The sequence below is a fragment of the Bradyrhizobium sp. sGM-13 genome (assembly GCF_018398875.1).
GTDB lineage: Bacteria > Pseudomonadota > Alphaproteobacteria > Rhizobiales > Xanthobacteraceae > Bradyrhizobium.
The window spans coordinates 1-57,671 of record NZ_JAGWDK010000035.1; the positions used below are offsets into that span (position 1 = coordinate 1).

General features: G+C 59.4%; 48 protein-coding genes and 5 pseudogenes (1 of these 53 running past the window's edge). 21 read left to right on the plus strand and 32 right to left on the minus strand.

Features of this window, described 5'->3' with window-relative positions:
• Positions 1 to 121: 121 nt before the first annotated feature.
• On the minus strand, positions 122 to 397 hold the full coding sequence (locus tag KJQ96_RS32340) for a hypothetical protein (protein ID WP_108522815.1): 276 nt from the start codon (positions 395 to 397) through the stop codon (positions 122 to 124).
• A 137-nt stretch (positions 398 to 534) separates the two neighbouring features.
• Between KJQ96_RS32340 and KJQ96_RS32345 the strand changes: the two genes are divergently transcribed.
• Complete coding sequence (locus KJQ96_RS32345; protein WP_108522814.1) at positions 535 to 732, plus strand: hypothetical protein; 198 nt, start codon at positions 535 to 537, stop codon at positions 730 to 732.
• Between the two features lie 62 nt (positions 733 to 794).
• A pseudogene (locus KJQ96_RS32350) lies at positions 795 to 938 on the plus strand (IS3 family transposase); the annotation flags it as partial.
• A 251-nt stretch (positions 939 to 1,189) separates the two neighbouring features.
• Here KJQ96_RS32350 and KJQ96_RS32355 read toward each other — a convergent pair.
• A complete protein-coding gene (locus tag KJQ96_RS32355; RefSeq protein WP_244608668.1) occupies positions 1,190 to 1,426 on the minus strand; it encodes a hypothetical protein in 237 nt (78 codons plus the stop codon).
• Positions 1,427 to 1,778: 352 nt separating this feature from the next.
• Here KJQ96_RS32355 and KJQ96_RS32360 point away from each other — a divergent pair, with 352 nt between their 5' ends.
• From KJQ96_RS32360 to KJQ96_RS32370, 3 genes are all read left to right on the plus strand, one after another.
• Positions 1,779 to 2,036, plus strand: coding sequence for a hypothetical protein (locus tag KJQ96_RS32360; protein WP_213290408.1), 258 nt, complete (start codon positions 1,779 to 1,781; stop codon positions 2,034 to 2,036).
• Positions 2,037 to 2,520: 484 nt separating this feature from the next.
• A complete protein-coding gene (locus tag KJQ96_RS32365; protein ID WP_213290409.1) occupies positions 2,521 to 3,399 on the plus strand; it encodes a type III polyketide synthase in 879 nt (292 codons plus the stop codon).
• A gap of 24 nt (positions 3,400 to 3,423) precedes the next feature.
• Entirely contained in the window at positions 3,424 to 3,627 is a 204-nt protein-coding gene (locus KJQ96_RS32370) for a hypothetical protein (protein WP_057853236.1), read from the plus strand.
• A gap of 460 nt (positions 3,628 to 4,087) precedes the next feature.
• On the opposite strand, the pseudogene KJQ96_RS32375 reads toward KJQ96_RS32370, so the two are convergent.
• Both KJQ96_RS32375 and KJQ96_RS32380 read right to left on the minus strand, forming a co-directional pair.
• Positions 4,088 to 5,473: pseudogene (locus tag KJQ96_RS32375) on the minus strand (trehalose-6-phosphate synthase); the annotation flags it as partial.
• A gap of 326 nt (positions 5,474 to 5,799) precedes the next feature.
• Complete coding sequence (locus KJQ96_RS32380; protein ID WP_108522811.1) at positions 5,800 to 6,045, minus strand: hypothetical protein; 246 nt, start codon at positions 6,043 to 6,045, stop codon at positions 5,800 to 5,802.
• Positions 6,046 to 6,179: 134 nt separating this feature from the next.
• Between KJQ96_RS32380 and KJQ96_RS32385 the strand changes: the two genes are divergently transcribed.
• The 7 genes from KJQ96_RS32385 to KJQ96_RS32415 all read left to right on the plus strand — a co-directional run bounded on the left by KJQ96_RS32385 (position 6,180) and on the right by KJQ96_RS32415 (position 14,898).
• The gene (locus KJQ96_RS32385) at positions 6,180 to 9,332 is read left to right on the plus strand and encodes a DUF2169 domain-containing protein (RefSeq protein ID WP_213290411.1); all 3,153 of its coding nucleotides are present in this window, start codon (positions 6,180 to 6,182) and stop codon (positions 9,330 to 9,332) included.
• Between the two features lie 7 nt (positions 9,333 to 9,339).
• Positions 9,340 to 10,398 (plus strand): pentapeptide repeat-containing protein, encoded by a 1,059-nt coding sequence (locus KJQ96_RS32390; RefSeq protein WP_213290412.1) that lies wholly within the window; start codon positions 9,340 to 9,342, stop codon positions 10,396 to 10,398.
• Between the two features lie 31 nt (positions 10,399 to 10,429).
• Positions 10,430 to 10,810, plus strand: coding sequence for a DUF4150 domain-containing protein (locus tag KJQ96_RS42235; protein ID WP_375293224.1), 381 nt, complete (start codon positions 10,430 to 10,432; stop codon positions 10,808 to 10,810).
• 34 nt (positions 10,811 to 10,844) lie between these two features.
• Positions 10,845 to 11,801, plus strand: a complete 957-nt coding sequence (locus KJQ96_RS32400) for a hypothetical protein (protein ID WP_213290413.1) — start codon at positions 10,845 to 10,847, stop codon at positions 11,799 to 11,801.
• A 17-nt stretch (positions 11,802 to 11,818) separates the two neighbouring features.
• The gene (locus tag KJQ96_RS32405) at positions 11,819 to 12,475 is read left to right on the plus strand and encodes a DUF3540 domain-containing protein (protein ID WP_213290414.1); all 657 of its coding nucleotides are present in this window, start codon (positions 11,819 to 11,821) and stop codon (positions 12,473 to 12,475) included.
• A gap of 5 nt (positions 12,476 to 12,480) precedes the next feature.
• Positions 12,481 to 14,253: a tetratricopeptide repeat protein gene (locus KJQ96_RS32410; RefSeq protein ID WP_213290415.1), complete on the plus strand. Its 1,773-nt coding sequence runs from the start codon at positions 12,481 to 12,483 to the stop codon at positions 14,251 to 14,253.
• Positions 14,254 to 14,676: 423 nt separating this feature from the next.
• Positions 14,677 to 14,898 carry a hypothetical protein gene (locus tag KJQ96_RS32415; protein ID WP_213256423.1) on the plus strand — a complete coding sequence of 74 codons (222 nt, stop codon included), beginning with the start codon at positions 14,677 to 14,679 and terminating at the stop codon, positions 14,896 to 14,898.
• A 183-nt stretch (positions 14,899 to 15,081) separates the two neighbouring features.
• On the opposite strand, the gene xopAG is transcribed toward KJQ96_RS32415, so the two are convergent.
• The 4 genes from xopAG to KJQ96_RS32435 form a co-directional block, all read right to left on the minus strand.
• On the minus strand, positions 15,082 to 16,554 hold the full coding sequence (gene xopAG / locus KJQ96_RS32420) for a XopAG/AvrGf1 family type III secretion system effector (protein ID WP_213290416.1): 1,473 nt from the start codon (positions 16,552 to 16,554) through the stop codon (positions 15,082 to 15,084).
• A gap of 777 nt (positions 16,555 to 17,331) precedes the next feature.
• Positions 17,332 to 17,844 carry an Hcp family type VI secretion system effector gene (locus KJQ96_RS32425; RefSeq protein ID WP_213290417.1) on the minus strand — a complete coding sequence of 171 codons (513 nt, stop codon included), beginning with the start codon at positions 17,842 to 17,844 and terminating at the stop codon, positions 17,332 to 17,334.
• Between the two features lie 195 nt (positions 17,845 to 18,039).
• Positions 18,040 to 18,399, minus strand: a complete 360-nt coding sequence (locus KJQ96_RS32430; protein WP_108522804.1) for a hypothetical protein — start codon at positions 18,397 to 18,399, stop codon at positions 18,040 to 18,042.
• A gap of 22 nt (positions 18,400 to 18,421) precedes the next feature.
• Positions 18,422 to 19,903, minus strand: coding sequence for a type VI secretion system Vgr family protein (locus KJQ96_RS32435; protein WP_213290418.1), 1,482 nt, complete (start codon positions 19,901 to 19,903; stop codon positions 18,422 to 18,424).
• A 1,711-nt stretch (positions 19,904 to 21,614) separates the two neighbouring features.
• Here KJQ96_RS32435 and KJQ96_RS32440 point away from each other — a divergent pair.
• Complete coding sequence (locus tag KJQ96_RS32440; protein WP_213290419.1) at positions 21,615 to 22,175, plus strand: hypothetical protein; 561 nt, start codon at positions 21,615 to 21,617, stop codon at positions 22,173 to 22,175.
• A 524-nt stretch (positions 22,176 to 22,699) separates the two neighbouring features.
• Here KJQ96_RS32440 and KJQ96_RS32445 read toward each other — a convergent pair.
• The 15 genes from KJQ96_RS32445 to tssA form a co-directional block, all read right to left on the minus strand.
• Positions 22,700 to 23,563, minus strand: coding sequence for a serine/threonine-protein kinase (locus tag KJQ96_RS32445; protein ID WP_309142500.1), 864 nt, complete (start codon positions 23,561 to 23,563; stop codon positions 22,700 to 22,702).
• 330 nt (positions 23,564 to 23,893) lie between these two features.
• Entirely contained in the window at positions 23,894 to 27,454 is a 3,561-nt protein-coding gene (gene tssM / locus KJQ96_RS32450; RefSeq protein WP_213290421.1) for a type VI secretion system membrane subunit TssM, read from the minus strand.
• Between the two features lie 12 nt (positions 27,455 to 27,466).
• The gene (gene icmH / locus KJQ96_RS32455) at positions 27,467 to 28,339 is read right to left on the minus strand and encodes a type IVB secretion system protein IcmH/DotU (RefSeq protein ID WP_256441698.1); all 873 of its coding nucleotides are present in this window, start codon (positions 28,337 to 28,339) and stop codon (positions 27,467 to 27,469) included.
• 14 nt (positions 28,340 to 28,353) lie between these two features.
• Positions 28,354 to 29,694, minus strand: a complete 1,341-nt coding sequence (gene tssK, locus KJQ96_RS32460; RefSeq protein ID WP_256441699.1) for a type VI secretion system baseplate subunit TssK — start codon at positions 29,692 to 29,694, stop codon at positions 28,354 to 28,356.
• 74 nt (positions 29,695 to 29,768) lie between these two features.
• Positions 29,769 to 30,278, minus strand: a complete 510-nt coding sequence (gene tssJ / locus KJQ96_RS32465) for a type VI secretion system lipoprotein TssJ (RefSeq protein ID WP_213290424.1) — start codon at positions 30,276 to 30,278, stop codon at positions 29,769 to 29,771.
• A complete protein-coding gene (gene tagH, locus KJQ96_RS32470; protein ID WP_213290425.1) occupies positions 30,278 to 32,005 on the minus strand; it encodes a type VI secretion system-associated FHA domain protein TagH in 1,728 nt (575 codons plus the stop codon). Before tagH ends, tssJ begins: the two co-directional genes overlap by 1 nt.
• Positions 32,006 to 32,895: 890 nt before the next feature.
• Entirely contained in the window at positions 32,896 to 33,024 is a 129-nt protein-coding gene (locus tag KJQ96_RS41500; protein ID WP_256441700.1) for a hypothetical protein, read from the minus strand.
• Between the two features lie 393 nt (positions 33,025 to 33,417).
• Positions 33,418 to 33,885 (minus strand): hypothetical protein, encoded by a 468-nt coding sequence (locus KJQ96_RS32475; protein WP_108522794.1) that lies wholly within the window; start codon positions 33,883 to 33,885, stop codon positions 33,418 to 33,420.
• A 213-nt stretch (positions 33,886 to 34,098) separates the two neighbouring features.
• Entirely contained in the window at positions 34,099 to 34,611 is a 513-nt protein-coding gene (locus KJQ96_RS32480) for a papain-like cysteine protease family protein (protein ID WP_190242163.1), read from the minus strand.
• A 435-nt stretch (positions 34,612 to 35,046) separates the two neighbouring features.
• Positions 35,047 to 36,033: a type VI secretion system baseplate subunit TssG gene (gene tssG, locus KJQ96_RS32485; protein WP_213253702.1), complete on the minus strand. Its 987-nt coding sequence runs from the start codon at positions 36,031 to 36,033 to the stop codon at positions 35,047 to 35,049.
• Positions 35,997 to 37,745, minus strand: coding sequence for a type VI secretion system baseplate subunit TssF (gene tssF / locus KJQ96_RS32490; protein WP_108523289.1), 1,749 nt, complete (start codon positions 37,743 to 37,745; stop codon positions 35,997 to 35,999). The genes tssG and tssF overlap by 37 nt, the downstream gene beginning before the upstream one ends.
• Before the next feature lie 4 nt (positions 37,746 to 37,749).
• Positions 37,750 to 38,145: a type VI secretion system baseplate subunit TssE gene (gene tssE, locus KJQ96_RS32495; protein WP_108523288.1), complete on the minus strand. Its 396-nt coding sequence runs from the start codon at positions 38,143 to 38,145 to the stop codon at positions 37,750 to 37,752.
• 12 nt (positions 38,146 to 38,157) lie between these two features.
• The gene (gene tssC, locus KJQ96_RS32500; protein WP_213253700.1) at positions 38,158 to 39,642 is read right to left on the minus strand and encodes a type VI secretion system contractile sheath large subunit; all 1,485 of its coding nucleotides are present in this window, start codon (positions 39,640 to 39,642) and stop codon (positions 38,158 to 38,160) included.
• 33 nt (positions 39,643 to 39,675) lie between these two features.
• The gene (gene tssB, locus KJQ96_RS32505) at positions 39,676 to 40,167 is read right to left on the minus strand and encodes a type VI secretion system contractile sheath small subunit (protein WP_213253699.1); all 492 of its coding nucleotides are present in this window, start codon (positions 40,165 to 40,167) and stop codon (positions 39,676 to 39,678) included.
• A gap of 38 nt (positions 40,168 to 40,205) precedes the next feature.
• Positions 40,206 to 41,810, minus strand: a complete 1,605-nt coding sequence (tssA, locus tag KJQ96_RS32510) for a type VI secretion system protein TssA (protein WP_108523285.1) — start codon at positions 41,808 to 41,810, stop codon at positions 40,206 to 40,208.
• Between the two features lie 924 nt (positions 41,811 to 42,734).
• Between tssA and KJQ96_RS32515 the strand changes: the two genes are divergently transcribed.
• A complete protein-coding gene (locus KJQ96_RS32515) occupies positions 42,735 to 43,157 on the plus strand; it encodes a hypothetical protein (RefSeq protein WP_213290426.1) in 423 nt (140 codons plus the stop codon).
• A gap of 712 nt (positions 43,158 to 43,869) precedes the next feature.
• Here KJQ96_RS32515 and KJQ96_RS32520 read toward each other — a convergent pair.
• From KJQ96_RS32520 to KJQ96_RS32535, 4 genes are all read right to left on the minus strand, one after another.
• Positions 43,870 to 44,571 carry a hypothetical protein gene (locus tag KJQ96_RS32520; protein WP_213290427.1) on the minus strand — a complete coding sequence of 234 codons (702 nt, stop codon included), beginning with the start codon at positions 44,569 to 44,571 and terminating at the stop codon, positions 43,870 to 43,872.
• A gap of 174 nt (positions 44,572 to 44,745) precedes the next feature.
• A complete protein-coding gene (locus KJQ96_RS32525) occupies positions 44,746 to 44,931 on the minus strand; it encodes a hypothetical protein (RefSeq protein WP_057853200.1) in 186 nt (61 codons plus the stop codon).
• An 84-nt stretch (positions 44,932 to 45,015) separates the two neighbouring features.
• Entirely contained in the window at positions 45,016 to 45,675 is a 660-nt protein-coding gene (locus KJQ96_RS32530; RefSeq protein WP_190242259.1) for a Ulp1 family isopeptidase, read from the minus strand.
• A gap of 535 nt (positions 45,676 to 46,210) precedes the next feature.
• The gene (locus KJQ96_RS32535) at positions 46,211 to 46,507 is read right to left on the minus strand and encodes a hypothetical protein (RefSeq protein ID WP_108523344.1); all 297 of its coding nucleotides are present in this window, start codon (positions 46,505 to 46,507) and stop codon (positions 46,211 to 46,213) included.
• A 524-nt stretch (positions 46,508 to 47,031) separates the two neighbouring features.
• On the opposite strand from KJQ96_RS32535, the pseudogene aepX reads away from it, so the two are divergent.
• Both aepX and KJQ96_RS40620 read left to right on the plus strand, forming a co-directional pair.
• Positions 47,032 to 47,897 (plus strand): annotated as a pseudogene (gene aepX / locus KJQ96_RS32540) (phosphoenolpyruvate mutase).
• A 220-nt stretch (positions 47,898 to 48,117) separates the two neighbouring features.
• The gene (locus KJQ96_RS40620) at positions 48,118 to 48,273 is read left to right on the plus strand and encodes a transposase (RefSeq protein WP_375293225.1); all 156 of its coding nucleotides are present in this window, start codon (positions 48,118 to 48,120) and stop codon (positions 48,271 to 48,273) included.
• A gap of 551 nt (positions 48,274 to 48,824) precedes the next feature.
• Here the strand turns inward: KJQ96_RS40620 and KJQ96_RS32550 are convergent.
• Entirely contained in the window at positions 48,825 to 49,058 is a 234-nt protein-coding gene (locus KJQ96_RS32550; protein WP_213290428.1) for a hypothetical protein, read from the minus strand.
• Positions 49,059 to 49,238: 180 nt separating this feature from the next.
• Here KJQ96_RS32550 and KJQ96_RS32555 point away from each other — a divergent pair.
• Positions 49,239 to 49,766, plus strand: a pseudogene (locus KJQ96_RS32555) (transposase); the annotation flags it as partial.
• A 487-nt stretch (positions 49,767 to 50,253) separates the two neighbouring features.
• Here the strand turns inward: KJQ96_RS32555 and KJQ96_RS32560 are convergent.
• Both KJQ96_RS32560 and KJQ96_RS32565 read right to left on the minus strand, forming a co-directional pair.
• The gene (locus KJQ96_RS32560; RefSeq protein ID WP_213290429.1) at positions 50,254 to 52,380 is read right to left on the minus strand and encodes a DNA/RNA non-specific endonuclease; all 2,127 of its coding nucleotides are present in this window, start codon (positions 52,378 to 52,380) and stop codon (positions 50,254 to 50,256) included.
• 78 nt (positions 52,381 to 52,458) lie between these two features.
• Complete coding sequence (locus tag KJQ96_RS32565; protein ID WP_213290430.1) at positions 52,459 to 53,547, minus strand: hypothetical protein; 1,089 nt, start codon at positions 53,545 to 53,547, stop codon at positions 52,459 to 52,461.
• Positions 53,548 to 54,299: 752 nt separating this feature from the next.
• On the opposite strand from KJQ96_RS32565, the gene KJQ96_RS32570 reads away from it, so the two are divergent.
• A complete protein-coding gene (locus KJQ96_RS32570) occupies positions 54,300 to 54,713 on the plus strand; it encodes a DUF6788 family protein (protein WP_213290431.1) in 414 nt (137 codons plus the stop codon).
• Here KJQ96_RS32570 and KJQ96_RS32575 read toward each other — a convergent pair.
• Together KJQ96_RS32575 and KJQ96_RS32580 are read right to left on the minus strand one after the other, a co-directional pair.
• Positions 54,666 to 55,031, minus strand: a complete 366-nt coding sequence (locus tag KJQ96_RS32575) for a helix-turn-helix domain-containing protein (RefSeq protein WP_213290432.1) — start codon at positions 55,029 to 55,031, stop codon at positions 54,666 to 54,668. The genes KJQ96_RS32570 and KJQ96_RS32575 overlap by 48 nt on opposite strands.
• On the minus strand, positions 55,028 to 55,333 hold the full coding sequence (locus tag KJQ96_RS32580) for a hypothetical protein (protein WP_213290433.1): 306 nt from the start codon (positions 55,331 to 55,333) through the stop codon (positions 55,028 to 55,030). Before KJQ96_RS32580 ends, KJQ96_RS32575 begins: the two co-directional genes overlap by 4 nt.
• A 138-nt stretch (positions 55,334 to 55,471) precedes the next feature.
• On the opposite strand from KJQ96_RS32580, the gene KJQ96_RS32585 reads away from it, so the two are divergent.
• The 3 genes and pseudogenes from KJQ96_RS32585 to KJQ96_RS32595 all read left to right on the plus strand — a co-directional run.
• Positions 55,472 to 55,804 carry a helix-turn-helix domain-containing protein gene (locus KJQ96_RS32585; RefSeq protein WP_108523282.1) on the plus strand — a complete coding sequence of 111 codons (333 nt, stop codon included), beginning with the start codon at positions 55,472 to 55,474 and terminating at the stop codon, positions 55,802 to 55,804.
• Complete coding sequence (locus KJQ96_RS32590; RefSeq protein ID WP_213290434.1) at positions 55,797 to 57,044, plus strand: type II toxin-antitoxin system HipA family toxin; 1,248 nt, start codon at positions 55,797 to 55,799, stop codon at positions 57,042 to 57,044. Before KJQ96_RS32585 ends, KJQ96_RS32590 begins: the two co-directional genes overlap by 8 nt.
• A 185-nt stretch (positions 57,045 to 57,229) precedes the next feature.
• A pseudogene (locus KJQ96_RS32595) lies at positions 57,230 to 57,671 on the plus strand (hypothetical protein); its annotated part runs 63 nt beyond the window's last position; the annotation flags it as partial.

A 57,671-nucleotide genomic window follows, 5' to 3' on the forward strand; every position in this document is an offset into this window, starting at 1 on the left:
TGGCCATTTCAGCAAGGCGTTTTTTCTGCCGTTGATGAAAGAATTCATTGCCCGCCGCGCCAGCACGCGCGGCGTTAACCGACAGCGTTAGATGGACGAGCCTGCCAAGAGACCAGACCTTTCACCGGAGCAGCAGAATACGGCGGCCCTGATCCGGCAATTGCTCGGAAAGGGCATGGCCGACTGCTATGTCGACTTCTGCCGGCTGTCGGCTGGCGCGCTTCCGCTCCGGGTATCCATTCCGCTCGCGGCCCACGCCTTGCGGGAGCTTGAATCGGTTCTGCGGCAGACCTTGGCGGGGCCGATGAAGATTGCCGCCGACGTCACACCGGACGATCTCGCAAAAGTCGAAGCCACCAGGAAACACTTGCACGCAGCCGGCTTCAACGACGATCAATCGCGCCGCCAAGGAACTGCAGCCGCGGTTGAGTCACAAGGCACAGATTCAAGCGATCGTCGCGCGTCTCGGATTGGCAGCCGATGGCGATATCGCGCGCGCCTGGATTGCGATTTCGCAAGCACACGGCAAGGCGCATGGTCGCGCTCTCTATCAGTCGCTGGCGGTCGATGCAGAATTTCGCGCCCGATGGCAGGAGCCTCACGATTCTGCACGGCCCTGTCGAGAGCCGCCTGCGCCTTTGCGACCGCCTTCTCGCGTCGCTCACGTTCCTGGCCGTCCGCGGCCTCTTCGCGCCGGCGCTCGACATCACGCCGTTTCGGCTCTTTGTTTAGCTCCGCTACCGCTGTCCGGGCAGCTTTGTCACTGATCGTTGGCGCCGTACGCTTCTTCGGCCTATCGCCGCGTTCACGTCCTGCTTCGTCATGAAGGATGGCGCCGCGGCCAGAACAAGACCCGGCGCGTCTACCGCGAGTTGGGCCTGCAACTGCGCAACAAAACGCCCAAGCGGCGCGTCAAAGCCAAGCTGCGCGATGACCGCTGAACTGCACCCGGCAGCAAGGTTGAGAATGCCTTTTAGGTGCGCCTTCGGGGCCGGCGCCGAGCGCCGCCGCGATGGCGTTGCGGATGACTTGCTCCTCGGAGGCCGCGAACTCGACGCCCTTGGGCGGGCCGCGACATGAAGGCGAAGAGCTGATAGTGCAACTCGCAGTTCGGTGAGCGCGTCACCGACGGCAGTCACGGCCGCGCCGACCTCAGTCAGGTCGCGGCCGGGACACCGTCATGTGACGCTCACTCATAGCTCGCCTCGGAGGCGAGAAGCTCGTCGCGGACATCGCCGAGATGCTCGGCGACGACCGAGCCAGCTTCGTCCGACATGTCGACCTCCCGCGAGACCCAGTCGATGTGTCTGGCGGCGTCAGGCCTATCGACAATGGCAAAACGTCTGGGGCGCGACGAACTCGCGCGGCCCGCGTCGAAGAAGGCGAGCGATTCATTGGCAGAGGCGGGCACGATCTGACCAGTCAACTACCAACCCTATCAATTGATGGAGAAGACAGGTACATGGCAACCGTGATCCATGGACACCGTCAAGAAAGTTGCATCGGAATTGGGTCAAGAAGGATGAAAAGAATCCTGCTGGGCACGGTAGCCCTGGTGGTGCTGGCCGCCTCTGCCGCTGATCTGGCCGCGCGGCTCTCCCGAGCGAACCGGTTCCTACATCGGTATCAATAGCGGTGGCGGCCCCGCGCGTCGATGCTGGCATCTCGTCAACGCTGGCGTTGTGGTCCGCACTCCGCCCCTTCCCATCAGGAGCCATAGTGCGACAGGAGGCCCGCTCGGCGGCGAAATCCGCTTCCGCTGGCAGATAGCCAACTCGGTGTTCGGCATCCGGGCGAACGGCAACTGCGCTGATTTCAAGGACTCCAACGCTAACCTCACTTTCGTAGGCCTCCAGGATGAAACCAGGGTTGATGCATTCGGCCTGCTCACGGGTCTGCTTGGCTACGCCTGGACTGACGTGCTGCTGTATGTGAAAGGCGGCGCTGCGGTCGCCCGCGATAAATATCAACTCTCCGAATTTGCGACTGGGCTGCCCTCACCGACGGTAGCGAAACCCGGCGGGGCGCTACAGTAGGGCGGACCTTGAGCGCTTTTTTCAATAACCGTCGGCGCTGAGTACGATTGCCTGTTCATGGGCCCTCGGAACCTGGACTTCTTTTCAACCGGGATCGCGGGCTTTTCCAGCGAGCGGCCTCGCAGAAACTGCCCGCATTGGGCAGGACATCGGCATCGGTTTGGTCCACGTGAACTAACGCTGGGACGTAGCGGACGTCTTTGATCGTCGCTTTGGTTCGAGGCGAACAACAAGAGGAACTGATGTCCAGAATTTTGGCTGTTGGGACGGCTTTGCCAACATTCCGAATTTCGCAAACCGAGGCCAAGGTACTAGCGGGTCGCCACTTCGGATCTAGAATGGAGAAGCTGAAGAGGTATCTTACAGTATTCGATAATACGCTAGTCGATCAGCGTTTCTTTTGTGTAGCGCCCGAATGGCTTCTCAGCGAGCATCGCATAAGTGAGACAAACCAGATATACTTGGAATGTGCAAAGGAGCTCGCATGCAAGCGACCGTGCTCTGTCTCAACAGGGCCGGCGTGAAGCCCGAACACGTCGATCGGATTATATTTGTCTCGTCGAGCGGGATAGCTACCCCCAGTCTCGATGTGGATGTGATCTCGAAGGTCGGACTGCGAACAAATGTACGACAGACGCCCATATTCGGCCTCCGATGTGCCGGAGGAGCATCGGGAGTTAGCTTGGCAGGAGCGATTTGCCGCGCAACGAGCGAACGCGTTCTCCTCATTGCTGTGGAGCTGACATCCCTTACATTCCAGCCGAATGATCTCACCCCGAAGAACGTTGTTGCTTCAAGCCTCTTTGGGGATGGCGCTGCCGCGCTCCTAATCGGCCCAGCTGAAAGCGGCTCTGGCAAACTGGGTATCGTAAGAAATACGAGTTTGCTTTACCCCGACTCGACTTCTTTAATGGGCTGGCATTTTGGCGACGCCGGATTTGAAGTCGTCGTCTCTGAGCGCATTCCATCAATGATTAGCGAATTGATGCCACATGCACTGCGGTCGTTGCTAGCGGAGGATGGCATCCATTCTAACCAAGCGAAGAGCTTAATCTTTCATCCCGGCGGGAGAAAAGTATTGGATGTTTGTGAGCAGGGCCTTGGGAGATCGTCTGAAAACTTCTTTTCCAGCTATGAAACTCTTCGACGTCATGGAAATATGTCGAGCGCAACTGTACTATTCGTTTTGGATCACGTGCTTGAGCATGAGGAGCAGGCGCCAGGATCATACGGAATCCTAGCTGCGTTCGGACCAGGGTTCTCGGCCGAACTGTCGTTACTGAAATGGGTTGACAGCGAAGCGGCTCAGCGAGGGTCTGCACATCTTGAGTCAGTCGGTGACCGATTGGCGCGGATCGCGTAGTAGTGGCCGGTATCAACAAATTCGTTGCCGGTGCTGCTGAGCGCCAGCGTGCCCGAGATGCGTACTCTGCCGCCGGTCTGCTCGGCCACCGCGTTAATGCCGCCGCACTGGAGGTGCCGATTTATGAAGGATGGCGGCGCGATGCATTACAATGTTCTCAACGACGATGACGGCCTCGATCCGGTGACCGTCCTCAACTTGGACCTCGGCAGGCGGCGGCAAATATGACGACATCTATGATCGAAGGCCTTTGATAATCGACGGTTCGAGCAAGAGGTGCCGATTACAACCCACGCGCGGTTGTTCAGCCGCCCTTAAGCCGAGGTATGAGAATAACGTTGACGCCCAGCGGATTGTTAGGGGTCACCTCCCTCAACCCTGCAGCCAACTGCGCCATGTAGGGATGACCATGGATGTAAAAATTTGTCGTCGGCTGGAACGGCCTCGGGAAGGCGTCTACTCTATTCAGCACGCCGAGCAGGACGTCCGGGGCCAGTTGGGGACCGTGGTTCCAGCCCGAGCCTACGATGTGCGTGAAATCATCATCTAATCTCCTAGCCCGTACATCGAACGCTGGACGTGACAACCGCCGCGGCAGGTCCAAATGGCTTGCCCCGCCGGCTAATTTCCCCTCGACTTTCCCTTTCGAGCCGCTAGGCTCCCCCACATTCCGCGGACTGAACTGTCCCGCGAGTTTCTCGGTCCGAATTTTCTCCAACTCCGCAACGAAGTCCGCGGTCCATTGCTGGATGGGATACGCTAGAAGCGTCCTCATCATGTCTTGCCAGCGCGAGATGCGCTCGGCAGGCGACATCGAAATTGCGGCCGAAATCTTGTCTGCTATGTCATCAATGTTGTTCGGATCGACGAGCAGCGCCTCCTCCAGCTCTTTGGCCGCGCCGGCAAATTTAGACAATATCAGCACACCGGGATCGTTCGGATCTTGCGCAGCGACATATTCTTTCGCCACCAGATTCATGCCGTCACGCAACGGCGTTACCACGGCAACTTTCGCTGCGCGGTAAAGAATTGCGAGGTCGGCCTGACTGAAGCCCTCCTCGAAATGACTAATCGGGGTCCAGTCGCCCCTACGATGGCGGTTGTTGATATCGCAGACAAGGCGGGCGACATCTTTCTGCAGATTGCTGTAGACCTCAATGCCGCTGCGCGACGGGGTGGCGATCTGCAATAGCGAGATGCTGTGCGCGAGATGCGGCCGTTTGGTCCACAGGCGGTTTAAAGCGTGGAGGCGTTTGTCGATACCCTTGGAGTAATCGATCCGATCGACGCTGATAGCAATCTTCTCGCTATTAAGACCGCGCCGTATCCACGAGATCCAGGGCTCCGAGGCCGCGTCGGCGCTCAATTGCGCGAACTTGACCGGATCGATGCCGATCGGAAACACTTGGGATCGCGTTTGGCCATGACCCGAGGTTACAACACAGTCCTCGATGGTAAGCCTGAGATGCCTGAGATCGGTGCTGACATAGGCGATGAAATTCCTCCGGTCCTCCTCGGTCTGAAAGCCGATCAGGTCGTAAGCCAACATCGCCTCGATCAGTTCGCGATGATGCGGCACACTCCGCATCATGGCTGGCAGCGGCCATGGCGTGTGCAGGAAGAAACCGATCGGCTGCTTGATGCCGACCTTACGCAGCTCAGTGCCGAGCGGGAGGAAATGATAATCATGCACCCAGAACGCGGTCGGCTCATCGAACCGGAGCAGTCTTTTTGCCATCACCGTGTTGATCTCGCGATAGCTGAGATAGTCTAACGCCGAGGCGTCGATCAGGTCGGTGCGCGAATGCAAGGCCGGCCATAGTGCCGAGTTGGCAAAGCCCTCATAGTAACGCCGATAATGCACGGCAGGCAGATTCAGCGTCACAAGCTTGCCTGCGCCGAGCGTCTCGACAAGCGGCGCTTTACGACAACCATCGCCCAATTGGTCCGAGGATCCCACCCAGATTGCTCCGGATTGTTCGACCACAGGGAGTAGCGCAGCCGCAAGGCCGCCTATCTTGGGTTGATTGGCGTCGCCGCTGTCAACCCGGTTCGACACGACGATGAGATTCACAAGTCATCCTTGCCCCTGATCTGCCGTCACCCGACGTTCAATCAATATGGCTTGATTATCGCTTCAACCAAGACGAACCCAAATCACGCGCGCAGGCATTCAGACTTGCTACTGGAAACAAGAAATTTAATGCAAAGATATTCTTGCACGCAGTTGCGCGGTGTGGAACCGCGGAGACACACTAAGGCTCTCGCGTGGTCCCATTCGCACGTCTATTTATCGACGATTCCATACGCGCTTCGTCGGCTGCCACCAAACACAGCAGGTCGGCTCGAATGGCGGGCGGGCCACGCACATCCCCTCGCCGACCCGCAAGACAAATGTGGTCATTCCGGAGCCATTGCACCAACAGCTCCGCCTCGCGAGAGCAGCTTTCCAAAGGACTGCGAAGCACGGGTTTTGTGCAGACGGAAGAGCTTGTACCGTTCGGCAATCGCCGCAAGCCCCCTTATGATGCTGTCTTCTATCTGGTCGCTCAAGCGGAATCCGAGCCGATGAAGGCGCCGCGCAAGCAAGTCGCGGTTCTCCACGACACGATCGACGACCAAAGTCTTGCAGTTCGGATCGGCCATGTACGCAACGCTGGCTGATCTTCTTGCCCACCTAATCTGGTATGTGACACATAGACGCGTCCGCATAGGCGGAACGCAAGTCCGTCACGCTCGAGAAATATAGCGAAGAAGCGACAATTGTCTCGGCGGGTCTCATGCCCATTCTTGTAAAGCCACGCACACTGGGTCTGTTGACCAAATGCGAGCGCCGTCCTCCCGGGGCAAGCCTCATCATTTCCGTTTTCGCGATGTTCGACCTCGCCAACCCGAACGCGGACCGTCTGGAAGGCGAGCAGGAACTTTGGGTGATGGCCGCGAAGGAGCTTCCGCCCGGCAACCCTCTCGACATCGGCATGCCCAAGCCGCAAGCGGAAGTGCTCATCGCCGGACATGCGGCAGCGCCTGAGGGACGGCCGACGGAGCGCATGATGTTGGGCTGGACGCTCGGACCGATGCAGAAGCACCTTCTCGTGACCGGCGACCGTTATTGGCAGATGACCGCCTCCGGCTGGCGACCGACAGCCGCGCAACCATTCCGGCAAATGCCGCTAACGCGGCAACGCGCGTTCGGCGGGCCCGGCTACGCCGCGAACCCCGTCGGCGCCGGCCACGGGGCTCTTCGCCGCAGCATGGCCGGCGAACTGGTGGCGCTGCCCAACGTGGAAAACCCCGAGCACGCGATTCAGTTCATCGAAACGATCGCACCGCCCGCAGCCTTTGGACCAATGGCGCTCGATGATAAGGAGCGCCTGCGATACGCGGGGACCTATGACGCCGCGTGGCTGAAATCGGTTGCTCCCGCTCTGGCGAGCGATGCCGATCCGCGCCTTTTCCTGTTTGCGCCGCCAGACCAGCGCATGGCCGGCTTCATCTCGGGCGGAGAACCCTACGCGCTGCAGAACTTCTCCGCGGAGCATCCGTTGATCGAAGGCCGCCTGCCGGCCTTTCGCGTGCGCTGCTTCGTCGGCTGGAGCGATGCGACGCGTGGCGTCACGGAACTGCCGACGCGCATCGATACCCTGTGGCTGTTCGCGGGAGCCCGCCGCGGCGTCATGATCTACCGCACCGCGACCGCCGTGCAGAAATTGGACGGCAGTGACGTTGGCGACATTATGGTCGCTTACGAACAACAAGGCGAGCCCGCGCGGCCGTTCGATCATTATCTGAATGTCCGGCAGCTGCGGCTCGACCCGACGAGCGCCGCACGGTATGCCTTTTCGGAACAACAACTTGCCCCTGAGATTTCGGCTGCCGAACGCGAACGCCGCGCGGCGCGGCGGCGCTATTTGGCCGAACAGCGCGCAGCGCGGCAGCTGGCCTCCATGCGCTGGGCGCTCGAGCAGGAGTTCGCGGGCATTGAGCTTCCGCCTTCGCTGCGCCCGACGATCGAGATACCGTCGATCGAACCGTCAAGCATTCCGGAATTGTTGCCGGAGGAACTCGAGAGTGGCGAGATCGAATTGGCCGAGATCCTCGACGCCTTGGAGACGGTACAGGCCAAGGCAGAATCCGATCTCGACAAGCTTGACGCTCAATATCAACCCGTGCGCGCGGCCTATGAAAAGATTGCCAGTCGAAACGCCGCATCAAGCGATATCGACGCCTTGCTTGCCGCGATCGGTTCCACGGACGCTGCGCAGTCGATGGACGCAAGCTTTGAGCAAGCTCCGCCATTCCCTGCGCTGCCGGACACTGATCCGGCCCTCATAGGCGATATCGAAGACAAGCTCGCGCGGGCGAAAAACTGGCGTCGCGAAATCCTTGGCGCAGCAGCGCAACCGCTCGACGAGCAAAAACAATCCGAACTTGCACATGCTCGTTTCTTTAACTTGGCGGCTGGACGACCGCTCGAGCCGATACGCAACGCCATATCGGACGGCGCCTTTTCGCTTCCCGATATTCCCACGCTTGTACTTCCGGAAGAAACGCGGAGCCTCACGCCAGAGGCGCCGCCGCGCCTGACCATTGACGACATACTGGCGCAGATCGAGGCCTCCGGTACACCGCCTGACGCCGCCCAACGAGCGCATACGGCCCTCGCCGATGCTGAAGCGGCGCTCAGAAGGGCCCTTCCTGCGTTACCGTCCGATGACCGCCCGCCGTTCGAGGCCTTGAATGCGCCGCATCAAACGGCAAGCGCTGATGAGCCCGAAGGAAGGATCGCCGCGGCTAAAACGGAATCTACGAAAGCATTGACCGTCCTGCGGACCGAGATCGATAAAGCCGAGGGCCAGTTGGCAGCCGGCATGGCCGCAGCAAGGCTCGCCTCACCCAAGCCGCTCAGGCCTGAAACGATGCTGGCACCAGCTGTCGCACGCGCGCTGGGGGATCTGGTGGAAGAGGAGTTCCGGCGCGGCGGCACGATTGCTGGTCGCGATCTAGCCGGCGCCGACCTCTCCGGGCGGCGATTCGTGAACGCGGACTTCTCCGGCGCCTTTCTTGAGCGCGCGAAGCTGAGCGGGACCAACCTGGCCGGCGCAAAACTGATGAAAGCCGCACTGTCCGGCGCAACGCTCATCAACGCTGATTTAAGCGCGACCGATCTCACCGAAGCCAATCTCGGTGAGGCCGACTGCCGCGGAACGCGTTTCGCAGGCAGCCAGCTTGTGCGCACCAATCTTCTCGGCGCGCGCATGGTGGGCGCATCCTTCGACCAAGCACGGCTTGGCGAGCTCCAGGTTTTGCGGGTACCGATGATCGGGGCAACCTTCCGCTCTGCGCAAATACATCAATGCTCCTTCATCAAAGCCGCCCTCGAGAACAGCGTTTGGGGGGACGCCGTCCTCGAGCGCGGACAATTCATGGATTTATCGCTGTCTGGTGCGAGCTTTGCTGGCGCGCGACTTAAGCAAACCTGCTTTCTCAAAGTGGCAGCGCCCCAACTCGATCTCAGCAGCTCGCAATTTGACCAAGTCAGCTTCATCGGCGACATCGATCTGCGCGACGCCCGCTTCGGCCGCAGCAGCGCCGAGGCGCTCTCTTTTCAGGCGGCCGACCTCAGCGGCACCGACTTCACCATGGCTCGACTGAACGGTGTTTATTTCGGCAAGTCGACGCTGGCGCGCGCCATCTTCCGGATGACATCGCTGAAACGCGCGGTCTTCACTGGCAACGATCTGCGCGGCACCGACTTCTATGCCGCTAACCTGCTCGAGGCACATCTCAATGAAGCCGACCTCACCGGCGCCAGTCTACGCCATGCAAATCTCTATGGCGCCGACCTGATGGATGCTTCTTTGGTCGCGACCGATTTGAGCAACGCAAATATCGACCGCACCGTCCTGATGGTCACGCGCCATGTCAATTGATCTCTTATTGCAATCGGTCGACCATAAGTTCCCCGTACGCGAAGCCAACCTCGATGGCCAGATGCTGTCTGGACTGAGCCTGAACGATGGCGTTGTGCTGAGTTCTTCTTTTCGCGGCAGCCAGTTCACGCGTGCCCGCCTGACCGGCATGACGTTTCAGGACTGCGACTTCACCGGCGCTTCCTTTGCCGACGGTTGCCTTGAAAAATGCATATTCGTCGGTTGCCGCGCTGGCAGATCCGACTGGCGGCGGGCGCGCTTCACCCAGTCGACGTTCATGTCATCAGATTTCAGCCATAGCAACTTCAGCGAGACGCGGTTCAGCCAGACGACAGCCATGCGTTGCGTATTGGACCAGACCACCCTGCGCGGGGCCACCCTATCTCAAAGCGCTCTCATGGATTGTGGGCTCGCCGATGTCGTACTCGACAACGCCACGCTGACGAACGCCGCGATAACGCAGGCCGATTTGCGCAGTGCACAGCTCACGGGACTGCATTGCGACACGATTCTCTTCTCGGAATGCGATCTGTCAGAGCGGGACCTCTCCGGGCTGATGCTTGCGCGAGCAAACTTGAGCGGCGCCAAGCTGAACCGCACAAACCTGTCCGGAGCAGACCTCTCCGGTGCGGTGTTGGCGGGCGCGAGCCTCGTTGGCGCCGACCTCTCTAGCGCGACGGCTCCGAACGCACTGTTTGTCAGGGCTAACCTGCAAACCGCAAGGCTGCGCAATGCCAATTTGACGCAATGCATCTTCGTAGAGGCGTGCCTCGACGGCTGCGATCTTTCGGGCACAACATTGGCGATGGCCGTTTTCACACGTGCATCGGCCAAGTTCGCCTTGTTTGCCGGCGCCGACATGTCCTATGCGCTGATGCACCACGCCAAGGTTGATGGCAGCGATTTTTCCGGCTCGCGCTTTCTGCGCACTGACTTTCACTGCGCGTCGACCGAAGGCAGTCTGTTCGTGACCCAGCGTGGGAGTGCCCTGCATACTGTGCCGGAACGCGCCGTCGCTGAACTCTACGATGCAAGCCGCGTCATCCCTCTCAACGGAGTGAGCTAAACAAATGACTTTTGTCAATTCAAGTGGCCCGATGTCGGCGGAGGATCAAGCGTTTCCCGACGTCTGCAACACGCCATCCGGTCCCGCCGTTGTGCCTACCCCCTATCCAAACGTCGCTATGAACACGACGGCTATTCCTACGCAGTCTCGGTTCCTAATCATGTGTATGCCTGCACACAACATGACGACCGAGCGCGCGACATCGATGGGTGATAGCGCAGGTGTGGCCCTCGGCGTCATCTCTGGCCTTGTCATGGGTCCAGGCCGCGCCAAAGCGGGATCGGACAATTTGTCAATCGGCGGGTCACCGGCAACCAAAATGGGGATGCCGACTAAGCAGAATGGTGCCAACCCGAACGCGTTCGGACTTTCGATATCGCCCTCTCAAACCCGCTTGATGGCGCAGCGCTGAGGTGCCCACAGCCACACGATTAGGGAAGCCTACTATGCCAAATGCCTATACGCGACTGGTCGTTCCAGAAACACCGTCTTCTCCCCTGACCAAGTCGAGTTATCTGCGCCTCGGTTCTTATTCGGACGAAGAAGAAACACTTGTCACGGGTCTCACAACGACTATTGGCGAAAGTCCAGCTGCGATCAGCAAACATGAAAGTGACAATGCCGGCTTACTTGCCTTCACCAACAAGGACTTCCAGGCAAATATCGAAGGCGCTGCACTGCTCAAAATCGGTCGCGGTCAGACCACGGAGGTCACGAACGGCAACTCCCAACATCAGGTCTCGAAAGGCACTTATGAGATCTCCGCCGAGAATGGCGTGTCAATCAGTGCTGGCGCTAATGGGACGCCTGCGGACATCATCCTGACGGCCTCGAACCGCGTCAAGCTCATCAACAACGGCCACAAGCTGGAAACGACCGTTGGCAACTCGGAAAAGCAGACGATGGGCGACACCAAGGAATTCTTTCAAGGCACTAAATTCACCTGCATGAGAGGCGCAGCTACCACGCTGGCGATGGCCAATAACGTATGCATGTTCTTTGGGGAAGCGTTCACCTTCAAGATCTCAAGAGAATGTTCATTCAATCTGAGCGATATGAACTCTATCACCATCGGCAACAAACTTGACATTGTCCAAGGAAACGACGTCAAGCAAGTGATCGGCAATTCGGCCAAGTGTGTTTTTGGACCCGACTTCAAGTCGGCCGATAGTGATACCAAGATTCTCAGGACAAGCAATTTCAAGCTCGCGCCGGTTGACGACTTGAAGGTGGTCGGCCGCGACGGCAAGGTCTGCAAGATGAGCGTGTCCGTAACGGAAGAAGAATTGAGTCAGGGAAAGTCAAGCACGGAACAGTACGAGCTTGTGACCCGAGCAGCTCAGATCATGTCCAGCACCGGCAATGAGGAAGTCATACAAAAGAAGTCGATAAATTTCATGTAGCCGGCTGGAGAGCAGGAATGACGATGACGATCCGTGCCACAAACACCGACATCTTGGCGATGGCCGAGCGCTTGCTTGAACCTGGACATCACACAGCCCGTGTAGTGTCAGTCAGCGATGATGGCACTGCGATGAAGGTCGAAGTCGCTGGCGCTCGTCACACGGCGACGGTGGCTGTTGGCTGCCTGGTCCGGCCTATACCACGGGACATGGTGCTGCTCTTCGCTAACGTGGAGCAAGCCTTCGTCGTGACCGTGCTCGAGCGGGCGGCTTCCAATGGTGGCATGGTCGGCCTACCAGGAGGTCGCAACATGTCGATTGAGGGCGAGACCATCACCATCGCCGCGCGCCAGCGCATATCCTTGCGCGCCGATAGTATCGATCTGCAGGCTAAGTTGTTTGCGGTGCTCGCGAACAAAGGCACCTGGATCGGCAAGCTCTACACGTTAGTCGCGGACCGTGTCCGATGCTCGGCGCGGATCCAGGAAGCGAGCGCCGAGTTGCTTACGGTGAAGGCGGTCGAGCGTGTCGCGGTGATCGAGCGTATTGACTCATTGCAGACCGAAACCCAGGCCATTAGGGTCACCGGCATTGCCTCCGAGATAGCCCACAGCAAAGTCATCGCGGTGAGCGAGGATCTCCGCCTCGACGGCAAACGCGTCACGGTTGCATAGCACAGATGCTGTCCACTGGCATGCCGGCTCCGACCCGGCAGGAGAGGGTTAGAACGGTCCAGGAGTTTATCGCGGCCGGCCGTCTCGAGGAGGCGGAGGCGCTACTGGAGGAGGTCGCCACCACAAGTGATCCCGATACGCTCAATGCGAGGGCCACACTGGCACTTGCGCGGCGGCGGCTCGAGTTTGCCTTCGACATGCTGTCGGAAGCGGCGACCATCTACCCCGAACACGCCGGCCTCACCACCAATCTCGGCATCGCCCACGGATTGCTCGGCCGCGCTGAGGAGGCCGTGATTTGCCTCGAACGCGCGGCGGCTCTCGCTCCGCGCAACGAGGAGATCAAGCTGGCGCTCGCTCATGCCCTACAGAGCCGCGGCAACGTTGCGGAAGCCCGCGCGATGACGGAGACCGTTGTCCGACACGAGCCAGGGAATGCGCGTGCCCTCCTTCAACTCGGCGCCATCGAGTTCGCCTTGGGCCACAGCTCGTCGGCTGAGGCCGTCCTGCTTCGTGCGCTTGAGATTGCTCCGAACGATCCCGATGCGCTGGTCAATTTATCGGTGCTCATGCTCGAACGCAGCCGCTTCGACGAGGCGCTCAACCTTGCGGAACGCGCGCATCTGCGCGCCCCGCTCGATACAGCCGGGCTCTTTCATCTGGCTTATTGCCGCGCCGCAACCGGACTCTGGCCACAAGCGGAGGCCACCTGCAAGAAACTGCTCGCCTATGCGCCGGCTCATGTTGGTGCGCGCGAAATCGTGGCCCGCGTTACGATTGCCAAGGGTGAGGTGGACCGAGGCATTGCGCAACTGACGGAATTCGTTCGCGCTCGCAAATCGGATCCTTCCGCCACGCTTGCTCTGGCGCGTGTCCTGCATCTCGTTGGCCGGTTCGATGAATCCCTCAAGCTTGTCGGCCACGTCGTGCACACGCGACCAGAGAGCGAAGCAGCGAAGTCTCTACAGACGACGCTTGAACTGACGCTCGGTCACTTCCCGACACCTGATCCGGCCGCCTTGGCGCTTGTGCCGCAGATAGTCGTGCCGCCGACGACGGGCACCCTCGAATTCGTAGCACTCGTTCGTCTCTTGCGTCGGCTGACGAGCCAGCAAAATGTACATGTGGTCGCGGAGCCACGTTACCAGGCTCTTCTTGCCGGCCTCGCTGAGCAGGTCATTTCGGACGAGCCGAGGCCCGAGCTCTCAGCTATGCCGTTGCAATCGTTATTGCGCGTTCTGTCGACCGACGCCCGCAACATTGCCGATGGCATTCCCTACCTACGCCCCGAAGCCGAACTGTTCGCCAAATGGCGGGATGCTCTGGCCGCGTTCGCAAGGCCTTTGGTGGGCATCGTGTGGGAGGATGGCGCTCTCGGCCTCTCGATGGAGCACGTCGCCGCCGTGATCTCTCGCTCCGTCACCCCGGTCAGTTTGATGAGCGGGGCGCAACGGCATGACATGAAGCGATGGAGTCGCCCGATCGATGCTGGTGTGCATATCGAGTGTCCTGCGGAATTGATCGCAGCGATCGCCAATCTCGACGCCGTGGTTGGGCCCGACAGCTTCGCCGTCCATATCGCCGGAGCGCTCGGCGTTCCCGGCGTGGTCTTCGTGCCGCGCGGTTATCCCTGGTATTGGGCTCAGGCCGACGGCAAGCCATTGTGGTATCCTTCATTCGAGGTTGTCGTGCAGGAACGGTTCGGCCATTGGTCCGGCGCGATCGACAATGGTCGGCGCCGGCTCGAGACCCTGCTGCGCACACGAACGATTGACTGAGCGGCGCTCCCACAGCATCGCGGCAAGCCCAAGTCGCTGGTTGCTGAAGCTGCGATTTCCTGCTTCCTTTCTCCAGACGATTGCGATTGGCGGCTGGGCTGCGATAGCCAAAGGGGCGAACGCATCGCGCACGTGCTCGAGCGGCTTGAACGCAATGAAAGTGTCACGTTCGAGACAATCACGTTGTTCATCCGCTTTTGGATGACGGTAACATCCGAAGGGCGTTACGCGAGACTTGCCGCCCATGAGAACGTTTCTATCTAGGAGTCACCGGTCCTGCTTGATCTGGTCAGATTTGGAGGTGAATGTGATGAATCCCGTCAACAATATCAACAGAGTCGACGGTCGCAGATTTCGTGCAGACGTACTACGTCCGGCTGCAACTGTTCGGCCGGTCCTTGATCGCTGCTTCATCAATCGTCGGTGATCACCATCCGTGGTGACGGCTATCGGCTTCGAGAAGAGCCGTTCCGGCGCACTTGCTTGCCGGAGAAGACGGCATTGATGAAGACAGAACAAGCCCAGCGAGGCGCTGGCATGACTTTGACCATGTTCCGCGCAGTCGATCACTGCGCCATTCTGGGTGACTGCGGCACCGTCATGGCCAACTTCTCGTTCTTAGAGCGCGACCGAAATCGTCCTTGAAGTCGCGACATTCGGTCGCGTCCCCGCCCTATCATCCCCTCCAACGAACAGCTTTTTTTCATCCTATCGGATTCGACGTCCAGCTTCTCGGGAAGCAGGCGTGCAAAGAGATCGGACCTAACTCGTGTTCCAGCTCAGACCGCCTCGAGAGCGTCGCTCGCTAATGCACCACTCCTTACGGCATCAACTCTGCTTCGAGAGATATCTGCCGCCGTAATACTCTCGCGCGGCCTTCCGACACACCCCCTCGTAGAACTCATCCGCGTCTTCGGTGGTGTAGCCAGCACCGGCGAAGCAGCCGCGTGCCACCTCGTGGAGCGTATGCCGTATTGACGTCGTGTCGTCGTATACGGTGTTAAGGCACGCGACGATGACTATAACGTCCTCCTTTGAGAGGCGTGGCTGGCCACTCATCAAGCGCGCGTGATTGATGCAGGCGACGGCATTGGCGCACGTGAACGAATCGCCCAACCCTGAGCAATCCTCGAACCCATTGCCCTGCTCGTTCAACTTGAAGTGCGCGATGGGCAGATTTTTCATGTCATCGATCGCCCGGTGGTTCAACTCCTCACCTATCACGGAATCATGACCCGATCGCCTCTCCTGAAGCCAGACGTCGAGTTGGTGTAGTCCCGGCCCAACCCAGCTTTTGTTGCGTTTGAGCGGGTTCTTATTTGGATCTTCGAACATAAGCGTCGCATCGAGCTTGTCGGTTTCGGCCCGTGACAGCCAGCCGTGCTCGTACAGGGTCTGCATCACGACGTTCTCAGCGTGTCCCCAATGCTCGTCCGCAGCGTAGACCTGCCTGAAGTTCAGGATGGCTTGGCCAGCCGCGAACTGGGCCTCCTCTCTGAGACCGCCGTCCTTGTCGAGCAGCGCCTCCAGCCTCTCGATGCATCGCTTGAAAGTTAGTCCCTTCTCGCTCTGGAAGGTGGCGTCCCGGAAGTGCTGAACGCCCTTGTTCACGAAAGGTTGGGTGATCGACCTCGAGGTGTAGCCATAAGCACCAGTTTCATCGTTGAGCACGCCCGTCAATGCGTACTTGTTCTTTCTGTCGTATAGCGGACTGTTCGTCAGGTCCGGATCCTTCGGCACTTTGGATGGCCTGTACTTGGCCACGCACTCGTCCTTCACGAGATGACCCTTCATGCAGCTCAGGTTCAGCACAAGAGAAGTGTGCGCCGCTATGGAATCCACCAGGCGACCAACGTGTACATAGGTCGCCGCCCGGTAATCGATCATCGTTACGAACAGGTTGTTACCGCAGGTACGGATTGGATTGAGGGGACGTTCATTGAGGCGCCGAGTGTCAGGGTCGGCAGCGTGATACGACGTGTAATACTCCCTCGCCTTCGCCTGAGCCAACCTAAGCCGTTCGTTACTGGTGAAGCCCTTCTTCCCGTCGTGCAGTGATGTGGTAGAAAGGAAAAAGTCGTTTGCGACCTCATTATAGGCGTAGCCCGCGCCCGCGAGATACAATCCGTATTTCACTGCGCGCGCAAAGTTTGGCCCGTCTCCCCTCCCGCCCTTCGCTCCGTCTCCATTATTCGTTCCCTTCTCGACCTGCCGCAGTGCAGAGCTCCTCCCAGTTGGAGTTGCCACACTCCGGGCACTGACCGCAGCAAGTGAATGCCCCTCTCCATTGAGCGCAGTCATCGCACTCGGGGTCTCGGCCTGTCCGCCGACGATTTGCCAAACCTGGGAGCGAAGCGCAGCAAGTGAATGACCCGCCTGGTGAAACGCACTGAGCATATTTGGGGCCTCAGCCTGGCCGCCAACGATCCGCCAAACCCGGGAACGTAGAGAAGCAAGGGAATTGCCCATTTCGTGGAACGCGGTCATCGCGCTAAGCTGTCAGGCAGTCCACAAACGATCCGCCGGTTGAGTCCCGAACGCCGTGAAGGCTGGTTGTTCCCAATTCGCATCTCATGTTCGTCAATCACTACCCATGACGCAGGATCAACAGTACGATTCCGGCACCCTGTTCGGCTACACGCGCGATATTTCGGTCCGAACACGACCCACTTGATGCACCGCGAGGCCCTAAAGCCACCAAATGAACCGGCGTATCTTTGCCGCATGTCTACGTTGTGCGTCCGACAATTCGTCCGATCAGCAGGCATATGAGCCCGGCTTGCTCAATTGGCCCAGCCTCAATGCGCCAATCGGCAATGGCAGCCAATGCTCCCGGCCTATCCAACATTCTGTTGAGCAAGGCTGGACCGATCTACCTACTCTTAGCATTGTCTGCACACTGCCGTGAAGCAGACCCGGCATGGCCACTTCCAAGTCCTGCGACGCGTCGAATGTGCGCAATGTATCCACCATGTACCGGACGGTGCCTGGGACCAAGTCACCGTCCTTGGCTTGGCGGGGGTGCACAGCGCTTCGTAGACGCCGCAAAACGGCGACAGCGCAAACGTCGCGGCGTTGTCACCATTTATCCTCGCCGCTCGTGCTGCCGGGCACGTGCTCCCATTTCACTTCTTTGTAGGTGAACGACCAGTCTTCCATGTTCTGAAAGAAGTTGTTCTGCGGATTGATCGTCAGCGGCACATAAGCCTTGCCCTCGACTAACGTCGCGCTCTTCCAGCTTATTTTGAAGAAGTTCTGCGGCTGCGGCATGCCCCCTGGATCGGTGCGGTAGAACTCGCAGACCACCTCTTCGAGCACCTCGTTGGTGGCCAGCGCCTGCCATAGCAGCGGCGAGGCCCGATCGAAAAACTTGGTGAAGAGCACCGGCTGGTGGTTGCGAGCGCCCGTGGCGACACCGCTCGTCACATCGCGCGGAACGATGATGCCGCTGGTGAAGGCGACAACGGTGATCTTCCCTTGCTTACCCGCATCACTCTTGCCGACCTGCCCGATGCTGACCGGCTTGGAGGCATCCTTGGAGATGTCGCCCTGCTTCTTTCCCTTGATTGTCATGTAGGCTTCAAGTGACACGTTCGTCTCCCAGTCTTTGGCATACGCCGGCACACACCGGCACGATGGACATCGCAACATCCGTGCCAAGAGCCGTGTGCACCCGACACCTGAATTTTCGAGCCTTCCGGACGTGATGGTCAATAGGGCTGGGCAGATTTCCAGGCACCGGCACCCATCACGCAAAGACCTCGTCGCGATCGCGACAGCAATCCGTCACGGCATGACAGGGCCGACCTGTTCCAATTGACACTCAACATCGAGAAATGCACGTGTGGCAACGTCGAGGACAGCCTGCCCCGTCACACGGTAACCCATGCGGTTATCAACAACGGCATTGCCCTGCAGGGCGTAGACGAGCACCGTGCAAGGACCGCGTCGTTCCTGCTCGAGATAGTGCGCGGATAATTTGAGGCGCAATTCTCGTCCGTCACGAAGCCGTTGCGAGCAAATGCCATCGGCCGACGGCAGTGGTATGTTGATCGATGCTGTTGGCAGGATGGTCGCGCGTGCCGTATTGGCGACCGCTTCCAATAGCGGGTCGATCTCGTGAGTCGCTGGGCGCCAGACGGCCATTAGGCTCCATGAGGTGAAGAAATCACGCAGGTCCGTCGTACATCACGATCGAGGCGCCAGATTGCGACATAAGGCGATTGGACAAGTGCGTGTCCGAGGTCACTCCTCCCTTCATATCTGGATTGTGGACCGCTCCGACCACTACCGGCCGGTCAATGTCGCCGTTGATGTAGCCGACCAGAACTTCCGTTCCGGGGACCAACGGACAATGCAAGCCGGTTTGATTCGGACCTGCATAAGGTTCGAGCTTGCGCACGTAGTCGCTGCCAGGGCCCTCGGCCGGTTCGTCGGCGAATGTAAGCTGCAGCTTGTAGCGGCCCTGGTCGTCGATCTCGGCCCGCCCGTTCCAAGCTTCTCCATCGACTGTGGCGGTGTGGAGGCCGACGCCAAGAGGGACAGGCGTCATCGCAACCGGTCGATAAGGCACGTCCGAGCGGATGCAATGGACCATGTTCTGGTAGGCTCGCCCATTTTGCCCGAATGCGCCGAATCCGGTTGGCGCCGGGCGATAGGCCGAGTGATCCGCGGCGATGACGAGATATTCACCATCGAAGCGGGGATGGCCCTCCAGTTCGAAAATGACGCCAGCGCGCAGCTCCGGTGCGTCGCTGTGGGCGATGTACATTGTCTGGCCGGCGCAGATCTGCTCGGCACGGATCCGGGCCAGCGTGGCCGCTTCTGCTTCGGTCGCAAAATGCCCGCCGAAGCGCGAGGCTTTGCCCAAGAAGCCGCTGCCTTGTCCGACCTGCTTATCGACGGACACGACGGAAGGCACCGTTTCGTTGTAATCGCGGAGCGCGATGGTCTTTGTCGAGAGAACCCGGCGCTGCCGGAATGACCGAACGGCGCTTTCGTCGACGCCTCGCGATGTCTTGCGCTCGTGCTGGCGCGCATAAAGAATCGCCGACTTAACGCCGAACCCGATCTTGGGGAAGGCCAGATTCTTGTCGCCGAAGACGACGGTTTCACCCTCGTCTTCCTGCTTGAAGAAGTAGAAAATTCCGTTCCGTTCGCAAAGGCGCGAAATGAACGTCAAATCACTTTCATTGTATTGCACAACATAATTTCGCTTGGGATAGCGATCAAGATTGTATTCGGTGGGAATGTTGATGCTCACCTTGTTCAACTGCTGTTTAATGATGTCATCGACGCCCATGGGTTGGCCAGGGCCATAAATGCGGCTCGCGATGGAGAGCTCGGCGACCGCAAAACGCGGCCGCAGGACGAACTGGAGCACCCGCAGGTCAGTCACCGTTGGATCGAGTTCCTCAACTTGGGCGCACAGGCCCGAGGCGAGCCATCGCCCGCATGCGGTTTTGACAGACAGCTTGGCGCGCTCGCCTATCAAAGCGCCGGTATCGACATTGCTCGATGTCGTGGCATAGATCACGTAGCTGAACGGCAGGGAAATGCACTCTGTGCCCTCGAACCCTTGCACGTCGAGTTCAATGTCGGGCTTGCTGCAAATGTGCAGGTCAATACTGAGATTGGAGTCGTTGGTCATCGGTGCACCAAGTCAAACTGTGGCAGTGTTAGGCATGCTCGTCACAGGTGCCGCGGAGCGCGGGTCGATTGGGAGCCCGAAGCACTCAATGCTAACGATATCTCACCTTCCTTACGCGTTTTACGACAGCAGCATGTCGCCGACAGCAGAACTTAGTAAAGCCAGGCACGGGACGGTCGAGACGCCGGACGAACTCACCGACAGGCTCGATACGGTCGCGGCGGTTTAGGGCCTGAAGCGAGCCCCCGCCATTCCGCTGGCGAGATGGTAGCTTCTCGTTGCCATGCATAGTGCATCGCGATCGGCTAGCGGCGCCGTGATGCACGTCCAAACGGCGCATCTGGCGACATTGGTTCTGAAGAGTTCATCGCTCTCTCCAACAGCTCCGAGCGCAAGCTGCATCTCACACGGTGAGCCTTGCCCATCAGCACGGATACGACACCCGGGTGTGCATTCGAACTGCCTGCGGCGCTAGCATTGGCCGCCTCTTTCGCGCCATTGTTGTGAAGCCGATCGACTGGCCCACGCGCCTGTTGTGTGCGCTCTCAGGTGCGGTGGTAGATACGCTGGGTTTCCTTCTCAAAACGATGCACACGGGTTCAAGGGAAAGAGAGCATCATTCGTCTTGCGCTTCGTGTACTCAGCCAATCGGTGTCGCTACATCTCAATAGCAACAGCCGTGCCAATGACGTCTCCTCATTTGATCTCTGATTAGTTTTTGAAAAACTGAGGTTTGGCAAATAAGTGTTCTCAACCTGACAGAGGCGGCGCGACTGTCAGACACTGGACAAAGCTGGTCGAACCCTGACATGAGGCCGTTTCGCGGCATCCCATGATTTGTCGCTCGACAAGGTTATATTTTTAAAACCGACCTCCAGAGGAACGGTCCAAGATGATCAGCAAGTGACGTGCCGCGCGAGGCTGCCAAAGAGAGGCCTTTCGACGGCTGATGGCGAGCCTGTTTGGTGGGCCACAACATTGAAGACGGTACTTCGATTCTAAGACTGCCCAGCAAACAGACATGTCGATCATTGAACAGAAAGTGTTTGTGACCGAACAGACAGTGCAGATTGATCTGTTTCACTTTCTGGCATCGCGATCTCTTGTTCTAGCCTGAGCACCTCAGAAAAGCACGACGCGCCTTGCGCTCCTAAGAGGGGGCGCGTTATGACCGCTTCAGGCTAGACGCGGCACTGAAGATCGTGGCTCCTGTCTGCGAACCGCCTTGGATGCGAGGCCGAGATAACCCCGGAGCTATCGAGGGCGCCGACATTGCGACGCGACAGGACAGCCATGGCTCCGGTCCGTGCGCAGACAAGGAAAGGGATCCGAGGAGCAGAGCGTGAGGCGCAGATGAGCCGGCGGTTTGAGCTTCTCGTCGCTCGGGATCATACGGCAGCCGATCGACTCGTTATTGCTCCGGTAGAATTGCCTTTTATGGGCGAACGCGAGAACGTGTCTCGAGAAGTTCAGATGGTCGACGTCGTCGGATTCCTCATGGTCATCGGAGCATATATGGCGCTACCGAACGACGGAGTGTGGGCTGTTGGAAGATTGATCGCAAACAAGCTGGAGCGGCGGCGAATCGTGCTGCTTTTCAATTCGAAAACATCGGGCAAGACGGCCCCCAACCGAACTCACGCGACGTGCGCGCTTCGGATCGAGCGAGCATGCCTTACCGCTGCAGTTGCACCTTTTACCGGAGGTTCGCGTGAGTGACAGCAGTAGCGGCTCCAATCAGTGGCCCCGCCCCTATGTGGTGGATACGCAGCTTTATGACCACTTCTGGAACTGGCTTGCTGCGAAGCTTCCGCGCCGCCGCTCCTACGGTGCCGCCGTTGCCGCAGGCGATATGTACGACTTCCTCGCGTGGATCCGCGAGACCAACAGACCCCCAATGGCTGACCGGATTGCACTGCCGTCGTTGGATACGGACATAGAAGCCTATGCAGCCGACTATATAGGGCGCGATGTACCGGCGATTGGCGGGTTTCGTAACCGCCTCCTGAACTTGCGAGATATGCTTCGGGACCTGCATTTCGAGAACTGGGCCCGTGAGAGGCATGTGATGTTTCAGGGCTTTGATGGAGCCGGGCCGTTGTCGGGCAGCCGCAGTAGCAGCGATACCATCGACAGCCGCGGTAGCAGCGGCAGCGGCAACAGTGGCAGCAGCAGCAGCGGCAATAGCGGTAACAGCAGCGGCTCCAATCAGGGGCCCGGCCCGGCGCGATCTCGGGAAAATCGCGTTCGCCAGCCAACACGCGTTTTTTGAAGCTGAGCTTACTGTCGTGGACGAACTCCCATGCCGAGCGATAGTCGAAATTCAGGCAGCGTCAGGCAAGCTAAAGAAAGAATGAAGGAACCGGCGTTGGCATTTTATAAAATATCCGCATGGCCGGGCTCTCGATTTCCCGGCGCGACGAGCGGTCGGGCGGCCTCCCTGGCGCCGGTCTCCAAATTCGGCCGAGACCGCTCGTCGTACAGGGTGCGTTCTGGCAGCGGAGGTGTTCGCCTCGTCCCAGTCGCCGTATGCAAAGATTGCTTGATCTGGCCGTCAATCCGAAACGGGTGAGCCGCGCCGTAATCCGGCGACGAAACCACCAAATCTCGTTCCGCGGATCTATCGATACAATTTGAATTGCGGCGCTTCGGGCGAATTCTGGCGGAGAGGAGAGATCCTCTCTCGCGTTGCCGATGAGCACTCAAAAAGAGAGCCTGTCCGCTCTCGATGACCTCGCATTCTGGCTTTTTTGCTTCCTACAGAGAAATGTAGCTTCGAGGGCGCCTGCTCTCGCTTTACGACAGCGGCGCGCGTTGACCGCACAATCGGTAGAACCAGGGCGGGCGGCCAAGACGCTGGACGAACTCACCGACGGTTTCGATACGGTCACGGCGGTTGAGGGCAAGCCCGGAAGCGAGGACCCGCCATTGCGCTGGCGAAATAGTCGGCGGCGGCGCCGGTGTGAGATTTGCGTTGAGCGCCTCGTTGGCTGGCCACTGCGCATACGGGTGGGTGCCGGTCAGGGTCAGGTAGGCGACCACCGCGAGAGAATAGACATCGTCGCTTTCTGCCCGTGGCTCACCCATCAGCATCTCCGGCGACGCATAAGCCGGCGTCAACACTCCAATCTGATCGAGCAGAGCCGCAGCCCTTTCGTGGTGCCGCGGACCGTCCAGCATGAGGACTGTCCCAAAGTCCACAATTTTGATTTCGCCGGTCGAGGTCATGAAGATATTTCCCGGTTTGAGGTCACCATGGACGATCCCTAGACTATGCATGTGGACGAGGCCCTGCCCGGCGGCGCGGACGATCTGAAAGGACACAGAGGGTGACAGCGGCCGTCCCTGACGATCGGCCAGGATCTGCGCCAGCGAGCGGCCTTTTAAGAACTCCATGACTAGGTAATGGTACTTGCCGTCGTAGTCGGAATCGTAGACCCGCACCAAATTCCGGTGTACGCAATCACGCAAAAGACGCGCCTCGCGGTGCAACAACTCCACTAATTTCTGGCGGATCTTCGCATGTGGTTGGATGACCTTCACTGCGACTTCTGGACTTTGTTCGCGCGCCCACAGGCCGATGCGATCAATCGCACGATAGACGGTGCTGGTGCCGCCCTCGCTAATGACCTCCGCCAGGTCGAAACGGCCGCCGAGCACGTATCCCAAGGGGGCCGTACTCACAATGCAGCCTCGGCCAGGCATTCGACGATCGCACTCGTGTCGTTGATAGCCTGTTGCGCAAGAGCGCAAGGCAGAACCCTGCCCGTCGGAACGTCGACCGCCAATAATCCGTTGAGCTCGTGATACGGTGTTGCCGTTACGATCTGGTTGCGGCCTACCTGGCACGTGTTGCGTAGCTTACTCGTCGCCACCAGGGGACGGCGTACCAGCGTTGCGGCCGAACCAACCCCTCGGGCCAAGGTGCCGCCAGCGGCATGTGCCCGCCTCCCCCCGAAAAAGCTAAAAAGAACTCTCACGGCGCTCCTATCATAGGTGATCCGGACATCGGAACGAACGAAGGGCACCCAAGCTGAACGGATTGCTTACACTGTCCGGCCGCAGTTCATAGGTCACGTCGGGCCGGTCAGGTCGACCGATCGTGATCGTGAAACGGTCGGGAGCGCCACGCGAGGAGGGCCGCGAGGCGTCGATGAGACGGAACAGAGCCCAAGGGCCTGAGCGCTCAACCTTCTCCTCAGTTCCATCCACGGAGACACGTGTGACGGAGGCTGTGCTTGCATCGGTTAGACTCGGCCATTTAAGGTCATAGGCACGGGGCGCCTCGTGACGATAGACGATCTCCCTGCCATCCATGACAAAAGTCGCGCGCAGAAGTTTAGAGGCGAGATAGAGCGGCTTGATGCTGAACTTCACGGCCGGTGCGAAGCCCGAGCCGCTGAAAAAGGACCTGCGAATCTCTTGCGCGCGCTGAAATTGAGTCAGGGCATCGGCATGGATCGGCGCCGCCGCACCGTCGATTGTCGCCAGCACAACGCCGGTTCTGCCCTCGATGACGAATGGCGACAGGTATTTCTGAAAAAAATCATCGAGGATTCCGCGGGGGCGAAAGAGATCGCTGAAGTCCTTTAAAGTTACGTCCTCGGTCGCGGCCGCAAACAATGGATAACGCTCGTAGACGCCAGCTTGGCAGATCGGCGCCACTTCCCGCGTCCACATAGCATTGACATGACCGTGTGCCTGTCGAAGCAAGACGCTCCATGTCGAGAGCGCGATGTCGTTCATGATGGTACGGACCAACTCGGGTCGTAGCGCCGAGTCAGCGCGCAAGGTGCCGAAGGCATCGTTGCTCGGATCCTTGACGCGCCGCTGAAAGAGCTGAAATGCGGCCTGGTCGGGATCGGGCGCGGTCGCGATATTGGCCATCGTTGCATACAGGCCGCCGAAAAGATCGCGGATGCGATCCATGCTGGCCCCCTGTCCCGAGGCTCCGCCTATGCTCAATTGGACCAGAGGCTGGAAGGCTTCGGAGATCCGTGTTCCCGGCCAGGGGGCGTCGCCGAATGCCGCCGAGAACACGGCGGCCGTTGTCTCCCCCGCCTTGGCCGCGATCTGCTCTCCGGGCGGCGGCAGGTTCGTATTGTCGCGTACGACGGAAATGATCTGCTGCAGTGCGCTTTCCGGGCCGGCCAGCCCACGCAGGATCGCCGAGGCGCGCTGTATATCGTCGAACTTGACGACGCGGACGCTGCTCAGCGCGTTTCCCCAAATGCGAATGTAATCGGCAACATAGCGATCGATGACCTTGCGCACGACTTGTTGTGTATCCGCCGCGTCGAAGGAGCTGCCGGCAAGGACCCAGTCGCCGCTTTGCTCGTCTTGGATGATGAGTGGAAGGTGTGGCAGCAGGAAATCGATCAAACCAGCCCGTGTGAAGATGCCCGGGATGATCGCAGTATCGCCCGAAGAAGGGAGCTCCTGATGGCCTACGGCGGGGAAAACAGCGTGGGGCTTTATCTCCAGCTGGCCGGCTCCCAGCAGACTGACCAGGTCGATTGGCCGGAGCCGCGTATTCTGAGCGCCTTCGCGCAAAAGCCGGGCGTAGACCTGCTCGACGAGGGGATGTTCCATCAGCCGCGAGCCGACCGCAATCACGAGTTTCTGGTCATTCGTGATGGGCTTCGGCAGCAACTCGATGAGGCGCGAAAAATGCCCCAGCAGTTCGCCCGCTGATGTCGTCTCGAGCGCAAACGCACGCACCACTTCCCTGTGCATAGCCTGCTCGACGTTGCCGCGATCGAAATGCCTCGGATCGCTCAGCATCAAATAGGTGCGGAACATTTCCTTGACTTGGTCCAGCAGAGTTTCATCGCCAGTACGCAATAGCGCATCGATGCGATCGGCAAGCCTTTGGGCAAAAACCGGCAGCAGGCGGTCGACCAGAATCTGATCATAAGCTTGTTGCGCGGCTGGCGCGAGCACCGGGTTCGCCGAAATCCCGAGGCCACCGAGCCATGCAACCCAAGTGTTCTCGCCAGCTGCCAGACGCAGCCGGCGCGCGGCATTGAGGGTCGGCAGGAGCTTTACCAGATCCAGCGGCTCGCGCGCTTCCTTGAGGCGCGCTTGCATTGTCTGTGCGGCCATTCTGGTTTCAGCGATGCGCATTTCGCTGCGGGCGAAGGCGTCGTACCACTGAGTAAATGCGGCTACCGCCAGTATGACCGCCGCGAGATAGCCACCACAGTGCACCATCGCGAGCTTGCGTTCGAGTTTGAGATTGCGGCCGACCAGGCCCTGCTCAGCAAAGATCACATCGGTCAGCAACTGCTTGATGAAGAATGTCCTTCCCGGCCCGATGGACGACCGCGGTGGGCTTGCGTGCAGACCGAAATTCCTTCTGATCGCACCGCTCATCCTCTCAATCGGCGCTCCTTCCTGGGCAGCGCTTGTCAAGTAGACCCCGCGCAGCATCGGTCGCACTTCGAAGCGGCTCGGCCGGAAGACCTCGCTAACGAAGCCGGCGACCGCGGTCCGGATGCTCCACAATTCTTTCGGGAACATGTACATCATTGCACGACGGTTAGGATTGCGTTCGTCATGCATGCGAAACGCCAAGTTGCCCTCGAGCCGCTCGGCAAGTTGCTGGATCTCGAGTGTTACGAGGTCGTCGATGTGATCGCCTGGTCCTTCGAGAGGAAAGGTCTTGCCCCAGACCTGGGCACGACCTTCATGGTCGAGATCGTCGAAATACTCGGTGAAGCCAGGTACCAGATCGCATTTGGTTACCAGAACATAGACCGGAATGCGCATGCCAAATGTCTTGACCAGCTCCTGTATCCGCGAACGAATCGACTGGACGAGCCTGCGCCTGTTACCATCTGCCGTTGAGAGATCGGACAGGCTGATCGCAACCAAGATCCCGTTGATCGGTCGCCGGCGCCGATGCATCGTAAGAAGATTGAGAAAACCGTGCCAGGCCGCGCGATCGACCTCGACATCCGTATCCTGTGTCGTGTAACGGCTTGCCGTGTCGATAAAGACTGCCTCTTCAGTAAACCACCAGTCGCAGTTTCGCGTGCCGCCGACGCCCGCCACCGGATCGACGCCGAGCCGTTCGGCCAGCGGAAACTCGAGGCCCGAGTTGCGCAGGATCGTTGTCTTGCCGGCGCGCGATGGCCCAATGATGATGTACCAGGGCAACTCGAACAGATAGCTCGGTCCGCGCTTGCCGGCGAACACCGGACTGCGCAGGACCTTCAGCGCGTCCTCGAAACGTCTACGGATGAGATCGACCTCCTCCTGGCCACGATTTTTGGAGGTCGTAACGAGGCCCTCGCTCTCCATCAAAGACTTGATAACACGCCGGTTAGCACGGCGCGCCAGCCAGTAACGGACAAGGATGATGACGACGACCGTCAGGGAGAGGCAGCCGATTGTGGCCGCACGAACAATCACCGAGCCGAGCGGATGTTGACCGAACAGGTCAAGGTAAGGGGCGCCGAACCAGATCAACGCATCGACCACCAGCAAGGCAATCAGCGTGATGACGCCTCGAGCCGAAAAGAGTGCCGCGAATCGAGCGCCAAACACCTGCACCTCCCTTTAGCGTGGTCCAGACTGGCCGATCACGACGAGCAGCTGCTCGACGGGCGCGAGTTCGGCCGATAGGCGCCAATGGAAGACACCGTAGCCGATCAGCATAGTGACGGCCGCGGCGGTGAAGGTGATCCACAACGGCACGTAGCGACGCACCCGCGTACGTACTTTGGCGCCGCGCCATCGGATCGATAGTTCGGCCGGTGGTTCGCTCGTATAATCCCGCAACAGACGCTGAACGTCGGAACGCAGGTCTTCAAGCCTCTCGCGGCCCCCCTCCACCACGCGATATTTGCCCTCAAACCCCATCAACAAGCAGATGTTGATGAGCTTGAGCAAGGCGAGGTATTTGGCCGGCTTTGCCTGTACGTGTTCGAGTATCTGGAAGACCTTCTCGCCACCCCACGTCTCGTTATGGAACTGGTTGAGCAGGCTGTTGTCACTCCAGGCGCTTTCACTGCCCCAGTGCGTGGTCATCACCGCCTCGTCCAGCAACGCGCATATCACGTAACGGGCGGCTGTTACGTCGCTGCGGACGGCTTGATCTTTGGCCGCACGCTCCTCGAAGCGGCGGATTTGCTCGACCATCCCACGACGCAGCGCGCCGATATCGGCATTGTTGACGATGCGAAGCTGCGCGACGACCAAAAGGAGCGGTGTCGCGGCCGCGACCAAGGCGTCCTCCACTGCCTTTGGCTCGAATTGCACAATGATCTCGGTAGGGTTAGCTCCCAATACGTCGTCGGATTCAGATACAGGCGACGGCAGAGCGCCCGTCGGGGCGGCAATCTTCGGCGTAACGCAAGCGGACGATTGCCCGCCTTGAGTGTTACGGGTCGGACCAATTGGCCTGCGTCCGATGACTGTCGGTTCATCCATGTGTTTCAGGCCCGTCAGGTACGTTTCCTACGGATGGCCCAGAACTCGAGATGGAGATCCGAGTAGTCACCGCTGACATGGAAAGCAAAGGCTGCCGAGCGCGGCAGGATACGCCACAGCTCCACCGACTGGTCCAACTCGAAATAGACGGCATTCTGGATGTAGGGCAACTCGCGAGGCGCCACAGCGAGCGCGCGAATCGGAACACCCGGGAGCTGAAGATTGACGAGATCGCGTATCTGCTCGACCGAGCCTACTTTCGTCTGCGCCGGAAGCTGGTTGCGCAACGTCTCAGTCGGTACGCTTGCCACAGCGACGAGAACGAACCGAGAGCCCTGGAACAAGGTGCGGTCGGTGATCAGGCCGATCAGGATGCCGTAGCCCCGGTCCTGCAACGGGAGCGATATTGCGGCGCTCTCGATCACGACAGACAGCAGCCGACGCAGAATATCAGCCAGCGGCGTGAAGCAGCTCTCGAGATCCTCATGCCGATAGGGAGGCATTTCTTGCGGTGTGCGGCGATCGCCAACGAAACTCGACAGCTGCCCGGTAAGGCTCAGCAACGCGCGAAAGAAGGCTTCAGGATGATGCCCACGTGTTGCTGCGAAGTGGTCGAACACGGCTTCTGCACCATTCACGATCGACAAAGTAACAAGATCAATCAATCCGGCTCCGTCTGCCCTCGTGCGCGAGGGATCCGCGCGCGCAGCAAGCGCCTCTGCGCGTGTCCGCAGCAGCGATCTGGCCTCGTTCAACAGTGCGATGAGCGGCTGGACTGCGTGAATGTCGATGGCCGGCGGAACGTAGGTGTCGGACAAAGTGATCGCGCCGGCCGGATCGATGTCACGGATGCGGCAAATAGGCAGCGTGATCAGATCGCCCTGCTCCTCGCCCTCGAACATGAGACGTGTTGTTAGTGCCGCAACGCTAATATCGACCGGGGCCTTTTCCGGCGCGCTCGCATTCCCGAACTGCAAGACCTCCTGATCGTGGCGGCGCGGTAGTGCATCCCCGGAACAGACGTCGCTGCCGGCCTGTCGGCGCGTGCCCACTGCGATCTTGACCAGCAGGTTTTTCGCAGCCGGCGGAGGGATTCGTGCGATCGGAAGGCGGACATGCTCCGGCATGCGAAGGGCCGTGCCGTCGGGCATAATGGCTTCAAGTTCGGCAAGAGCGACTTGGCCAAGCGCCAGAAGATTGCGATCAAAGGCAATTTTTCGAACACCCCAGCCGTAGCCGACCAGACCAGAAACGCGGTTCTCGACCAGTTGCTCGATCCAGCGGTCGTATTGCTGAAAGTGCTGCGGCCGCATCAACATGCCTTCGGACCAGATCGGTTTGCTTGTCGCAGACATTATTTCAGGCGCCCCTTCGCTGACTTTCCAAAAGATGCATTTGCCCGGCGGCCGTTGCGATCACGACGGACTGGTCAGAAGATTTTCCACCAGTTTCGGCTCGTCTCCACCTCAATGCTGACAGCCTGCGCAGTCAGCTTTACCGAGATCCTGTTGTCGCGATCGGGCTTGATTTCGGCAGTTGAGCGCCATTGCGCATCATTGCCCGAGCGGAAGCCGGCGATCACGCCGACATATCGAGTCTCGATCGGCGTGTTGCGCTCGATCTCGCGTTTTTCGCCAGGCGTCAGCTCGATCTCGCGCTTAGCCACCAGATCCGGCCCGAGGCGCTTCACGTCATCGTCGAACAGCTCGAAGAACTGCGCTTGCGTGAAACTGGTCGTCGACTTCAGCTCATAGATACGGACGACAACCGGCGACGGCTTGCCGTGCGCGTTTGGATTGACGAGCTCATCGGCCTCGATCACGAGTTTGATCGGCGTCGTCTTAGAGCTCTTGTCAGTCGAACAACTGCTGGCTGCAGCGGCCACCAGCAACGCACCGCCAACAATGGACAACCGCTGAAGTTTGTTCGGAGGCGCCATTACGCCGTTTTCCCTTCATTCTGGCCAGGTGCTGAGAGTTGCGACTCGTAGCTTCGGGTAAACTCTTCTGCGATATAGGAGCGAGCCGTTCGATCAATGTCACCGACCATCGATGCGTGCAGTTCCACAAATCTGTCCCACAACTTGGCCTTATTGATGCGAGCACCGAAAAGCCCGCTATTTGCACCGTCGCTCTCGATACGCTGGGGGCTCATGTGCGTTAGCACATTGCTGACCGCGCCTCTCATTGCCGCGATCGCCGCGACCTCATGGGCCTTGATGTCGTCGAAGCCTGCGCGCACCGATCGCGAGAGCAACAGGAATCCGCGATCCTTTGCAAGCGCCTCGCGCAGGGCATGACTGCTGTTGGTAAACTGTACTGCGTTGTCGTTTCCAGCGCGTGTCTGCGTTGGCCCGATCTGGCACTCATTCTTGAGCATGGCCCACGCCGCCAGTATCGAATGTAGGCCGTTCGTCATCTCGGCGATCGCACGGCCGAGTTCCGCAAAGAACTCTCGACGCTGTGCTGGTGGCACAAGTTTCGGATTGAACCCGAGCGCATGCCAGAACGCCTGCAGTTCGTCTCCGTCGGATGGAGGGTCCGCAGGCAACGGCGGAGCACCGCTCGTTGTTGCGGTTCTCACCTGGGGAGCGCCGACCGCGCGCTGCGCAGCAGTTTCCTTCAGGCTCAGCAGCAGCCGATCGAGCTCCCGCTCATCGGGCGGCGGCGACCTTGAACCAGAATCCCGCAATTTCCCGAGGTGATTCGTCGGACGAGAGGCGATCGGCTTAGGCGCGATCCGGAGCGCTTCGTTCGGCTCATTGAGGCGCGCTTCTGTTCGCTGCGATGACACCGATGGCATGCGGCGCGAGGCCGGTCCCGGCAACAGATCGCCAAGATCGAGATCCTCAGGGATGATTGGCGCAGGATGGCCATTCGACAGTACACTTCTGCCATTGGAGGGTGCAGAGGGCAGCAGCGGTCGGGATGGCTCGACAAATGGCGCGTCGACCGACGACAACGGAATTGATCGGATATTTCCCGATTGCGCGTGCGAGGACGGCCTCTCGGTCGTGGCAGCGCTCGACGGTCGCCGGGGAAGATCTGCCAGTGTCGGATCCACAGCCTCGATGTCGTTGCTGAGCGCCTTGTCTCCAGGCAAGGATGGCGGATGAGGTGCCTGCGGCTCCCACTGTGCAGCTGAATAGAAGATCTGGCGCGGGCCGGTCATCATTGAGGGATCGGGAGGAAGGTGCGCATCGCTTCCCAACGGTCCGGCAGTCGGAACAGCTGCAGTTGCGGACTCTTGGTTGAGTGTAGGAGACGGCAACGTCGGCGTTGTACGGCCGAGGCGCACCGCTTTCGACCCCGTCAAGCCGAGCCGTTGACGTTCCTCGACAGGATCGTCCTCGATCATCACCGAGATGATGTAATTCGCCAAGTATAGCGTATCGCCATCAGCTAGCGGCGCGGTATTGCCGCGTCCCAGCGGTGCGTCCACCGTGTTGATGTAGACACCATTGGTGCTTGTATCGGTGATCGTGAAACCGATGCCATTGAATGCGATCAACGCGTGGTGTCCTGACAGCGTGTTGGTTGGATCTGGAAGCCGCCAGTTGCAACCGCGCCCGCGACCAATGGAGCCCCCTTCCGGTCCAAACGCCTGCCTTGCGTTGCGGCCCAAGGGCTCGGCGTTCTCTCCCAGGACTCCGAGTGTGAAATGCATCCCGCACCTTCAGGCTTGCTCGCCGGCACAGGCGTTCATCCGAGCGTCCCATTGGAATTGCCGTGGCAGCAGCATTGCTTCCTACTGAGCAGCATTGTTGTTGGGCCGATCGATTGTCTCATGCGCCGGTTGCGCAGGGTGAAAAGGAAGGATCTCTTCGTGCGCTCAGCTGCACCGGAGGCCGCGCGGGCTTTCTCTCTCAGAAACAAGGCATGCGAACTCAAGCAAAGGAGCGCATCGGTCGTTTTACGCATCTACGTGCACTCCGCCAGTTAATGTTGCCAGATTTCGGTAGCAACGATCGTGCCAATGGCATCTCCAATCTAAGCCACTGATTGGACATAATAATCTGTGGTCCGGCGAATGACGCAGGTGTTCTCAAACTGACAGAGGCTCGTGCAGCCGTCAGACACCGGACAAGGTGAACCCTCAGACGACTTTTTTGGCTACAACCGGGCCCAGTGTCGTCTAGCTATCCTTGACCAAACCGGACAGCGGCAGCTTGTCGAGCGAATATGGCGTCGACTTGGGGCCGCAGAGATGCACACGGGTCGTCGCTTGCGGTAGGCAGTGGGGCGTAACCTTGCAATTCGCGCCCGGTCCGTCCGCCCACGACGATCGGTCAATAGTTCAGGATGCCTTGCAGGGATATCACGACCTGCTGCCAGCGAAGTTCGTAACGCGGCCTCCTGAAAACCCGTCGGGTTGACTGTGCGGGTCAACCACTTATCCCATACTGATGCTGAAGCTGGGTGGGTAACCGTGCCGCTTGAGCCAGGAGGAATACACGATGAGCCCCTCGGGAAGGAGCTTGTCGAGTTGGTTTAGGAGTTGGCTCGTTTGTCTATCCATGATTGATATAATAACACATTTTCAAACCGAGTTTGAGATCATTGCCATTTATCGAGTAGACCACGCTCCAGCGCCGCGATCAGGCGAGCGAGCCGGGGCTTCGCCGCGAGGTTGGCTACCGTTTCGATGGCACCCACAAATATCTTGTCTGCTTCGTCTACTTCCATGGCAATCGGGCGCGGTCAGCTCGCTGATCCGGAATCATTCGAGAATGCCGCTCGCTCAATTTTCGTGACTTCGTTTGACGTTGATTAGAAGAATTCATTATCGCGGTCGCACTTTGGGGTCCGCCCTCCATTCTGTTGTAAGAATTCACGGAGGTTGTTTGAGGGGCCGCTCCGGCATCTCGATCATGCTTTCGGCACCTGTACGGAAGGTGTCGCAGCTCTGCAGAAATTTGAATTTCCTTTGGGAGATCCTGTTCGATAGTTCTCTTCGCGCATTGGCGTAGAAACTCCGCGTGCGGCCTTGCATCGAAGAACCGATAGAAGTCAGCGGTAATCATTTATCACCTTGGCGTGCCGTGTGGCGTCGGCTCCCATTCGACGCATGGAAGCAATCTACTCGAATAGATTTCCAACGCATCCTTGTATTAGCCGACCCGGCAGTGCTTGCGTCTTGAAAACGAGCGGGCAGAAGTCCGGTATCCCCGGCAAGTTATTGCGGACGCGATGCCACACCGAATTCGGCCAGGAGCTCGCATATTGGAGATCGATATCGACGGCATCGACATAGGAGACCTTCTTTGCCGCGGGCAGATTGAGTTTGTCGCTCCAACAGCCATCCATAGAGAAAGCAGATGCGGTGCGCGTGTAGAGCCCGGTCGGCTTCTGCTTCACGAGCTCCGCAATCTCGTCCTCTTTCACGGCGAGGAAAAGCCGCTTTAGGATGACAAGGTCTAGGCCTGGCGGACTGCACGACGCCGCGATATAGGCGACGGCGCCGAACGCACAAAAGTTGCGCGGACGGCTGGAAGAACCGCCCGCGGAAGTGTTGAGCGAGGCCTTGGCTGTCTCGCCGGGCGTCATGACCAAGCAACCAAGCCATCACACGGTCGCGGCAACCAGCTTGGCAGACAATCATATGCGATGAAGGGAGGCAAAAGCAGCGCGCTTTCACGCCATGCCCGGCCACCACTCGAGCCCTCGGCGGCGGCTTCCGGACTTATATTACATGTCGCCAATCGGACACGAAAGCAGGAGTGAGGTGTCTTCGCTCGGGCGTTCGCAGCGGAGGGGTGTTCACAGCCAATCGCGATTCTTGACGAAAAGGTCGTCGAACAAAAGATTATAGAAGTAGATCACTCTACGCGCCGGGTAAAACGGATCATTGTAGCACAACGTGTTTTCTATCAGACCAGTCAACACTATTATATGCCCATCCCATAGTATTTCGTTCCCGGAGGATGACGGCAGACGCAGCGCAGCCCAGATTGGCCCTCGTGTAGTCAACGTCTCGGCAATAAAATCACGCGTAAATCCGTCATCTGGCTCTTCGAGCCTCTCTAATCCTTCGGTGCGCGCCAACCAGTTAAACTGGTAATTGTTGATGCCTACGTCGCCCCGCCAAACGGAAGGCAGACCCAACCGAGGCCCCGGGCGAAAGTAGTACGACAGCATACAAGCGCAAGCATACCAACAATTGTTATTCCCATGCGGTCGTATATTTCCGGCATAGTTTCGTCGCATGTTCAATTGGCCGTCATAGCCATGTTGTTGGCTGACAAGCGGAACATCCAGCTCTACATTCAGCACCCTACAGCTCCCCCAAATTTACCAGCGAGCTGGGCAAATAGCGTGCCGAACGGCTTCGGCACCAACCGCCGGTAGCCATCCTACTCACACACTTGGCGCGAACGAGATGGCTCTCATGGGTCCGGCGGGCGCGCACCGGCTCCTGGCTGGGATCGATGCGCAACGCGATCTCCGCGACCTCGCGCCAGTCCGCGCCCTCTGCATCTGCATCCAAGAGGCGCATGCAGGTGACGGCGTGCTCGCGGTCGTAAGGAGTCAGGGTCGGCTCGGTGCGGTGGCATAGCAGTCTCCCGGTCATGGAAGCCATTGGAGCGCGCAGCGCAACGTCTAACCGGGTTGACCGCGACTCCGGCCCGTGATCCATGACGCGCCATGATGGTCCAGCGTCCCGGCATCGCGGATGATCTTCACCATACGAGAATAACTCGAAAACGATCACAACAGAACAAGGCTTCCGGTTCCCTTGGGCGGGTCGATCCATGTCGTCCAGCCTAATTCTCCTTCGCCCAGAGTCCATTCCGGCGTCTGTCCGAGCGCTAGTTCTAGCTGGAGATCCCATGCCAAGGGCTCGCGCAGAATAAAGTTAATGAGACGGCAAAGGATGGTATGGCTCTCGCAACCGGGTAGCAGCGACCGAAACTGCAGCTGGTTGAGCGGGCCGAGGCAAAGCCGGAATTTGCCTACGATGTCTGGCATGGTTTCACCAGCAAGGGTATCAACGCCGAGCTCAAGACCAGGCCGACCAAGGCGCCACTGCGCCTCTTGTGGAATGTCGATCTCGCGCCAGATGAATTCCTCGACCCGGGCCGAAATATTTAGATGGCTGGAAATCACACCGGTCACGAGCTCGGCCGACCGGCTGCACAAGGCAAGGACGCCGGCATGCGGCAGCAGCCGCGCCCGCCATTCCCGTTGGTTGGCTGTGTCTTCCCCGGGCACGAGTCCAAAGAGCGTACCAATCAGCACCGAGATCGCGTCGGTTGCGCCCTCCTCGAACCGCAAATGGTGGCGGTAGTACCGCCAGATCCGCAGCAGCAGGCTGATCAGACGGTGATTGAAGAAATCAAAGAAATCGCCGAGCGAACCCATGCCGTCCGCGTGCATGACCCGTTCGGTGTAGAAGGGCGGCAGCGGGGAGGAGGGACCGTGCAGCCCGAGGAAGTTGACGTCTACCTCCACGCGCTCGCTGGCGGCCTTGACCTGTCTGATTTCCGCGATCTCTTCGGCAGGAAAGCCAAGCGTCGGCGCCGCACGGAAGCGCACCGCCTCCCGCGCGGGATCGTCGGTGGATCCGATCGGGGGAGCGTCGCTGAAGCGCCGCTCGAGATGCGCAACGAGCGAGAAGAACCCGAACGCCGAAAGCTCATCGCGTTCGTCGGGCGCCGTCAGAGCGGCGTGATCAATCCGCTTCTCGCTGGCCATAGGTAGTGTGCGTTGCTTTCCGTGCCGCGAACCGAAAACCGGTGCAGCATGTTGATACCGGCGAAGGTCGCGAAGAAGGCGTCAAGCACCGAACCCAACAGGAACAATTCGCCCTCACCACCGATCTTGCTGTCGACCACGGCCAGTTCGATATTTCGCATTCGGATCGCCGCGCCGCGCACCACGTGATCGGTGTCGGTGGTCACGAACTGGTCGAGGCCTTCGAGCAGCAACTCCAGGCGGCGACGCGCCTGAACGTCGTAGACCGCACGGAAATCGTAGCTGCCAAGGATGGTCCGCAGCGCGTCGACGTTGACCATGGCGCCGTAATTGCGCGCCAGATTGGCCGTCAGCCGCCGGAACAGGCCGTCATTGACCGGTGGCGGAACCTCTGCAACGACCGTCGTGATATTGGAGAAGGTAACCGCGCGAGGCGTATCAGAGGTCGGCAGATCCACTGCACCGACCGGCAACCGGTCGGCGATGGGTCCGTTGGAGCAAGTCAATTGCAGGGATGCGACGTCGATCGGCGGATGCTGGCCGATGTCGAGCCGGTCAACGAAACTCACATAGTGATCGACGCCCCGACCGACCACCGCCGGCCGGATGCGCTCGCGAAAGTAAGCGCGGTTGCGCTCGGCGCCGGGCAGATCGTGGCGTAACAGGTCGAATGGCTCAAACTCGGTGCGTTCGGGGCGGCCTTGCACATAGCCGGTCACCCGGTCGACGGAACGGATGCTGAAGTTCGGCCCACCGGAGGCAAGCACCCGGTATTCGGTCTTTGTCCGCTTCAAGCGGATCGGCGAGGCCTCGTGGCTGAAGACGTTGATTGCTGGCGTGCAATTCAAGCAAATCTGGCCCTTGCCAACGCGCAACTGCGCGGGGAACGGACGCTGAAACTCGAGGCTGAGCCTGCATTCCGTCTCCATGTGGGTCCCAACCGGCTCGAGACCAGACAGTTCGACGTGGAGAAATTTCGACGGGTAACTCAGATACTCCTGAATGATCCGGAATCCTGAGAAGGCGTTGCGCGGCCAGGGCAAGACCGCCTCGTCATCGCTGAAGCCGATTGGTGCGATCTGTGCGGCTCCGATCGTGACGACTTGTCGATCCGCCACCGTGACGGTTGCCTGCGTGACGTGCCGGCACAGCCAAGTCAACAGATAGCGCCCCACTTGTGGCTCTCGCTCCGTCGAGAAGAAGAGGCGGAGCCGACCATTCTTAAGACATGACAGGTTTTGCTGGCCGGTTGCTTTGATACCCAAAATAAGTCGAGCCGAATTTGTCCGGTTCTCGAGCTGAACGTCGTTAATCTCCAGCGGCAGCACGTCAATTGGATAGCAGGTGACGAACGTGCAGTTCGTTCCCTCAATTGGACGCGAGCGAACGCTCGTGCCGGCCGGTACGTTCGGGCTCGCGGCGCTCGCCGATGGCTTCGCGGCAAAGGCCAGAGTCGTAATGGGCGGCAGAGATTGAAGATATTGCGGCCATACCATCCGCAACAGGCCGTGGACGAATTCGGGAAACTCGTTGTCGAGCTTCTGGCGCAGCCGCGCGACAAGGAAGGCGAAGCCTTCCAATAGCCGCTCTACGTCGGGATCCGTTGCGTCACGCCCGAGAAATGGCGCAAGCTTCGGATTGGCTAAAGCGAAGTCAGTGCCGAGCTCGCGCAAATAGGACAGCTCATCCTCGTAATAGGGATTAAGGGCCACCGCTTCAGCCCCTCACCTGGACGTGCTTCTCGAAGATCGCATCGAAGGCAACCGGCTCCACCTGGTCGTTATAATTGAGCGTCGCGTTGACGTGGAAACTCAGCTGCAGCGGGTTGTCGGGATCGGCATGAAAGCGGATCAAAACATTCTTCAAGCGCGGCTCAAATGTCTCGATCTGCTGCTTAAGCGAACGGGCGAGCGCGCGGACCGCGTCGGCTCCCTGCCCGACCGCCTCGTTGAGCTCGGGCATGCCGAAGTCCGGCCGTGTTTCGCAGCAGCCCTGGCGCGAGTTCAGAACCCGACGTAAGTTTTCCAGGACGCTTGCCCGGAAACGGTCGAACGAGGGCTGATTGGTCGCCGTCCCGTCCTCCAAGCGCTCCATAAGGCTGCGGTCGAACATCGTCTACCACCTCTACTGCTTGTCGAGCTTACCCTTGAGCGTCAAAGCAAAATCCGCGCCCATGTACTTCAAGTGTGGAACGACGGCGATGCCGACGCGATACCAGCCCGGTTCACCTTCGACGTCCTCGACGATGATCTCCGCCTTTCGCAAAGGCCGCCGCGAGCGCACCTCTGCCGACGGATTCTCCTGATCGGCGACATACTGACGGATCCAGTTGTTCAGTTCGCCTTGCAGCTCTTGCCTGCTCTTCCAAGAGCCGATGTTCTCGCGTTGCAGCACTTTGATGTAGTGCGCGAAACGATTGATGATGAACATATAGGGCAGCTGGCTGCCGAGCTTGTAGTTGAGCTCGGCCGCCTTGCCTTCCTGGCTGTTCCCGTAATATTTCGGCTTCTGCACGGAATTAGCCGAGAAGAAAGCGGCATTGTCAGCCCCCTTGCGCATGGTCAGCGCGATGAAGCCCTGCTCGGCTAGTTCGAACTCGCGCCGGTCCGAGATGAGAACCTCAGTCGGCACCTTGGTCTGCAATTGCCCCATTGCCTCATAGGTATGCAGACTGAGGTCCTCAACTGCGCCGCCAGACTGGGGGCCGATGATGTTCGGGCACCAGCGATATTTGGCGAAGCTTTCGGCTAAGCGCGTCGCAAAGGCAAAAGCAGCGTTGCCCCAGAGGTAGTTATCGGTTTCGCCATCTGAGGCCTCCTGGTAATTAAACGCCTTCACCGGAACGGTCTCTGGACCATAGGGCAAGCGCAGCAGGAAGCGCGGCAGCGTCAGGCCGAAATAGCGAGCGTCCTCGCTTTCGCGGAACGAGTTCCACTTGGCGTATTTTGGTCCCTCGAACACCGATTGCAGATCTTTCAGACCCGCGATCTCCTCATGACGTTCGACGCCGAACATGTTCGGTGCAGCGGAGGCAATGACCGGTGCATGCGACATGGCGGCCACCGCGCTCATGTACCGCATGAGCTTGACGTCCTGGCCGCCACTGCCAAACTCGTAGGCCGAGATCATGGCTGCGACGGGCTGGCCGCCGAACTGGCCGTACTCTGCGGTGTAGACGTGCTTGTACAGGCCGGACTTGACGATCTCCGGACTGTCCTCGAAGTCGGTCAGCAGTTCATCCTTGCTGACGCTGAGGATTTCTACCTTGATGTTCTGACGGAAATCAGTGCGGTCGACCATGAACTTCAGCCCGCGCCAGGCCGACTCGAGCCGCTGGAACTCGTCCATGTGCAGCACACCGTCGAGCTGGGCCGAGATCTTGCGATCGATCTCGGCAATCATCTGATCGACGAGGGCGTTGTTGACCTGCTCGTCGGCGCGGCTCGGTTTGATGAGCTCACTGAGGAAAGCTGCGACGCCCCGGCGGGCGAGGTCGTAACCCTCGTCGCACGGGGTCATCTTGGTTTCGACGAGGACTTGATCCACCAGCGAAAGGTCAGTGGTCGTGGTGGTGACTTCGGCCGGCTGCTGCGCACTTGTGTCGGTCATAGCGCCCTCGCTCAAAACGGCTCGCTGATCCGCTCACTCGCTCTTGCTGGTGAGCTCGCTCAAGAGCCGCGGCCGCGCGCCGTGGTCTTCAAGCAAATTCTGGATGGCTTTGCGGAAGCTCGGCACGTTGCCGAGGGGGCTCTTCAGGGCGATCAGGGCCGCGCGCAATTCGGTCAAGGCGCGCAATTCGGGGATTTGCTGTGCGACACGCTCGGGTTCGAAGTCCTTCAGGCTCTCAAACGCCAGCGACACCGACAGCTTACCGGATTCAGGCTGGTCGTCGAGCCTATTCTCGGCGGAGATATGAAGAGTCAGTTCCTGGCTTTTGACAACCTCGTTGAAATTGTCCTTGTCGATATTGACGAGCTCGCGCTCCTCAATCGGGCGGTCATCAGCCCGTCCGGTGAAGTCGCCCAAAACCAGCAATTTGAGCGGCAGCTCGACATCCTCCTTGAGGTTGCCTGTTGCCGGCTTGAAGCGGATATTGATGCGCTCCTTTGGAGCGACCGAGCTTTCCTGCGACATATCAGCTCCGTTAATACTTTGCCACCGACACGGTCCAGCTAGGCGCCAAGCATGCTCGCGCGTGCAATGTCGATGGCCGTGACCCGCGTTCGGATTTTTTCCATCGCGGCGCGACGGCGCGGCCCGTCAAGCATTTGCAGCGAATCAGAATGAGTCAGCGCACGAAAGCGCAATTCGGCGACGTCGAGCGCAAGCCCAGGCTCCCAGCTTCCGAGGTTGCGCTCGGCGATCACCTCTTCCATGTGCTCCAGCAGCGGGATGGCGGTCGTGACGAATCCGGCTTCGATACAGAAACGTGCTTGCGCAAGCTGGCCCACGAACCGCGCTCGTTCTCCGGTCGCGCGGTCTAGCGCACGCGACAGCTTCTCGAGTGCGGCCTGCCGGTGCCCGCTGCCGATGAGCCTGTGTGCCTCGGCAACCGCTTCATCGATAGGATCACGGCCCGTCGACACGTCCGCTGCGCCCACCGCGGCCCAGGCACGCGTTTCCTCGTCCGCAAACGGCCGGCCGTCGTCGAATTGAAACGCCAAGGTCCGCGGATAGCGTGTGGCCAGCAGAGCTACTGCCGCGCGCACCGCCGCGGCCGCCGGCTCAAAGAGCGGCCCCATTTGCTCCAGCGCCTTGGCGGCATGCCGGTGAGCATCGAGCCAGAACGGCGCTGTCCAGACGATCTCTTCGGCTAAATTCACCACATCGGCGTGCTGACCGGCCGCGAGCTTTGCTTCTAACGCAAAGATGTGATCGTCGGGCGGCGATATCATCGTGCGGCCCCCCGTATCAGGCGGCAGCGCATCAAAACGCAGCCATGAGCCAATGCGATTGAGCAGATAGACCTTCGGGTCTGAAGGCGAGGCGACGCGCCGGACAGCCGCAGCCTGCCGCAACATATCAGGCAAGCGGTCGATCAAGCCGGCCCAGTCGCCATCGGCGCCAGCCGGTAGCGATGCCTCCGCTGCTGCCGGTTGAGCCTCCTCAACCGGCGGAGTGGATACGGCCGGTGCGGCAGCGGCCTCTTCGGCAGCTTGGGCGGCCTCGGTCGCACGTTCAGCCGCCGCGGAGATCGCTCGCTTGGCCTGTTCGTAATGCGGTTGCAGGGCCCTCAATAACTTGCCCAAAGCGGCTTGCTCATTGACCAGCTTTTCGCGCAATTGGCGATCGAGATCATCGAGCACCTCATAGGCGGCGAGCACTGCCGCATAGTCGGCGTCGGTCGGCGCATTCTCCGCCACCTCCGGTCCAACGCGACCAATGAGCCAATCGATCGCTCCGACGCGCGCCCGTTCCCGCCTGATCGGCGGAAAGAGGCCCTCCCAATGGGCGTCCACCATGCCGCGCAAAACGCCTAAACCGACGGCAAGACCCTGGTATCCTCCAGTCCGAAACAAACCATAGGTCGCCCAGCAGGCGACCAAAATGTCCTTTGACTGGTTCGACAGGATATGGAGCGACAGTGTACTGACTTTGCTCCAATCAACCGCAGCTGGTCCGTCGGCATCCATGCGCCGCACCTCGGCTTCGAGCCGTTCGAATTCGGCCGCATCACGGACATTAATGCCGGTGGGCACGGGGCCCGGCACAGGGGCAGCGCCGTGGCGCGCACGCGCATCGATGCTGTCTCGAACCACCACCCATGAGTCGATCACGGTGACAAAACCATACGCGGACGCGCATTGCGACGGATCGCGACATTAGGACGGTCAACGTCGTAACCGCCGCATACAATAAGCTGAGAGTGGACATTCTTGTAAGCCACCACTGCCCCTCCTTGCACAGGCGCTGCTGGATGCCATTCCTCTTTCAAGCCTTATGCCAATTGCAATGGCTTGATTTGTAGAGCGATTCTCTCAATCGAAGACGTCATGGCCCCGACAGCTTGTTGCAAACCCGACATCAGAGCGTTGGTGGTGGCTAATGGGTCGGCTCAGTCATTGGCCTCCTGGAGCCTGGGCGCAGGCAAACGCGCCACGCGCGCTCGCGCCTGCGAAACTTGGAAAGACAATGAGACGAGGATTTTTCAACACGGTACGTCGATGTTTCGTCGTTGGAACATCCCAGTTCCTACGCGACAGCGGCGACTCGCCGCAGGCCCCGATGCAGCCCCATCGTGACGATAGGGAGCGCCTCAATGAGGTCTTCAATGACATCAAGAGGGCTGCGATTGCGGGCGAGCCTGCCGCGGGTCGACTCAAGCCGCAATCCGTTGCGAGTATTGCTTCGCCGCTTCTCTTGCTGGCTCTCCGAGAAAAAAACAGGGCATTGTTGTTCGGCCTCACGACGCGTCGCTGGACGAAGATGCGAAGCTTTACAAACTAAAGTGTGGTGACAGAAAAATCTTCAATGGGCTGACTCATCTCCGGAACTTCATGTTGGGGACCAGAGCGCTGGAAGTCTTGCGCCCGCAGCTCGCTCCCTATTCCGAAGACGCGGCTCTCATCCAAAAGGCAGCCGAGGCGGCCAGAGCGGGCATTGCGAGCGGAACTCCATGGCAGGGATTCGAAAAACCGTACAGTGTCAGCAGGGCCGCTACCATGCTTCGCAAGTTCAGTGAGTAGCTCCAGACGCAGCACATGAGCGCGATAGCAGGCCGCCTCGACGACCATTCGCTGCAGGAAGATGGCAAGGAATTCAGGCGCGTCAGAAATAGCCACTCGCTGCGCATCGAATTGAAGCTGCTTTGGACGTACAACTCGCTGCAGGCGTCTCCCGCGGCAGCCATCAGCGACAACGACTTAGATCTGTTGGAGCTGCTGGAGCGGGAGATGGAAGTCGACGGGCCATCGTCAGCCGCGGGGGAAGTCGCCCCGCAGCTCGCCTTGCTGCAGGCGTCTCCCGCGGCAGCCATCAACGACAACGACTTAAATCTGCTGGAGCTGCTATCGCGGGAGACGGAAATAGACGGATCACGGTCGCCCCCCGGGGAAAGGCACCTCGCAGCACACCTCGTTGCAGGCGTCTCCCGCGGCGGCGGCCATCAGCGGCAACTATTTTGAGCTGCTGGCGCTGCTGGAGCGGGAGATGGAAGTCGACGGGCCATTGTCGGCAGCGGGGGAAGACGGTCCGCAGTTCAACTCATTCCAGGAGTCGCTCGAACAACTGCTCGTTGTGCCGGAGACGCCATTGGAATTAAATTACCACTGTCGCCTCTACCGGACCCCGATGGCAGTTTGAATTTTGATACGGCCTTACTTTACGAAATGCGAAACGATGCTCACGACAGTCGGGCTTCGTGCGAGTTGGTTCAGCCGCAACAGTCATCCTGTCCGGCAGCCGCAATACCGGCTTGGGCGCCGACGGATGATTTCGGACACATTGTGCCCTTGGGCTGGAATGATGGGTTCCAACCGGCCCCCAACGTCCTGATCGGCGCACTGAACCGAACAGGCGTCCTCCCGGGGCCGTTCCAGGCGACAAACCTGTTTATTCGTGGTCAGCCCTACACGGCGCAGCTGGGGGCAGGGATACGGGAAGCGACCCCCAACAATCCGCTCGGCGCAAACATTAATCTGATCCCCGGAATTAAGGACGGCTAAAGTCCGCCAAGCTGTGGGAACTGAGCAGGCAAGGTTCGGAATGTGCCGTCGCCAGTCGTCATCCCGCGTTGATCAAACCGCGATAATTTGCAGTCCCGCATCACGGATTGAACTTCAGCATCTTGACAAAATGCTCCGCGTCCAGCCCCGCCCAAGGCATCGTCGAGCAGGATCACTCCGATCGAACCGTTTGTGGGATCGGGAGACGAAGCCTTCGAGGACACGGCGGCGGCCATGGCACGCCGAGATCTCGGGCCGAGCGATCGGCGTTCAAAAGCCGCGCGAGCTGCGGCATGGGCACGTCGGGAAATGACATGACGTCGGTTGCACAAGCCTCATGGTCGCGTTCTCGCGCCGCAAGGCTTTCATCCTCACGCGTCTTCGCGGTCTCGAGCCTCTGCTTGTGCTCGCGCCAGAAGTCCCGTGCATCGTTCAGGAAGCCGAGGACGCGCAAGCGCACCCCGTGCGCAACGTCATGCTCGGGCAGCGCCCTGGCATCCCGTTCGAGGACCGCGGCGGCCAGCACCTGCCGCGCGTCGGAAAGATCCCTCGCCGCGTCGGCCACTATCCTCTCGGCGTTGCGGGTCGCTTCGCGACATTGCGACGACTTCTGTTCCAGCTTCGTCCGCTCGGCCTCCAGTTCTAATATCTGTTGCGCTTTCGCGCAATCTCGCTGGCCGCAGAGATCTTTTAGCGTCTTGCGCATGTCGGTTGCGGTCGCCATCGCTCGCTGCAGCTCGTCGACGACGGATCCGAGAGCGACTTGGAAGGGGCCTGGCGCCTGGCCAACCAGCACATTGTAGGCCTTCCAGGCGGCATCATAGACCTCGCGTTCCTTTGTCGCCTCACGCTCTTCGCCGAACAGTCGCTGCAATTCGTCCTTGGCGGCCTCGACGGGCCTGCTCGCGTCCGCGCCGGCGGCCGAGCATGCCTCGGCGCCCTCACCTTGAAGGACGCATAGCGGGTCGCGCGCATCAGATCCGATGGGACGGCGTTGGACTCCCCTTCAATCTCAATTTCGGTCCGGGACACGCTTCACCTTGCCGAGCTACGCATTCACGAAGGCGCGGGCGGTGGCATTCTCGGCTTCGATCACCGCGGCCAGGGAATGCTCCGGTGCGAGCGGGTTGTCGTCCAATACTTTCGGCTTGACGATCTGGATTCCCGTGCTCTGGGAGGAGTTCCGCCTCATGCGGACGGCTTCGAGGTAGCGGCAGCCCTCCATGAGGATCATCGCCTCGCACGTGTTGCCTCGTAGCCGGCCAAGGTTCTGGTGCCGGCATGAGACGCTCCAGCCAGCTCCATCAGCCCAAGCGTGTCACCGCGTCGCAAAATGCGGACGACCCCTGAGTCGATCCCGAAGTGCCTGCCGATCGGCGACGAGGTTGTCCAGGTGAAGCGGCTCGTCGTCAGGCCGCTGTCCTTCCGCCAATCGTCCAACCAGCGTCCGTGTGGCGTCCAGGACAAAGACGCCGCAATCATAATTGTTCCCCTGTCGGGCCATGCGGGCTGGTTCAAGGCGAGTGCCCAGCCTTCCTGCGAGTTGGCTTGCCCCGGTGCTGTTAGATCTCCGGATGGAGTTGTAGTGATAGGCAACCCTCCCTTCCGGCTCGCGGCGATCAACGAGCAGCAGCGACCAATGCGTACCGCCGCCACCGACACCGCCATCGTTCACTGGCACGAACAGGAAGTTGGCGGTATCGTTACCATCCTCGTCGTTGACGATCCCCCGCAAGGTTTCCTGCCGGGTGTCTTCGTCCTTGGTCAAGCGCAGCAGATGAGCTTGCGCGGGCCGCAGGAACCGCGTCCGGGCGGCCAGATCCGAATTGTCCCTCTGCAACTCCCGCTCAAGCAGTGTGTAATCCGCCGTGATATGCTCGTCACCCAACAATTCCGTGGGACCGAGCACCAGCGGAGGCTGCAGCGGGATGCCCGATCCTGAGGCCTGTCCATCCGATTGATCCAGATGGCCGGACAACTTTTCGCGACGACTCCCTCGGAGGGCTTTGCCAACCCCTGACTTAAAACACGACCACAGCCCACAGCCTTTGGCATTCTTCGTCGACATCGCAGACGTCGCAGCCCTGGTTGATGACGATGTTTCTCCCATATATCCCGGGAAGCTTTCGATGCCCGCCCCTAACGGCTCGTGAGATTCGAGTCCATGTCCAGGGATGAGCAGAACGCCAAGTCCTCCCAGATTGTTTGGGGTCGCCTCCCTTGTTCCTTGCCCCAACTTCGTCGTGTAAGGCCGACCATGGATGTAAAAATGTGCTCGCGACCGGAGCGGTGTCGTCGGCAGGAGGCCTTTTCTGTTCAGTGAACCGATCAGGGCATCGGGCGCTGATTGGCAACTATGGTCCCATCCCAAGCCGACGATATGTGTGAAGTCCTTCGCACGTGGGAAGTCCTCCGCCGGCACGATGGCCTGTATGTCAACCGGGGGGTGTGACAACTGGGCTGGCAGATCCAAGTGGCTCCAAGCGGCGCTAGATCCAGGAGGCGCCGGTCGCTCAAGATGGCCGAAGGTCGATGATGGCTCGGCCCTTGCAGACCGCGATGGCAACATTGGCTGCGTCCTCCCAAGGTCCCATCCCGGATTGGTTGGAATTGAAGGCGGCATAGTCTCCGCGGTAATCAACCTCGAACATCCGGCGCTGGAGCACCGGATCGGAGACCACGCCATGCGGAGCACTATCACCGTCACTTACCGCGATCAAGTAACGGGCATCGTGGTCCGGCAGGTCCCTTGAATTCATCTCCACAAGAGGGACCAGGACTTCGCGTCCGTCCCGCGCAACCTTCCCCATGCTCATGATCAGCGAGCTGAACGGAGTTAGACACGTACGTGACACGATCGACTAGAGAGTTCCCGTACAATGCGACCGAGTCCGGATCGCGAGCCGCTCGGGCGTACTCCGAAACGCCAAACCCTTATGCGAGGGTCGCAGAACGCGAGCGAACTGAACCCTTATCGCGCGTCACGCAGTCTCAAAACCGCGCAAAATACAAGATCAACGATGCACGGGAAGGCAACTCGATTGGCGCATGGGATACACGTGCGTCTCTCAATTTCCGCTACCAACCATCAAACATCTTGTGATCGTTTTGGCTTAACTACGATTCCTGCTCGTCTGGCGCGAGACGCAACAATTTTGCGGCACGGTCAACTACCAACCCTCGTAATTGATCTCGATGACAGAAACATGTCACCTTCCACTGATGAACGTCGGCCGATCAAACGCACCGGCAAGGAATCGGCATGCAAAACCAATCACAATAATCTGTTCCCGCCAGTGGCTCTGATCCACGCGCTGATTCCTCACTCACTGAAATGCTGCGCGCTCAGGTCTGCTCCAGCAGCGAACTCTCATTCCTCATGGAAGCGCATGACGGCCTCTCCGCCGCGATCGCCGAGCGCGCAGGTTTCAAGGGTCTCTGGGCGTCGGGTTTGTCGATTGCCTGCTCCCTCGGATACCGCGATGCCAACGAAGCGTCCTGGAGCCAACTCGTAGTTGAGCGCATCGTGGACTCGACTGAGCTCCCTGTGCTTGTTGATGGGGACGGAGGCTTCGGGAACTTCAACAATGCTCGTCTGCTGGCACGCAAACTCCGTCAGCGTGGCGCTGCTGGCGTCGCACTGGAGGACAGTTGCTTCCCCAAGATGAACTCGCTTGTTGGCGATAGGCATCCCCTCGCCGATATCGATGAATTCTCCGGCCGCTTGCGTGCCATGAAGGATACAGTCGCGGACGACTTGGTCCTTGTGGCCCGGATCGAAGCGCTAATCGGCGGCCATGGAATGGACGAAGCAATCTTGCGCGCTCACGCTTACGCCGACGCGGGAGCCGATGCGATCCTCATTCACTCGCGCAAGAGCGCCGCAGACGAGATCCTTTCGTTCGCACGCGCCTGGCGGAACCGGTTGCCAGTCGTGATCGTTCCAACGAAATACTATCGAACGCCGGTCTCTGCGTATCGCAATGCGCGCATCTCCACAGTGATCTGGGCCAACCACTCCATGCGAGTTGCATAGCGGCAATGCGGCAGGTCTGCGGTCGTATCATCGCTGAGGAGACCACTGCGAGCATTGAACCCAATATTGCGACGCTCGACGAGGCCTTCCAGCTGTTGAGATACGACGAACTTGCCCGCGCGGACGCGCCGATATCTCCCCTCACCCTGACCGACGGCAAATAGCGTCTCATCCGCGCTGCAACATACGCCGATGTCGCAATAGTTTCCGGCTCCTCCTGTGGCATCGATCTCGAATTACTCGGCAAAGCCCTGCGGCGTTCTGACCGTAAGCCTCCGGCGGGGCCGGCGGGGGCCGCCTTGCGAGGTGGTCTCTGATGTTGAGAACTGTCCTTTGGACAGTGATAAGCACAGTGCCCAAATCGGGCGGCTCGAAGTGGTGGAGATGGGCCGGCGGCGGCGCTGGTCCGAGGATGAGAAGCTCAGGATCGTGCTGGAGAGCTTGCAGGGTCCGTGGCAAGTGTCGGCGACCGCCCGGCGATACGGCGTCTCGCGTTCATTGCTTCTCGTGGCGGCGGTCATTTCGAGCCGAGCAGAATGACGCTGATGGACGACAAATCGGCTTCGTGCCGGCGACGGTGATCGCGGAGCCCGAGCCGCCGATACCTGCGCAAGCATCGGCCAGCAGCGGTGCGATCGAGATCGAGTTTACGACCGGGGCGCGGATGCGGATCGCGGGTGCGGTCGACGCGGCGACAGTGACGGCAGCCGTCGCGGCCTTGTCCGATGGGCCACGACAGCGATGATCCCGCTTCCGACGGGCGTGCGGGTGTGGCTTGCGACCGGCCACACCGATATGCGCAATTATGCGGAGCGCATGGTTATGCAGAGTCCGCGGCGAGCCGATCGGAGTTTTCCTTCTTATCAACAGCTTAGACCGAGGCCGGTGGGATCTGACTCGGCATAATTCGAGGTTTCCTTCGCTGTCTTGATGGCAACGAGAGGAGGCCAACGATGGTCAAGCCGAAGCAAGGTTGCAGCAATCATCGACGTAGTATGGACGCGGGCGACCTCGCCCCGCTAGTGACGGAGTTTATGGCCCATCTCCGGGCGCTGGGACATTCCTGCTTGACGGTGAGCGGCTACGAGGGTTCAGCTCGCCACTTCGCCTGCTGGCTCACCAGGGAAAGGCTTGCAGTCGGCAACGTCGACGAGGATGTCGTAAGTCGTTTTGCGCGACATCGCTGTCGCTGTCCCGGCATTCGCCGAGTGAAAGGCGTATCCGAGAAATACGTGAGGCGAGCGCGCAGGTTTGTCGATTTTTTGGGTGAGCGTGGCATCGTGCGACGCGAGCCGAAGAGTACGTCCCCAGCTTTCGACCGGCATGTGATCGAGTTCCCGGAGTGGCTGCGCCACCATCGCGGCATCACGGAGCTGACCATAGGTCGGCACGGTCGCATGGTCATGCGGTTGCTCCCGGCGCTCGGCAGAAGGTCGCAAAGCTGGGATGCCCAGCTCATTCGCGATGTGATTCTTGCAGAGACGAAGCGGGCTTCACTCGCCTATGTCAGTGTGTTCGAGCCCTCGACCGAGATCATTCGCAAAGGTAAGGCCGGCAAGCCCAACGAGTTCGGCAAGATGGTCAAACTGCAGGAAGCAGAGAACCAGATTGTGATCGACTACGACGTCTACGATCAGCGGCCAAGCGATTCGGAGCTGTTGATCCCGGCCATCGAAACCCACGAGGCAAAACTCGGACGCACGCCACGCCTGGTGGCGGCGGATGCTGGATTTTACTCCGCCAGGAACGAAGCTGCAGCGAAAGCCAGAGGCGTCAAACGCGTCTGCATTCCTAATCGCTCGACCAAGAGCGCCGAGCGCAAGCGTGAGCAGAAAAAGCGCTGGTTCCGTAACGGTCAGAAATGGCGAACCGGATGCGAGGGACGTATCAGCGTCGTCAAACGGCGACACGGGCTCGATCGCTGCCGCTACAAGGGCAGCATCGGAATGAAACGCTGGGTCGGCCTCGGCGTCGTCGCCGACAACCTCATCAATATCGGACGCGCGATGGAAAACCAGTCACGCCAACCGTAGTCCGTCCCAGCTCAATCTGGCCTCTCAAGGCCCCGCCAGCCCCTGGCGGGGCCTTGTCGTTGTCCGCGCGGTTGACCAGTCTGGTTAGAAGCGCGAATTTTGCGCCGGAAAGTAGTCTAGTGAATGTTTGAACGAGAGTATCGGCGATATCCGACATTTTAGGTCCCATTCATGATCGGGCGATCTCGACTTCATGATCGGGCGATCTCGACTTGTGGCGGTGCGCCTTTCTTCTCGCCATCAAAGAAGACCAAAACTTGCAGGCCAGCGGGATTCGCTTTCACCGGCCCACCAGTAGAACGAAGATTGACCAGCTTCGTTCCCAGAAGGTCCTGCCAGCACCCAAAAGACCAGCGTCGTACACGCATAGTTCGCGAACTCCCTGCCCTGATCCTTGCGATAGCTCAAGCAAGGGGGCATGCCACTCGATCACACGTCTGTCATTCCAAGCACCGCGGCCATCGAGCTTGAGCCTCCGTTCCCGCAGTTATTTCTTCCCCATCCAGACATCTTCGAATGACGAGAGGGGCATAAGTTCCTCCTCCTGCACGGGCCGGTCATTCATGACGTCGGCCGCTTTCAACGTCGCACTAAACCGGACAACAGTGCGTCTTTCGATTTCCGCCAATGTCGCTTGCTCGTCTTCGAAGCCTTCTGGCGAGAATTCCTCAAACGGTGAATCGTCAGCTAGCTCCTGCTTTTGCGATGTGACGAAGCCGAACGCCCTGATGCTGCCGCTCCTGGTCGGTGCAACGACTACCTTCCAATAGGATAGCGGCACATAAACGTTGCCTGCCTCCTCGTCTTCAAGTTTCAGATCCCGCATCGTGAAAATTGGACCAGCAAAGATCGACAGGCGTGCCAGCGTCCTATCGGAGGATGCTTGCCTGCTAATGTGATTTTCGAGCCGCCCCCACAAGCCGTGGAAACCAAACTTATCGCGATTAAATGCTTCGTGCTGGGGCGTGCAGTTCGTCAGGTGAAACGTGTCTGAATTCGCGTACTCAATCTCTGTCTTTGACGCACCCCAACAGTTATCATCTCGCCTCACGAGATGGCCAAAATCGAGTCTCTTCCACCGATCATAGAAGCCTTTCGGCAGCTGGTACTTTTCGTCCATGCGGCTATCGGTTATCCACTCGTCCTTTCCAAAGGTTTCGCGGCCCTTAATCTTCCTCTGGCCTTTGCTGTAATCGGTATTGCAGGCCGAAAGGACCGGCATTCTCCGTTGTGCATGCATCATGCACGAATAGTGATGGTAGTGGAGGACCTTGCCGGCGCGGCCCCGCAAGGGAGCAATCAGCTTCGGGTCTTCGCTCTCTATGGTCGGGAATTCCGCAATACGGTCGCGGCCGAGGAAGTTTTCGTCGTAGCCTTGTCGATCGCTATAGTCGGTGTCGAAGTTAAGCTTCTCCAGCAACAACTCGTCAGGCTCAGCACTTGCGACAATGGCCGGAGCAGCCAATGGCTTTACTTCCGGGATCAACGAGCGGATAGAAGGAGGATTCGAAAGGCTTTCAACCTTGAGCGAGACGTTTAGTGGCAAGACGAGTGAGAATCCCTCACTCGGCAGGCTTGCTGGAATGAGCTGCGGAGCGAAAGTAGGCCGTGCTGACGGCTCCACGTCGATTTCGAGTTCGGCTGCAGTTGGCTTGATCGTTCCTTGGATAGCCGCCTCAAGCACCGGCAGGAGATCATGACGAGCAGCCTGTTTCCTGATGTCAGCTACGAGCCGGCTGGTCCTGACGCCTTCGTTTGCTATCCATTTGATCTCGTGCTCCAGCGGCTTATGGTCGGTAATGGGCTGGCCGTCGTGGCCGATGTAGCGACCTTGGCTATCTTTCAGCGGCTTTCCCGAGTGGTGTAGGGCAACGACATCCCAAAGATCGTTGAACACTGGCGAGCCTGACGAGCCTCGGAAGGTATCGCTCTGGTAGGTGAGAAAGTCTTCAGTGTCATCGAAGGGCAATAGTTTATTTTCACGAATGGCTATCTGCTTGCTCTGGCCTCCGGGATGCTGAACGATGGAAAGAAACTGGCCGTAGTCCGCCTTGCCGAGTTGAGGATTCAGGCGAAGCCATCCGAAACTCGCCAGCTCTTCCGTCCCTTGCTTGGAAAGAGGGTCGACCGCCACGACGCAATAATCGAGATCCTTGTTATTGAAGAAGAACTTGTCAGGAGCGAAGGAAAACCAGGTGGGGATTCGGTCATTTCCAAGGGGGTCCGACTCGTATGCGAACTGGACACGCGAGCGGCCTGCTACTTCCGGCATCTTAAAAACATGCCAATTCGTTAGCAGGAGTGTGGGGGCGATCATGAAGCCAGTAGCAGACCCTCCGCGATCACCCGGCGACGGTGGTATTTTGATGCAACCAACAGAACGGGCCGCACGAATGCCTGCCCAGAAGTAGTGTAGGCTCAGTAGGTCATTCGTTCCCATCGCGCGCTCAAGGGCGGCGATGTCATCGGGCGTCCGGTTTTCATTGATGTACCGAGTAACGCGATCCGCCCGATCCTTCGGAAGATCAGGCTTTGCCGCAGGTGCCTTGAGTTCACCGCGCTTCGAGTCGACTCGCGCGGTCGTCGTGGCGACTACTTCAGTATCAATCTGCATACGTTCCCCGTAAAATTAGATCTTTAGAAACAACACAAACCGGCCCGTGGCTCGGCTTCAAACGGCACTTCGCGTCAATCATGGAAACTTAAGGTTCAGTTGAATCTGGCAATGATCACTGGGCCAACGGGAACGCGGCGTTTCCTCTTCAATGTCTTTGCCGTATCGCCATTTCCAGTATGATCCCGCGTCCGCAAGGGCAGCGGCCTTCTCATTCAAGACAAAGAAATCTATCGAAAAGCGTTGGCTGGCGGGCTCGGTAGGCCAGCACTTGAACTCCTTGTTCTTAGGGATATGGGTAAGTTTCACGTCATCGTCAGGGCTCGACGTGGACGCGCCAGACATCACATCCCACATATCAGTCGTCTTTATCTCAGGGCTTTCGCGGTCGAACCTGCGATTGAAGTCTCCGGCAACGATAACCGGCCCACCGCCCTGATGCGCTGCCCTGATCCAGGATTTAAGCGGTTGCAGCTGACGAAAGAGCGCTGGACAGTGGTCGTTATCTGAAGGTTCTTCGATGGGATCTTCGTTGCAGCGAGACTTCATGTGCACGACGAGTAGCCGCAAAAGAGCGCCATTTTTGTTCAAGGTAATGTCGAGCCCCCACCGGGTCTGGTGGTCAGTTGCCGGGTCTTTTGGCCCAAGATCCACGACGTCCCTCGTATCTCCGAGTGAAACGCCAGAAGATCGCTTGATTGCTAAAGCAACATACTGCCTGGCAGGATTGGTGAGTTCGCCCGGCAGAGTACTCACGGCTGAGGTCGGGTCGGTTACGCACTGCGGCTTGATATCCGAAAGCTGGTTGAAAGGATAATCGGGCGCCAGGCCACGCTGGTCCGCAACGGTCTGCCCGGAAATGCAGAGAATGTACTGGGATGGTGGGAAAACGCGCGCGAGCGCGCGAAGGCTCGCGATCTCCTGCATGGCGTAGACGTGGCCGTCGCTGCATTCACGATAGAGCCGCAAGTCCTTGAATTCATCTTCCGAGCGGAGGAGACGATCATAGACCCTCACTGCCGTCGCTAATTCGGCGATATTCCACGAAATGAGCTTGATCTCACTCGGCTTCGGATCAGGCCCTTTTGCACCGCAATTGATGTCTTGCGCGAGGGAGGAAGCCGACAAGCCAAGAATCCACAAAGCAACAAGCGCGATCATCTTCATGGACGAGCCCCTCGAATCCAAAATCGCATTTTTAAGATACAACTATGACGAGAAGATTACAAGTTTTCGCTACAGATGCTTTAACGCTGGTTCAGCGTCTACCGGACCAATCTGCGCTTGGCGACTGCATACTCAGCCAGTGCACAACATCGCTGTCAGAATGCGCGGCGATGGGATCGATCTATCTTGCCTCCTGAGCGGTGACGTGGACCAACGGTACAGGATATGCCGTGTCCCCGCTTGACGGCGTCAACGGCGTCCGCCGCAATCCGCTTGCGCGCATCGGCACCTCTAAAAATCATTACGGTGTCCCCCGACCCGTTACCACTATAAATTGTTCAACCCAAGCAGGTTAAGCAAAGTTCTTACTCCTTGATAGTCCAAAACCGAAATCTATCGGTAGCTCCGGACCGGTGCCTCCCAGGTCGGAGATAGGGCCTGCGTCGTTCATCGATGGCCTCGGAGGCGCTATTCTGAGGAATCATCCGAGACGACGCGCTGCCCTCGTCCTTGTCGCACTACCTGCTGTACCACGCTCGGCCCGAGCTCGGCCAGCGTGGTCACTTTGCATCCTCCATGCTGCGCACGACGTCAATCAGCGGACGGTCCTCCGCTTTGGCCGCGCTAGCTACTTTCCGGCGCAAAATTCGGCTGCCTTTTGAGGCAGCCAGAATCGCTTGGTGGGGCGAAAACTGCAAGATCGGACGGAATCAGCGTTGACTTGTGTGGGTGAGATTGATTCATTCTTATGAATGATTCGAGATCGAGCTCTTCAAACCCGCGAGAGGCTTGTCGGCAAGCTGCCGGTCACCGGCGAACTGCTGCGTGGTTCGCTGCTGGAGCGCACGGTTCGTCACAAGAGCGGCTGCCCGAAATGTGCGCGCGGCGAAGGGCACCAAGTGTACGTGCTGACGGTGAGCTATGGCGGCGGACGCGTTCGCCAGTTCAGCGTGCGCCGTGAACGCGTTGCTGAAGTGCGCCGTTGGCTGGACAACTATCAGAAGCTGAAAGAAGCGATCGAAGCGATCTGCGAGCTCAATCGCGACCTGCTGGGCCCCGATGCGGCGGCGCCGCGGGGCGAGAGGAAGATACGACGGTGGTGGAGACGAACACACTCATCAGCGATCGTCCCCGCTCGCGGTGGAATCGTTGCGCATCGCCGCTAACAGCCTAAGCAAACGTTCCAGATCATCTGGCTTGAGTTTGGAGAGTTCGCGTGCGGCAAGCTCAAGCCGCGGATCTTGAGCGTCGAGCGTCTCGGGCGCTTCGCCGAGCAGCCAGGCGACGCTGACGTCATAGATCTCTGCAAGTCGGACGAGTTCGTCGGCTGAGACACGGCGGTTGCCTGCTTCGATCTCGGTGATGGAAGGACGGTGCAGGCCGATTATCTTGGCGACATGGGCTTGTGACAAGCCGGGCAGCTTGCGCGCCTCTTTCAGTCGATCAGCGATCTGGGCCCGCTTCGCGGGATCGAGCTCGGTCATGCCGCGGCCGCTTCCTTCTCGCTTTGCTTCTTGAGCAGGTCACAGACGAAGATCGCCGTCTCGTCGATGGAGCGCGGAAGCTTGGTGGTCTCGTCGACGAAGATATTGACGTCGTTCGGGATCGTCGCGCCGATCTCTGTGGCGAGGATCGTGGTCGCGACGGGCCAGACCTTGCTGTCGAACTTGGGCAAGGTCTCAACCGGTTTGATCGCGCCACTCAGCGCTGGGCACTCCAAGCCGCTGTCAGCTTGAATCTGGCTGAGAACAGCGATTAGCTTTTCCTTAAGGGTAGCAGGGTCCATGGAAGCCTCCTTGATCCGACATATGGTAAGACAATCTTACATTCGTGGATTTTCAAGGGCTGTCGATCCTTCCAGCCGACTAGCAAAATGTAATCTTCGTGCTACATATTTTGCCAATCTGTAGTACGAAGGTGACAAATGCCTACTCCACATAATCCTCCTGCCGCTGTGCGGCGGGCCCTGCGCAAGCTCGGCACGGACATTCACGATGCCCGCCGGCGACGACGGCTGCCGATGGCGGTCGTGGCCGAGCGCGCATTCACTTCCCGCTCAACGCTCCAGAAAGTTGAAGCCGGGGACACCAATGTAAGCGTCGGGATTTATGCCGGCGTCCTCCAGGCGCTCGGCCTGCTCGACCGTCTGAGCCAGGTCGCCGACATCAGCAACGACCCAGTCGGACAGGCGCTGGCCAGCGCAGAGCTACCCAAACATATCCACCTCAAGCGAACCGCCCGAGCCGACAATGGCTGATTTCGAAGTCCACATCGAGCTGGACGGCCGCACGCGGCGCGTCGGTTTGGCCAGAAGCAACCGCGTTCGAGGTAACGAAACAGTCGTCTTCGAGTATGCGCCCGAGTGGCTCGAAGATCCTGATCGCTTCTCTATCGAGCCGGCCCTCAAGCTGACGCGCGGCGGCTTCGCGCCACCACCCGGCCAAGCCATCTTCGGCTCCATCGGCGACTCCGCACCCGACACTTGGGGCCGACGTCTGATGCAACGCTCCGAACGCCGCCTAGCTGAACGCGAGGGCCGCGCAGTTCGCACCCTGGCGGAGAGCGATTACCTGCTTGGCGTCGCCGATGAAACCCGTCTCGGCGCGCTACTATTCCGCTGGGCAGGGCAAGAGACTTTCCAGGCGCCGATCCGCGCCGCCGTCCCTGCCCTGATCGAACTCGGACGGCTCCTGCAGATTACCGAGCGGATTCTCCGGGACGAGGAAACGGACGAGGATCGCCAGCTTATCTTCGCACCCGGCACCTCTCTCGGCGGAGCACGGCCGAAAGCATCCGTCGTTGATCAGCATGGCAACCTCTCCATCGCCAAATTCCCGAAGGAGACCGACGACTATAGCATGGAGACCTGGGAGGAGATCGCGCTGCGGCTGGCTGGTCAGGCCGGCATCGCTACTCCGCACCATGAATTAATCGAAGTGGCCGGCAAACCGGTCATGCTGTCGCGTCGCTTCGACCGCACCGGCGCGACCCGCATCCCATTCTTGTCGGCCATGGCGATGATGGGCGCCAAAGACGGCGAGCGGGGCAGCTATCCGGAGATAGTCGACGCCCTTGCGCAACATGGCGCGCAAGGAAAGACCGACGCCCATGCACTCTATCGGCGCGTCGTCTTCAACGTGCTCATCTCCAATGTCGACGATCACCTGCGCAACCACGGCTTCCTCTGGCTCGGTAAGGCGGGCTGGACGCTCTCTCCCGCCTACGACCTCAACCCGGTGCCGACGGATCTCAAAGCACGCGTGCTGACAACAAATATCGACCTCGACGAAGGCACCTGTTCACTCGACTTGCTGGAAGCCGCTTCGGAGTTTTTCGGCCTCACGCTCGTGCAAGCCCGCGCAACTATTAAAGAAGTCGCGGCGGTGACGACGACCTGGCGTGATAGCGCCAAAGCAGTCGGCGCCAGATCGGCTGAGATCAACCGCATGGCCAGCGCCTTCGAACACGATGATCTCAAACGAGCCTTGGCGCTATGACGAGAACCTACGCCGGAGCATTGCTGGTGATGATCTGCCAAAGACGTAGCGCGACCGAAAGAACACCACTTCGAGATCATTTGAACTTGAACATTCGCTTTCAGCGGCGCTAGACGGCTACGGTCATGGCCATTTCATGAATCGTTAGGCTAGCTATCAGCTGGTCTTAAGGGGCGCAGACGATAATGTTTCCGATCCACAGCACATTTCCAAACGAGATGGCCGTCATAGGTCGCCTTTTGCTTGATTACGGCGAGCTTGAACTTGATCTGATGAATTGCGTCCAAGTCGCCCGCAAGTACGACATGAATTCAACCTTGAAAGCGATGTTCAGAATTAGGGGCGAAATGAGCCGCATCCAAATAGCTGATGCGCTCGGCCGCGTAGCGCTCCGCTATTCTCGGGAAATCGTCCTTCTCAAACCCTTCCGGCCTCAGCAGCCAGGGCGCGTCTTTCGTATACGAGGTGATTGCGTTCTTGCAGACCGGGCACGTGCCCTCTGCGAACAATTTAGCGAAGGCGTCGGCCGCGTTCTGCGCGTGTGCCTGCGCGCGCCGATTGTTGGCTTCAACCTAGACGACCGATTCCATGAAACCCGCGTGCTGCAGCAGGCTGAATTGATGGAAC

Excerpts from the sequence above, each read along its gene's own strand:
- KJQ96_RS32590 (WP_213290434.1), top strand. The coding sequence starts at position 55,797 with ATGGCTGATTTCGAAGTCCACATCGAGCTGGACGGCCGCACGCGGCGC.
- KJQ96_RS32515 (WP_213290426.1), top strand. The coding sequence starts at position 42,735 with ATGAGCGCGATAGCAGGCCGCCTCGACGACCATTCGCTGCAGGAAGAT.
- KJQ96_RS32385 (WP_213290411.1), top strand. The coding sequence starts at position 6,180 with ATGCCCATTCTTGTAAAGCCACGCACACTGGGTCTGTTGACCAAATGC.
- KJQ96_RS32560 (WP_213290429.1), bottom strand. The coding sequence starts at position 52,380 with ATGCAGATTGATACTGAAGTAGTCGCCACGACGACCGCGCGAGTCGAC.
- KJQ96_RS32580 (WP_213290433.1), bottom strand. The coding sequence starts at position 55,333 with ATGGACCCTGCTACCCTTAAGGAAAAGCTAATCGCTGTTCTCAGCCAG.
- KJQ96_RS32410 (WP_213290415.1), top strand. The coding sequence starts at position 12,481 with ATGCTGTCCACTGGCATGCCGGCTCCGACCCGGCAGGAGAGGGTTAGA.
- KJQ96_RS41500 (WP_256441700.1), bottom strand. The coding sequence starts at position 33,024 with ATGGAAGTAGACGAAGCAGACAAGATATTTGTGGGTGCCATCGAAACG.
- tssJ (WP_213290424.1), bottom strand. The coding sequence starts at position 30,278 with ATGGCGCCTCCGAACAAACTTCAGCGGTTGTCCATTGTTGGCGGTGCG.
- tssB (WP_213253699.1), bottom strand. The coding sequence starts at position 40,167 with ATGTCGCAGGAAAGCTCGGTCGCTCCAAAGGAGCGCATCAATATCCGC.
- KJQ96_RS40620 (WP_375293225.1), top strand. The coding sequence starts at position 48,118 with ATGGGCCGGCGGCGGCGCTGGTCCGAGGATGAGAAGCTCAGGATCGTG.
- KJQ96_RS32585 (WP_108523282.1), top strand. The coding sequence starts at position 55,472 with ATGCCTACTCCACATAATCCTCCTGCCGCTGTGCGGCGGGCCCTGCGC.
- KJQ96_RS32570 (WP_213290431.1), top strand. The coding sequence starts at position 54,300 with ATGATTCGAGATCGAGCTCTTCAAACCCGCGAGAGGCTTGTCGGCAAG.
- KJQ96_RS32535 (WP_108523344.1), bottom strand. The coding sequence starts at position 46,507 with ATGGGGAAGGTTGCGCGGGACGGACGCGAAGTCCTGGTCCCTCTTGTG.
- KJQ96_RS32565 (WP_213290430.1), bottom strand. The coding sequence starts at position 53,547 with ATGAAGATGATCGCGCTTGTTGCTTTGTGGATTCTTGGCTTGTCGGCT.
- tssE (WP_108523288.1), bottom strand. The coding sequence starts at position 38,145 with ATGTTCGACCGCAGCCTTATGGAGCGCTTGGAGGACGGGACGGCGACC.
- KJQ96_RS32575 (WP_213290432.1), bottom strand. The coding sequence starts at position 55,031 with ATGACCGAGCTCGATCCCGCGAAGCGGGCCCAGATCGCTGATCGACTG.
- KJQ96_RS32525 (WP_057853200.1), bottom strand. The coding sequence starts at position 44,931 with ATGATCCTCATGGAGGGCTGCCGCTACCTCGAAGCCGTCCGCATGAGG.
- KJQ96_RS32430 (WP_108522804.1), bottom strand. The coding sequence starts at position 18,399 with ATGGCCGTCTGGCGCCCAGCGACTCACGAGATCGACCCGCTATTGGAA.
- KJQ96_RS32345 (WP_108522814.1), top strand. The coding sequence starts at position 535 with ATGGTCGCGCTCTCTATCAGTCGCTGGCGGTCGATGCAGAATTTCGCG.
- KJQ96_RS32435 (WP_213290418.1), bottom strand. The coding sequence starts at position 19,903 with ATGACCAACGACTCCAATCTCAGTATTGACCTGCACATTTGCAGCAAG.
- KJQ96_RS32405 (WP_213290414.1), top strand. The coding sequence starts at position 11,819 with ATGACGATGACGATCCGTGCCACAAACACCGACATCTTGGCGATGGCC.
- KJQ96_RS32550 (WP_213290428.1), bottom strand. The coding sequence starts at position 49,058 with ATGCCGGTCGAAAGCTGGGGACGTACTCTTCGGCTCGCGTCGCACGAT.
- tssG (WP_213253702.1), bottom strand. The coding sequence starts at position 36,033 with ATGGCCAGCGAGAAGCGGATTGATCACGCCGCTCTGACGGCGCCCGAC.
- tagH (WP_213290425.1), bottom strand. The coding sequence starts at position 32,005 with ATGCATTTCACACTCGGAGTCCTGGGAGAGAACGCCGAGCCCTTGGGC.
- KJQ96_RS32380 (WP_108522811.1), bottom strand. The coding sequence starts at position 6,045 with ATGGCCGATCCGAACTGCAAGACTTTGGTCGTCGATCGTGTCGTGGAG.
- xopAG (WP_213290416.1), bottom strand. The coding sequence starts at position 16,554 with ATGACTGCGCTCAATGGAGAGGGGCATTCACTTGCTGCGGTCAGTGCC.
- icmH (WP_256441698.1), bottom strand. The coding sequence starts at position 28,339 with ATGGATGAACCGACAGTCATCGGACGCAGGCCAATTGGTCCGACCCGT.
- KJQ96_RS42235 (WP_375293224.1), top strand. The coding sequence starts at position 10,430 with ATGTCGGCGGAGGATCAAGCGTTTCCCGACGTCTGCAACACGCCATCC.
- KJQ96_RS32475 (WP_108522794.1), bottom strand. The coding sequence starts at position 33,885 with ATGACGCCCGGCGAGACAGCCAAGGCCTCGCTCAACACTTCCGCGGGC.
- KJQ96_RS32365 (WP_213290409.1), top strand. The coding sequence starts at position 2,521 with ATGCAAGCGACCGTGCTCTGTCTCAACAGGGCCGGCGTGAAGCCCGAA.
- tssK (WP_256441699.1), bottom strand. The coding sequence starts at position 29,694 with ATGTCTGCGACAAGCAAACCGATCTGGTCCGAAGGCATGTTGATGCGG.
- tssC (WP_213253700.1), bottom strand. The coding sequence starts at position 39,642 with ATGACCGACACAAGTGCGCAGCAGCCGGCCGAAGTCACCACCACGACC.
- KJQ96_RS32400 (WP_213290413.1), top strand. The coding sequence starts at position 10,845 with ATGCCAAATGCCTATACGCGACTGGTCGTTCCAGAAACACCGTCTTCT.